Raw genomic sequence first — 53617 nt, forward strand, 5'->3', positions numbered from 1 at the left:
TTTAAATCCCAACTAAAGTTGGGGATATTTTTTAATAAATAGATTTTATGCTAATTAATAGAGCTTTTAATTATAAGATGAATTTTAATTTTCTTTTAATATCTATTTTAAGTTTTAGTATTTAATTAGCAAAAATCAGAAACCTTATTAAAAATCTTAAATCGAATTAATGATTAAACAGGGGAAATCATATGAGTACAATCCAAAATTTAACAACTAAGCAAATTAAAGAGTATCAAGACCTAATACTAGCACAAGGTATTAATGCTGTTCCTGGTGTTTATAATGTACTAAATAATATCGGCTTTGGTTATGCTGGTTGGGCATTTGGTGTATCAACCGGGAATACTATAACAGGTACAGGAGCATTGGATTTTATGCAGGAGACAGCTCATCGCTTGGGGACAACGATTAGCGCTGAAACCGTTGAAAAAATTCGAGTTGGGATGCTTAAGGGTTATTTAAATGCTTTGCTGGAAAAGGCAATTAATAATGGAGGTTTTGTTAATGAAGAAATAGATTTTCCAAAAATACGAGAATTTCATATGCAGGTTTTTAATGCTAATGGTTTAAACATTAATTATTGGACATTAGAAACACCCATGAAAATTATTATGGAAAACTTTGGTATTGATGTTGTTAACCAAAAGTGGAAGGAAATAACAGAAACTGAAGGCAAAGCTCCAGCTGGATTATTGAGTAGTTCGGTACTAGTAGATTGGGTTACAGAGGCTAGCCATGGAACAATTAATTTAGATAAAAACGATAATTTAATTACTCGTTCTGAGTTATTGATTCATCCAGAATCGCGATTAAAAATTGAGCAAACTAAAGATGTATCAGATTATTCGAATGATGCAGAAGAATGGCTGGCTAGACTATCCTTAGGGGGTTTTGGTTCTGTAGGGCATTATTTTTTAAACAATTTTTTTGGTGAGGATAACTATTGGGCTGTTGGTGATCAAGATAAGATTGATCAAAACGATATATTATCAGTTGAGCCTGGTACAGATGTCTCCTATGTCTATGGCTTGGGGGGAAATGATAGAATATATGGTTTAGAGACAAATTCTAATTTCATTGGATTATACCATTCATCTTATAGTACAAAAGATCGTTTCTATGGTGGGACAGGAGATGATGAACTTTATGGTGGTAGTAATCGAGATCAACTTTATGGTGGACTTGATAATGATCATTTATACGGTGGAAAGGATAATGATCACTTAGATGGCGGAGAAGGAGATGATATTTTAGATGGCGGAGAAGGAGATGATATTTTAGTTGATGAGAAAGGTGATGATACTTATATTTTTGATGGAAAATATGGATACGATACCATCTATGATTTAGATGGTAATGGTCAAATAAAAATAGATGGCGTGGCTATATCTGTTGGTGAAAAAATTAATAATAAACTTTGGAAAAGTGCTGATGGACAATACACGATAGCGTTAGTCGATGATTTCGATGGTGTAACGACAACACAAAAAATAGTAATTAGTAAAGAAAATGATAATAAAAGTATTACTGTAAAATACTTTAATAATGGTGAGTTAGGCCTCAATTTTGGTGATTTAGAGAATAATAGTACTCCACCATCTGATACCTCGATTTATGCCTTTGGAACAGACGGTAATAATATTATTTTTGGTGAACGTTATGTGGCAAGTTTTGCAGGAAATGACTTTATTCATTCTACTAATGAAAATGCTGTCATTATTGCCGGTGATGGTAATGACTTAATTTCTACAGGCCAAGGGGATGATGTTATTTATGCTGGAGTAAATACATCAGAACAAGATAATAATATTATATTTTCTGGAATTGGTAGAGATCAGGTTTATGGAGGGGCTGGTAATGATATTATTATGACCTCAAATAGATTGGATGCAGTAAAAGACCCCTTATTAAATCAAATAGGAAATGCAAATAGTGGGACCACAGAGTTAAATAAAGAATATAATATTTTAAACTTTAATTTTGAACTGGATTTGGATAAGAATAATAAATTTTCATATTATATATATAATAATTTAGGGAAATCTACAGAGCAGATTCTTCCCTTTTTCGATATTTATTATACAGGCCAATATGGTAAATACTATCTTTATAACTTTATAGAAGCTTTAAATTATGGTCATGGCTACGCAGGAAGTGATATTGCTTATGGCGGTCTAGGAAATGACATTATCTTGGGTTCATCTGATAAAGACTTTCTATATGGTGGAGAAGGAGATGATGCTATTTATGGAATGGATGGCAGTGATTATCTATATGGTGGTGATAATAACGATACCATATATAGTGGGGATGGAAGTGATGAACTAATAGGCGGTAATGGAAATGATGAGCTTGTGGGTGGGCTTGAGCGAGATACCCTATATGGTGGTGAAGGCGACGATATTATCGAAGCCGATTTAAAAGATTTAGAAGGTAAGTTTGCTCCACCAATTGAATCTGAAAATTATAATCGTTTCGGTGATGATTTAGTTTATGGCGGTGCAGGAAACGATAAGATCTTAGGAAACTTAGGTAATGATGAAATTTACGGGGATGATGGCGATGATGAAATTTTGGGAGATCACCTGACATTAGAAGGGAAATATCATGGCGATGATAGATTATTTGGAGGTAATGGTGATGACAAAATATGGGGGAATGGTGGAAAAGATATAATTGAGGGTGGAAGCGGAAACGATCATATTTCAGGAGATTATGTTTCATTAGATGGTGTATACCATAGCGAAGATACTTTATATGGTGGAGATGGTAACGATACGATTTTGGGGCAAGGTAACGCAGATTACATTTTTGGAGGCGATGGTGATGATTTAATTACAGGAGATGATTCGGATTTAGATGGACAATATCATGGAAATGATGAGATTCATGGGGATGATGGTAATGATGAGATTAATGGAGATGGTGGCGATGATGAAATCTATGGGGATAAGGGCAATGATAGAATTTCTGGGGATAATTCAGCTCTAGATTCTCAATATCATGGTAATGATAAAATCTACGGTGGTTTAGGAGATGATCTTTTATGGGGAAATGGAGGTTCTGACATTATTTATGGGGGAGTTGGTAGCGACTATATAGAAGGAGATAATACTCAGTTAGATGGACAATATCACGGTGATGATACGCTTTATGGAGATGCTGGTAATGATAATATCCATGGTGATGGTGGTTCGGATATTTTATATGGAGATGATGGAGATGATCACCTTGTAGGTGATGTAACTGATGATCGTACTTCCGATGGTAATGATCAACTTTATGGTGGAAGTGGAAAAGATAGTTTATTTGGTTTTGATGGTAATGATATTTTAGATGGAGGAGCGGGAGATGATATCATTTATGGTGGAAAAGGTAATGATACTTTTATAAGTAATGAAGGGAATGATCAATTAGCTGGGGGCGAGGGAAATGACACATATTATATTCAAGTAAGAGATTCGGAAGTTAAAATTTTAGATAGTTCTGGAGAAAACCACTTTTATTTAGAGGGAAATTTTAATCTTTCAAATATAAATATCTATCATTATAATAATGCAGTTAGTCTTATTAGTCCAACAACAAGTCAAGATTCTGATGCTGTTTTACCCCAGTTTAAATTAACTTTTTTTGATGATAGTGAAACTCAACCAACAATTGATGGGGGAATTGTCACAGATGAATATGGAAACAACGTTACGGGTGGTTATAATCAATATCTTCATTTTAATCGTAATGAATATAATATAAATACAAATTTAAATAATACAATTCAGAATGATTATGTTATTCATCTTGATACCTATTTAAAAGAACGTGAAGGATTAAGTTATAAAATTTTGAATACCTCTTGGCATGGAATCCAAGGGTTATATCTAATTTTCACTAATAGTTATATTAAAGATGATAATTTAATTTATCAAAATTCCGATTTAAGTGACATTGTTGATATTCAACAGATTAGAAATAATGTTGTTTCGTATGGGCAATATCAGGCCAATGAATATCACTTGTTAGGAGGAAATGATCAAACAACAGGCTCTGAGAGTGAAGATATTGTTTATGGTGGAATTGGCGATGACACTATCAAAGGTCTTGGTGGTTCAGATCAGCTCTTTGGCGATGAAGGGGATGATAGGTTAGAGGGGAATACTGGCAATGACTTTATTAGTGGGGGCACTGGTAATGATCAACTCTTTGGTGGTGAAGGTGATGATCAGTTAGAAGGTGGTGATGGAAATGACATTATTGAAGGCGGTGATGGAAATGACATTATTGAAGGTGGTGATGGAAATGACATCATTAAAGGTGGAAATGGTAATGATATCATTAAAGGGGGCATTGGCAATGATCAGCTTTTCGGTGGTGTAGGTGAAGATCATTTAGAAGGTGGGGATGATGATGACCATTTAGAAGCTGGCGACGGAAATGACATTATCGAGGGCGGCACTGGCAATGATCAACTTTTTGGAGATATTGGTAGAGACGTGCTTTACGGTGGAGATGGTGATGATAAATTATACGGTGGAGATGATAGTGATATTTTAAGTGGAGGAAAAGGTAATAATATTTTAGAAGGAGGAAATGGGGAGGATATTTATTTATTTGATATATTTAGTCAACAAAATACTATTTATGATGGGGATGATAGTATATTAAAGTTTAATGGAATAACTTCAAAAGATGTAATAATTGAAGTGGTAAAAGATGATTTAAATATTCATTATAATGAAAGTTCATTAGTTACAATTTCTGATTTTATATTGAAAGGGAATGTCAAGGAAATTCAGTTTGATGACTTGAATCTAACAAAAGATAAATTAAATGAATCAATAACAATAACAAAACTAGGAGATGTTGGTGATAATTACTTAGGCGGCTCTGCTGAGTTTAATAATATTATATATGGTAGTGATGGTAATGATAATTTGTCTGGTGGAAAATTATTAAATTATCTTTATGGTGGAAGTGGTAATGATTCATTTCGAGTAAATTATTCATACTCTAAATCAGAATTTAATTTATTTGGTGGATTGGGTTATGATTCATACAATTTAAATTTAGGTGCAAAAACTTGGATTGAGGATGAGGACTATTTGGGGATTATAAATGTTGATTCACAAATCTATTTTACATTAGTGGGTAATGTTTTTATTCGCTCACCAAATAGTAGTTCTGCTGAATTAATATCTGAAAATAATGGACATACAGAATATAAATACACATTGAATAATAGACCGTTACTTCAAGCAACTTATGATTATCATTCTAAAACATTTACTCTTATGAAGGATGATTTGTTTGTTTTTGGGTTAAAAAATATAAACGCAGCTAGTGATTTAAGTTTATATAAAAATATGAATATTAGAATCGATGGTGAAGATGTTTATCATACTAATGCCACTTATAGTCATTATCTAGCTACTGAATTTAAACTAACAGATTTTATTTCATCTATTGGCGATGTGAAATCTATTTATGATGATAGCGATAATGTAATTGATGGTTTTGGAAATTTAAATAATTTAATTTATGCAGGAAATGGCAAAAATATTATTTTAACTCAAAGTGGGAATGATACCATTTATTCAGGAAGTGGAGCAGACACTATAGATGTTGGTAGTGGAAATAATAAAGTTGAAAGTGGTGATGGTGATGACCAAATAACTATAGGTCAAGGGAAGAATTATATAATAGCAGGTGCTGGAAATGATATTATTCTAGGTGGAAAAGGTGAAGTATATGGGGGTGAAGGTAATGATTATATATCTATAGAAAGTGGTGATGTTTATGGCGGTAATGGTGATGATACTCTTGTTGCTGGAAAATCAGGTAATTATTTAGATGGTGGGGATGGAGCAGATCATCTGATAGGAGGGTTAGGTGATGATATCTTTATTGTGGATGAACAAGATACTTATGAAGAAAATGATACAAATGGTGGTTACGATACAATTTATATTGCTAAAAATTTTGATCTTGCATTAAATAATTTTGAGGCTGTTACATTATTGGGTAACCAGAATATTAATGCCTATGGAGATGAATTTGATAATAAATTAATTGGCAATAGTGGTAATAACTATATTGACGGTCGTGCAGGCAGTGACTATATGCAAGGGGGTATGGGTAATGACTATTATGTTGTTGATATAACCGAAACCATTGAAACTGATGATAATGGTGTTAGTTACATTATAGATGGAGACCTGGTTGTTGAAGATGTTGATGGTGGTATAGATACTCTTGAACGTTGGGAAGATGCACGCTTTATTAGTCAAGATGAAAATGGAAACCCAGTTTTAACAGATAGTTATAAAATATTAGAAAATAACATCGAAAATCTTATTTTAAAAGGTAATGCTAAAACAGGATTTGGTAATGATCTTGATAATATCATTGTTGGAAATGAGCAAGATAATTATATTGATGGTTTAGCCGGAAATGATACTTATATTTTTAGCCGAGGTGGTGGTACGGATACCTACAGCTTTGAAGATAATATTGATGCTGTAAATATATTAAAAATTCAAGGTTATTCAGATAATGATGTATCTGCTCAAAAATATGGCGATAGCGTATATCTTAGTTTTAAAGGTACAAATGATCATATTTGGCTTTCTAATTATTATATTGCAGATACCGAAAATACCACCTATAAGATGGATCAGATTAATTTTGATTCTGGAGTGATTTGGGGTGTTGATGATATTAACACATTAGTTAATAGAGCCTTAACAAACCATGCACCAACTGTTAATGCAGCTATACCATTAATTACAAGTAATCAGGGAACTGAATTTAGCTATAAATTTGCTAATAATATTATTGTTGATCAGGATAGCTGGGATTCTTTGAGTTATAAAATTACTTTAACGACTAAAGATAGTAGTGGACAATACCAATCTATTCCATCATGGTTAAGTTTTGATACTGCAACACAAACTTTATCTGGTACTCCTCCTACTAATGTGACTGGCAACTTATCGTTCTTTTATTGGGGAACAGATATGTATGGTTATAGTACCGCCACCTCATTTAATTTAAAAGTTAGTCTACCGAACCAAGCTCCAACATTGTTAAATGCAATTGCAGATCAAAGCGTGACGGATGCTAAAGCATTTAGCTATACAGTTCCTGCAACAACATTCAAAGACCCTGATGGTGATACATTAACGTATTCGGCTACCTTAGAAGATGGCTCTCCATTACCATCTTGGCTTAGTTTCAACCCAACTACGAGAGTGTTGAGTGGCACTTCACCTGATAACACAATGCCGTTAAATATTAAAATTACAGTCAAAGATATTGCTAACCAATCAGTTTCTGATGTGTTTAAGCTAACATTTGTTGTTCAAAATCAAACAATAAATGGAACAAGCAATGCTGATACGTTATATGGGGCTTCAGGGAATGACACCCTAACAGGTCAAGCTGGTAATGATATTCTTTATGGGCAGGCAGGTAATGATACTTTAAATGGTGGTACTGGTAACGACACAATGTACGGTGGAAAAGGTGATGACACTTATATTGTGGATAGTACTGCTGATGTTATTAGTGAAAGTGTGAATGAAGGAACTGATACTGTCCAAAGTAGTGTTACTTACACATTAGTAAATAATGTGGAAAATTTAACCTTAACAGGCACTACAGCAATTAATGGTACAGGTAATGCACTCAATAATGTGATTGTTGGTAATAGTGCAATTAATACTTTAACTGGTGGCGCAGGTGATGATTATCTGGATGGAGGAGTTGGTGCAGATAAATTATTAGGTGGAACAGGTAATGACTCTTACGTTATTGACAATACAGGTGACATTGTCACGGAAAATACCGGTGAAGGGATAGATACTGTTCTTAGTTCAATTACTTATACTCTCGGTAATAATCTTGAAAATCTAACATTGACTGGATCAACAGCAATTAATGGTACAGGTAATGCGCTCAATAATGTACTTGTTGGTAATAGTGCAATTAATACTTTAACTGGTGGTGCAGGTGATGATTATCTGGATGGAGGAGCAGGAGCTGATAAGTTACTTGGTGGTTTAGGTAATGATACTTATGTAATTGATAACTCTGGCGATACTGTTACAGAAAATGCTAGTGAAGGTATAGATACGGTTCTGAGCTCTATTACTTATATATTAGGCAGTAATTTAGAAAATTTAACTTTAAGTGGTTCAACAGCCATTAATGCAACAGGTAATACATTAAATAATACTCTTACAGGTAATAGTGGAATAAATGCTTTAAATGGTGGAGCTGGTAATGACATTCTGGATGGACAAGGTGGAAATGATCAACTTACCGGTGGAACTGGGGCTGATACCGCACTATATCAATTATTAGTTCAATCTGATGCTCTGGGTGGAAATGGTACAGATGTCTGGTCTGATTTCACTATTGGTAATACCTCATCAAATACAAATGCAGATAAAATTGATATTGGTGATCTGTTAATTGGTTATTCTGGTACTTATAGCTTTACTAGTTTGGAACCATTTATAAAAACTGTTGTGAGTGGTTCAAATACACAGTTATATATTGATAGGGATGGTGCAGGAACGACGTATAGTAGTTCATTGTTGTTAACATTGAATAATACAAACGTTAATTTAAATGATCTAATCAATAACCAGCAAGTTATTATTTAAAAATTAGGGTGATGAGACCAAAATTATTTTTGGTCTTTATCTTAAGTTATTAATTTATTTAAAAGATTAAAAAAGGCATTAAATACTAATATTTAATGCCTTTATTTTTTTGTCTTTAGTAGTTAAATTTTACTTAATCTTTTTAAAGATAAAGTCATTAATCTTATGACCTGACTCAATACCACGGCGCTCAAACTTAGTCACAGGGCGCCATTCTGGTCGAGGGTAACTGTTGCCTTTACCAGCCAAATTTTCAAGATCTGGACGATTGTCGAGTACATCAAGCATCCATTCTGCATATGGTTCCCAATCTGTTGCTGCATGGAAAGTACCACCAAGCTCAAGTTTTTGTTCAACCAGTTGCATACGCTCATGAATAACAAAACGGCGTTTGAAATGACGTTTCTTTTGCCAAGGGTCTGGAAAGTAAAGTTGTACACAGTTAATACTGTTGTCTGGCATTTCACGTAAAACTTGAATCGCATCTGCATCGAGTACACGTAAGTTTTTAAGTTCCGCTATACCTGCTTCATATAAACATTGAGCAATACCAGGTACGTGTACTTCAATACCTACATAGTTGCGTTCAGGGTTGGCTTTTGCCATAAGCACTAATGAACGACCCATACCAAAACCGATTTCAACAGTTAAAGGACGTTCTGGATGTTCGAAGTGCTGACGTAAGTCACCAACGGGGTATTCCAAAATTAAATCGCGATGTTGTTCTAATGCCGTGCGTTGAGACGTATTAAGTGGTGCTGAACGACGCATAAACGTCACAATTTCACGGTGTTCAGGCAAATTGTCTAAGTCTGCAATTTGCGTTTCTAACTGATCGATCGACATAACCTTGGCAATATTGAAATTCAAATGCGGTATTTTAAGTCTTCAGGTGGTCAAGTCAAATATTTCGGTGTTTTTCTTCATGTAGATGTCATGATCAATATTTAATCTAAGAAGTTAATTAAAACTCACATGAACAATTTTACTCATGAAAACTTTTCAGTTAAGAACACTTTCGGTTTTTTTAAGTACATTTGGTGCATTTTCATATAGCTCAGTTGCTCAAGCACAGCTTATGTTTAGCCAGTATGTTGATGGCAGCAGTAATAAAAAAGGGTTAGAGATTTATAACCCAGATGGAACTACTGTTAACTTAGCAGATTATGAAATTCAACAATTTAATAATGGTGGGACTGCAAAAACGGTGACTTTCCGTTTACAGGGTACACTTGCGAGTAAGCAGAAGTTTTTAGTGGGCCGCTCAGAGCTGCAAACTGAACTTGGTAGTAAAGTAAATCAAGTGGCTGCCTTGTCTTTTAATGGTGATGATGCAGTGGTACTGGTTTATAAAGGTACACCTGTCGATCGTTTTGGTCGTATTGGTGAACGACCAGAGGCAGGTTGGGGAACAGCCGTTTCAAGTTTAGGAAATAGTTTTAAGCGTATTGAAGCTGAAAACCCAGCTTTAAGTATCGACCCAACGGCAGCATTTGATTTGGACCACTCATGGACAGCATGGGCAAACCGAAATGATTTTTCAAATCTATCGGGTTCTACGACTCAGCCGCCAGTGCAAACGGTCAGTTGTTCAAGCTCAGATACACCAATTGCCGATTTAGCATCTTCAACACAAAATCAAACCTATACAGTACGTGGTGTAATTACTGCTGACTATCGCTATGCGAATGGTTTTTCAGGCTTTTATGTTCAAACACCTGACACCAAAGCACGTGCAAATGTAAGTAATGCCATTTTTGTTTATATTCCAAATAGCAGCACGGTAAAAGGTGGCCAAGTTGGTGATGAAGTTATTTTACGAGGCCGTTTAACAAGTTATCAAAACCAGCTACAAATAGACCAATTACAGCAGGATATTCAAAGCTGTAATAGCAATATGGCAAATCAAGTTCAGCCAATTAGCTTGGAGTTACCATTTACTAGCTTAGCAGGCGGTTCAACAAATTCTCCGCAGCGTTATCAAGGGATGTTGGTCAAATTACCTCAAGCTTTGACGGTAAGTGAAAACTATAACTATGGCCGTTATGGTGAACTATCGCTGAGCTTAGGCCGCTTATATATTCCAACCAATTTATATCCTGCCTTGTCGCCAGAAGCGAAAGCTTTAGCTCAGAAAAATTTATTATCGAAAATTATTTTTGATGATGGATATAACAACCAAAATCGTACTCCGTGGTTACCAATAAATTTTAGTGCTGCCAATACATTACGTTCAGGTTATCAGCTTAAAAACGTTGAAGGGATTTTAGAGTATCGTTTTAATGGCTGGCGCGTACAGCCAGTGCTTGGACGTACGCAACCAGAAGTTGTTACTCAAACAAATCCACGTCAGGGTGTCATCACAAAAAATGCCAATCATATTCGTGTAGCTTCATTTAACGTTTTGAACTATGACAATGGCGCAACAGGTTTCCCAACAGAACGTGGCGCAAATACACAAACAGAGTTTGATAAACAGCACCGTAAAATTGTGAGTGCATTAAAAGCGATTGATGCTGACGTATACGGTTTGATGGAAATTGCAAACAATGGTTATGGTCCAAACAGCGCAATTGCTCATTTAACAAGTGCATTAGGTCCAGACTGGAAATATGTTGTTCCTGAAAATTTAGACCGTTTAGGTGGTGATGTTATTGCTGTTGCGATTATTTATAACAGTAAGCGTGTGAAGCCTTTAAACAAACCTGTTGTGCTTGATTTGGGCGATAAAAATCGAACGACGTTAGCACAGACTTTCCAAGCTGTTCGTGGCAATAAAACGTTTACCGTTATTCCAAACCATTTGAAGTCAAAAGGCTGTACTGGAGTTGATGTTAACTCTACGGATGCGGACCAAAAAGATGGTCAAGGTTGTTGGAACCCGACTCGTGTAAAAGCAGTTGATCAAATTGTGCAGTGGCTCGCGAAAAACCCGACACAAGTTCCTAAGCAAAATGCTTTACTTGTTGGGGATATGAATAGCTATGCAAAAGAAGAACCTATTTTAGCCTTTGAAAAAGCCAATTATAAAGTCTTACTCAATGACGCTAAGGTTGGGCAAGGCGCTCAGGCATATAGCTATGTGTTTGGTGTGGCAAGTGATGCAAATGGTAATGGCGGCGCGGGTAACTTAGATCATGCAATTGCCGATGCAGATTTATATCCAAAAGTAGTTCGTACGTTTGCTTGGCATATCAATGCTGATGAGCCAACAGTTCTAGACTATAACGAAGAATATAAAACCGATGAGCAAAAGGCGCTGTTTTATGGCGAAGATGCCTATCGTTCTTCGGACCACGACCCTGTCATTGTCGATCTAGATTTAAATGGTAAAGATTCAAGTCATCCTGATAATGGCAACAAAAATCCTATTCTGGATTTCTTAAACCAATTAATGGAATGGTTTAGCCAACTTTTTAAACGTAATTAACGGTAAAAAATGCGTGATGGGAATGTGTTTTATCATATTTTAAACAATCGTCACGCAAGACAACTTGCAAGGTCCAACTTTTTCAAGAATATTAGATAGTGTAAGTAATTTATAAATTTACGCTTTTTTACAATTAAGGAATTGTACAAACCTTGCAGGTTTTTTAGAAGCAATTTAAAACGTTAATGTAAGATAAGAAGGATCAGATATGAAATTATATTATTCGCCAGGCGCATGTTCTTTAGCTGCACATATTATTTTAAATGAAATTAATGTTGATTTTGATTTAGAACGAGTAAATTTAAAAACACATAAAACAGAAAAAGGTGCAGATTATTACGAAATTAACCCGAAGGGCTATGTACCAGCTTTAGAAATTAACCCAGGTTTGATTTTGACTGAAAACGTGGCGATTTTACCGTTCCTTGCTCAGCATGATCCTAAACAAGATTTGATTCCTCCTTCGGGCTTAGGCCGTGCGAAAGTGTTGGAATGGTTGGGTTATTTGAACTCTGAACTACATGATGCCTATGCGGTATTTTTTGGGGCGCCGTTAACAAACGATGAAAAGACCAAAGCTTATGCTGAAATCGACCGTCTCTTAAAATATATCGATAATTATCTGGCTGAGTCGGATTATGACTATTTAGTAAATGATAATTTTGGTCCAGCTGATGCATATTTATTTGTTTTAACAAATTGGTCAAATTCAATTGAGCATGATTTAACGCCGTATAAACATATTATCGCATTGCGTAATAAAGTTGCTGAGCGTCAATCTGTACAAATTGCGATGCGTGATGAAGGTTTAATTTCATAAGCGATTTTAAACCTATTAAAAAAGCCCCTAATTAATAGGGGCTTTTTTTATGTTGAATATAACTTAGTGCTGAGCTTTTTCTTTTACATCAGCAGCTGCATGTTCAACAGCTTGAGCTGTGTCAGCAGTTGCTTTACGCGCAGTCGCTTCAGTTTGTGCAGCAGCATTTGCAGTTTTATCAGCAGCGTGGTCAGCAGCAGCATCAATTTTAGCTGTAGCATTGTCTGTAGCAGTTGCAATATCGCTCGCAGCTTTGTCACCCGCAGATTTAATATCAGCGGTTGCTTGTTTAGCAGCATTTTCTAAATGTTCACCTGTAGTCGCGCCAGTTTCTGGAGCTTTATCTTTATTACAACCAACAAGGGCAACAGTCGCAGCAAGACCTAAAGCAACAAGTAATTTATTCATTGTGTTTTTCCTTCTAATTCATGGCATCCAAAATTATGGATGTCTAAAATATAAACATAAAGTAACTGATTAATAAAGATCAAAAATTGTTAAAAAGTTGTAACTTCAATATTAAAAAAGCCTAGCATTTTGCAATGCTAGGCTTTCGCTCAATAGAGGGGGTTAACCAGTTTTTATTGCCCAGAACGAATGATGTAATCAAACGCAGAGAGCGATGCCTTAGCGCCTTCACCTGTAGCAATAATGATTTGCTTATAAGGCACAGTGGTACAGTCACCTGCAGCAAATACACCTTGAACATTGGTTTCGTTGCGGTCATTCACAATGATCTCACCGCGGTTGGTTAACTCAACTTCACTGTTTTTTAAGAAGTCAGTGTTTGGAAGTAAACCAATCTGTACAAAGATCGCTGCAAGCTCTACCACATGCTCTTCATCAGTGGCACGGTCTTTATATTTAAGACCAGTCACTTGTGAGCCATCACCCAATACTTCTGTACTTAAGGCATTCATAATCACAGTTGTGTTTGGCAAGCTATGCAATTTGTTTTGCAACACTTGGTCAGCACGAAGTTTAGTGTCGAACTCAACTAAAGTTACATGTTCAACAATCCCTGCAAGGTCAATTGCAGCTTCAACACCTGAGTTACCGCCACCAATCACGGCAACACGTTTGCCTTTGAATAATGGGCCATCACAGTGTGGGCAGTACGCGACACCACGGGTACGGTATTCTTGCTCACCCGGTACATTCATTTCTCTCCAACGTGCACCTGTTGAAAGGATCACAGTTTTCGATTCAAGTTTTGCACCGTTTTCAAGTTCTACCGCAACCAGACCATTTTCAGTTTGGTTTGCACCTGTGATTTTGCTGACACGTTGCAGGTTCATGATATCGACATCATATTCACGAACATGGGCTTCCATCTCGGCTGCAAACTTAGGACCTTGAGTCTTTTGCACAGAGGTGAAGTTTTCAATGTCCATGGTGTCCATGACCTGACCACCGAAGCGTTCAGCTACGATACCCGTGTTAATGCCTTTACGTGCTGCATAGATTGCCGCCGTTGCACCCGCAGGACCGCCACCAATCACCAATACATCAAAAGCATTTTTAGCATTGAGTGCTGCCGCATCTTTTTCAGCTGAGTTGGTATCAAGTTTTGCCACAATCTCTTCAAGGGTCATACGACCTTGACCGATGTGCTCATTGTCTTGAAACACCATTGGAACAGCCATGATTTTGCGTTGTTCCACTTCGTCTTGGAAGAATGAACCATCAATCATGGTTGCTGTTGTGTTCGGGTTATAAATCGCGATCAGGTTAAGCGCCTGTACCACATCCGGACAGTTATGACAGCTTAACGATACAAACACATCAAAGTTAGCTTTGAGGTTTAAACCTTTAATCTGGTTAAGCACTTCATTTGACACTTTAGGTGCATAACCAGACACTTGTAACAGTGCCAAGATCAAAGATGTAAACTCATGACCCATTGGTAAGCCTGCAAAGAACACACGAGGTTGTTCACCTGCTTTAGCCACACCAAAGCTTGGACGACGTGTATTGTTGCCATCAAAACGGGCAGTCACTTTGTCAGAAAGTTCGGCGATTTCTGTCACTAATTCTTTAATTTGAGCAGCTTTATCTGATTCATCTAAAGCAGCAACTAATTCGATTGAACTTTCTAAACGTTCTAAGTAAGCTTTTAATTGAGTTTTAATGTTTTGATCTAACATCTGTTTTTACTCCAATGCATCCAAATTCTTTCAATAGATGCATAGTACGTTAAAACAATAAATAGGTGAAACAGTATGTTTTTATAGATTTGATCGGTTTTTTGAATTATTAAATCTATTCATAAATAAGATCAATAATTTATCTCTAAATGCTCTTTATTACTCTTTTTTATCTTTTAAAGTGAAAGTATTTAAAAATTTATATATGTTATATGGCTGTAAAGATTTTATGTCATAACATTAAAAGGTACTTTCATGTCATTGCAACGCGGCATTTATCAGCATTATAAAGGTAATCTCTATCAAGTTTTTTCTGTGGCAAAACACAGTGAGACTGAAGAAGAGTTAGTCGTTTATCAGTGTCTTTATGGTGACTATTCAACTTGGGTTCGACCACTGAATATGTTTACTGAAACTGTGCAAATGGCTGACGGAAGTATCGTGCCGCGTTTCAAGTTAATTCAAAGCACTTAACTCAAACGACCTTCATATAAAATAACGATTTAAAAGGGTGAATATATGCCAAATACTTTTTTCTTACAAAGAGTTGCCGATTTATATGACACCTTTAAACAGCATGATTCACAGCAATCTGATCGTTTACAACGATACCGCAACATAGAAGTAGAATCTGCAAAATTAATTTCGCAATTTATTCGCATGCAACAAGCCAAGGCTATATTAGAAATTGGTACTTCGACAGGGTATTCAACTTTATGGCTAGCTGAAGCCGCTCAGACCACTGGTGGGCAGGTGACTACGCTTGAAATTGATGCAAAGCGAAGTGCTGAGGCGAAACGCCATGTGGCTGAATTAGAGCTCAGTGAAATTGTTCAATTTTGGGTTGGAGATGCAGCCGATTATTTAAAAGAAGCAAACGAAGTTTATGATTTTATTTTGTTAGATGCTGAACGTGACGTATATGAAAGTTATTGGCCAGATTTAAAACGTTTAATTAAGCCTAAAGGTGGAGTTTTAGTGGTTGATAATGTGATTTCTCATGCAGCAGAAGTAAATTCTTTTTTATCTTTAATAAAAAAGGATGCAGATTTCATGAGCAGTATTGTGCCTGTTGGGGCAGGATTATGTTTAGTAGTCACAAAATAATTTTACTGAAATCGTTTTATATTCCAGTCGGGCCTGTTTTGAACAGGCCTTTTTTATATTTGTTATGAGGCAATCACCAAAGAGAGTCGTGTAAAGTGCAAATCGAATTCTAAATATTTATGTACAAAAGCGGCTTTATCCGTTGAACGTAATAAATTGTCATAAACAAATTCCGGAACGGGATGATATAGATCTCCCGAACCATCGCTATAAAATATTTTTAAATGACGCGATGTCGCATTGTATTTCCATGAAGTGACGACCGCTGTATTTACCATAAATGTACCCCTTTATTTCATATCAAACTTACTCAAAAATTAACCAGTTGTTTATTTGACATTACTCAATGTTGAGGTCGCGGGGAAGGGCATAATTGTAAAAGTATCAGTAGAAAATGTGATGTGCTTATTCAAAACAAAAGAACCACCCGATAAAGGGTGGTTCTTTGAGTTTTTAAAATCTAAGAGAGATTAGATTTTACCAACTAGGTCGATAGATGGAGCAAGAGTTGCTTCGCCTTCTTTCCATTTAGCTGGGCAAACTTCACCTGGGTGAGCGTGTACGTATTGAGCAGCTTTTACTTTACGAAGAAGTTCAGATGCGTCACGGCCGATACCACCAGCGTTAAGTTCAACGATTTGGATTTTACCTTCTGGATCGATAACGAAAGTACCACGGTCAGCTAAACCTTCAGATTCAATAAGAACGTCGAAGTTTTTAGAAAGAGTCCAAGTTGGGTCACCAACTAATGGGTATTGGATTTTTTTGATTTCTTCAGAAGTGTCGTGCCAAGCTTTGTGAGTGAAGTGTGTATCAGTAGATACAGCGTAAATTTCAACACCAAGTTTTTGGAATTCAGCGTAGTTGTCAGCTAAGTCACCAAGTTCAGTTGGACAAACGAAAGTGAAGTCAGCTGGATAGAAGAATACAACAGACCATTTACCTTTAAGGTTAGTTTCGTTAACTTCAACAAATTGGCCGTTGTGGTAAGCAGTTGCTTGGAAAGGTTTAACTTCAGTATTAATCAAGCTCATCATTGTCTCCATGATTGAGGTTTATATTTAAACTTGTTTACGAGATGTAGAATAAATAAAAATTCTTTATTGGGGAAATAGTATTTTTACATGACTAAAATCGGAAAATTGAATAAGTGATAAATTTACGATTTTTAAGTCCCCAAACACTGTATTCGATTTGACTGCAAAAACATGTAAATCAAATGACAGTTATCGTAAAAGAAACTTGCATAACAACATGAAGTCTAGCGAGTCAAAATTCAAGGGTAAAATTTTAAAAAATTAAAAATATATAAAAAACCAATTGTTTTACCTTATGGTCATTAAGGCGTAAAATAGAGGATTGTTGAATTTTCAGGAAAATTTATCTGTGCTGAATGGTTTAAATATAGATCAATGGGTGATGGCGAGAGATCGTTACCGTTTAAATCGTTTACGTAAAGATAAAAAAGCCAATACTGCAGAGATTGAAAAATTATTTGAACAGTCTAATGCAAAAGTTAGACAACGTTTTGAACGCTTACCAAAAATCACATTAAATCAGGACCTTCCTGTAACCCAATATGCTGACCGTTTAATTGAAGCGATTCAAAAGCATCAGGTCATTATTGTGGCTGGTGAAACAGGTTCAGGGAAAACTACTCAGCTCCCTCAAATTGCAATGTTAGCAGGGCGTGGCTTGACTGGTATGATTGGTCACACCCAGCCACGCCGTTTAGCTGCACGTAGTGTGTCGCAGCGTATTGCAGAAGAAGTCGGCGAAAAACTTGGCGAGTCAATTGGTTTTAAAATCCGTTTTAATGAACAAGGTTCGCAAGATTCGATTGTCCGTTTAATGACCGACGGTATTTTGCTTGCCGAGTTAGGCAATGACCGCTTCTTGTCTAAATATGACACCATTATTATTGATGAGGCGCATGAGCGCTCACTCAATATCGATTTTATTATGGGCTATTTAAAGCAGTTATTGCCAAAACGCCCAGATTTAAAAGTCATCGTGACTTCGGCAACTTTAGATGTAAATCGTTTTAGTAACTACTTTAATAATGCACCAATTTTTGAAGTAGAAGGGCGTAGTTATCCGGTCGAAGTGCGTTATCGTCCAATTTCAGAAATGAATATTGGTGGTAGTGATGACGACGAGTTCGACGACTTTGAAGAAAACCTGCCGCGTGCAGTCGTACAAGCTGTAGAAGAATGCTTTGCTGATGCCGAAGAAAAAGGCCATCCAGAACATGCAGATATTCTGATTTTCTCAAGCACAGAGCAAGAAATTCGAGAATTGCAGGAAACCTTACAAAAGTACGGGCCGAGACATACCGAAATTTTACCTTTGTATGCACGCTTAGCCGTTTCTGAGCAACAAAAGATTTTTAGCCCAAGTGGAAAGGGCCGCCGTATTATTATTGCGACGAACGTTGCAGAAACTGCACTGACTGTTCCTAATATTCGCTATGTGATTGATAGCGGCTTTGCACGTATATCGCGTTATAACTACCGTTCACGCGTGCAACGCTTACCAATTGAGGCAATTTCACAAGCTGCAGCAAATCAACGTAAAGGACGTTGTGGTCGTGTTGCTCCAGGTGTTTGTATTCGTTTATATAGCGAAGAAGACTTTTTAAGTCGTCCTGAGTTTACCGAACCTGAAATTAAGCGAACCAACTTGGCATCGGTTATTCTGCAAATGCAGAGCTTAGGTTTAGGTGAGCTGGAAAACTTTGATTTCATTGAGCCGCCAGATTTCCGTCTAGTCAATGATGGTCGTAAGCTACTCATTGAGTTAGGCGCGCTGAACGAGAAGAAAAATGAACTGACCAAAGTTGGCCAAATGATGGCACGTATGCCGATTGATCCAAGACTCGCACGTATGATTGTGGGTGGTGCTCATTTTGGTGTACTCAAAGAAATTTTGGTGGTGGTCAGTGCACTTGCAGTTCAAGACGCGCGTGAACGTCCAGCAGATAAACAAATGCAAGCTGATCAAAAGCATGCACTATTCAAAGAGGCAGATTCAGATTTTCTGTTTTATTTAAAACTTTGGGAGACTTTAAATCCTAAAGGTGAAGCAGGCATGTCTGAAAACAAACGTCGCCAGTTTGCCAAGCAGCACTTCTTAAGCTGGTTACGCTTACGCGAATGGAAACAGACGCATAAACAATTGGTCGAGTTAGCTGAAGGTTTAAAACTGAGTTTTAATGAAAAACCTGCGAACTATGAAAACCTGCACCGTGCGTTGCTGACAGGTTTATTGTCTTTTATTGCCAATAAAACTGATGAACGTAATATCTTTATGGCAGTGCGTCAACAAAAGGCGAAAGTCTTTCCTGCCAGTACTTTGCACAAAACCAATACTGCTTGGGTGATGGCTTTTGAGATGGTGGAAACCTCTCAGGTTTATTTACGTACTTTAGCCAAAATTGATCCTGAATGGATTTTGCTTGCTGCACGCGACTTGTTGAAATATCACTATTTTGAGCCGCATTGGTCTAAGAAAGCTGGGATTGTAAATGCGTATGCTCAAATTTCGCTGTTTGGTTTAATTATTGAACCAAAGCGCTTAATTAATTTTGAGAAAGTTGACCAGCCTGCTGCTCATGAAATTTTCTTACGTGATGCATTAACCACAGGTAACTTAGGTACAGTTCCGCCATTTTTAAAACACAATTTACTTAAACTTGAAGAAGTTGAACGAGTTGAAGATAAATTGCGTCGCCGTGATTTGGTGGTGGATGAAGAAACGATTTATCAGTTCTATGCCTCTAAAATTCCTGAAGAAATTGCAAGTCGAAGTAGTTTTGAAGACTGGCGTGTAACGGTTGAAGCAAAAAATCCACGTTATTTATTTGTAGAAGATGATGCACTTTGGCTCAATGATCGGCCAACTACGCAGCAATTCCCAGATCATTTACACAATGGGCAGCTGCGTTTAGCAACTACATATCATTTTGACCCGAGCCATGACGAAGATGGTGCTACTGTTCAAATTCCTGTACAGGCGCTGCCCCAAGTCGATGAAAATATCTGGTCATGGGGAATTCCGGGTTGGCGACAAGATTTAATTGAGGCTTTACTCAAAGCTTTACCTAAAGACAAGCGTCGTAACGTGGTGCCAATTCCTGATACAGCTCGTAAGCTCATGCAAGGGGTTGATGCAGTACATTTACGTGAACATATTTTTAGTTATTTAGCTTTTGCCTTACGTGGCGAGCAAATTACTGAAAAAGATTTCTCGTTTGAACGTATTGATCCATATTTGGTGCCTTTCATTAAAGTGATTGATGAAAAAGGTAAGCTGATTGCGAAAGGTCGTGATTTACCTGAGTTAAAAGCACGTTGCCGGGTAGAAACACATCGTCCAGTTAAACAGCAAAAAGGTGAGTTTAAGGACTTTCCTGAAAACTTTACTTTCGAGGCTTCTCATAAAGTCACGGGCGTTGTAGTTAAACAATATCAGGCTTTAGTTCCGACCAAGGCTTTTGCTGACCTCGAAGCTAAAGATGAGTCAGGCATTGTTATTCAAACGTTTAACGATCAAGCTGAGGCGATTAAACAGCACCGCGAAGGTATTATTCGTCTGGTACATATGCAACTGGGCGACTTGGTTCGTCAGTTGAAAAAGCAGATTTCAAAACCGCTCGCGTTAGCTTATTCACCTTTGGGCGATAAAGCTAAGCTTGAGCAGATGTTGGTCTATGCAACCTTGCAAATGGCAATTACGACTTTGCCAATTAACACAGATGAATTTAATAAGCTGCTAGATCAGGTCAAAAAGCAATTTTTGAGTTATGGTCAGCAAGCACTTGAGCAATTAAGTGATATTTATATTCAGTGGCAACAAATTCGTCGTCAGCTTTTAGTACTTGATCCAGACGTATTTGGACGCAGTATTGATGATATTGAAGATCAGTTAGATTTAATGTCACTTGGCAATTTTGTTTACTGCCAACCCGTCGATCTTTGGCAGGAATATCCGCGATATTTAAAAGCGCTGCTATTGCGTTTAGATCGATTGCCAAATAATCTACAGCGAGATCATGCCGCTATTGATGATGTCGATCCATGGATGGACAAGGTATTTAAATTCAAAAACGATCCAAAAATCAAAGAATTGTATTTGATGTTGGAAGAATTCCGCATTTCTTTATTTTCTCAACCGATGAAAACCAAGATGCCTATTTCACCAACTCGACTGCAAAAGTTATGGGATCGTTTGGGAATCAGTTAAGATAGATCGGGGTCTGTTTATGTTGTTGTTTAGCCTACAACGCAATTTATAAATGAAAGATTAACAGACCCTATTCATTTTTTTAGGAGTTTTACATGGGCATTCGTATCACAGGTACTGGGTTATTTCACCCAACAGAAATCATTTCTAATGAAGAACTGGCCGACAGTTTAAATGCTTATGTGGAACAATATAACCAAGAGAATGCAGAGAAAATTGCAGCAGGTGAACTCGAAGAATTACGTGGTTCTAGTGCTGAATTTATTGAAAAAGCGTCTGGTATTAAGCGCCGTTACGTGATTGAGAAATCAGGTATTCTCGATCCAAATCGTTTGCGTCCTCGTTTGTCTGAACGTTCAAATGATGAACTTTCACTTCAAGCAGAGTGGGGTGTGATTGCTGCAAAGCAGGCAATGGAAAATGCAGGCGTAACTGCTGAAGATATCGATGTTGTGATTTTGGCATGTTCAAACATGCAGCGTGCTTATCCGGCAGTTGCAATTGAAATCCAGTCAGCACTTGGAATTCAAGGTTATGCCTACGACATGAACGTTGCATGTTCAGCTGCAACTTTTGGTTTGAAACAAGCGGCAGATGCAATTCGTTCAGGTGCTCGCCGTGTTTTATTGGTAAATGTCGAGATTACCTCTGGTCATCTAGACTACCGTAACCGTGATTGTCACTTCATTTTTGGTGATGTTGCAACGGCTTCTATTATTGAAGAAACCACTACTAAAACTGGTTTTGAAATTTTAGATATTCATTTATTTACCCAATTTTCAAACAACATTCGCAATAACTTCGGTTTCTTAAACCGTAGCGAAGATGCAGTGGTTGATGACAAGTTATTCCGTCAAGATGGCCGCAAAGTATTTAAAGATGTTTGTCCGTTGGTGGCAAAAATCATTAATGCGCAGTTGGAAAAAATGCAGTTAACTGCAAACGATATTAAGCGTTTCTGGTTACACCAAGCCAATGCCAACATGAATGAATTAATCTTGAAATATGTGGCCGGTAAAGATGCAGACTTAAGCCGTGCACCCATTATTCTAGATGAGTTTGCCAATACCTCTTCAGCAGGTGTGATTATTGCTTTACACCGTACAGGCCATGAAGTAGATAATGGCGAGTATGGCGTGATTTCATCTTTCGGTGCTGGTTATTCAGTCGGTTCGATTGTTGTACAAAAGCACGTTGCTTAAGTTGCAAAGTTAATTAAAAAACGCTCGTAAGAGCGTTTTTTTATGAGCGAAATTAATATAAAAAAGCGAATCAACATTGGCCCGCTTAAATTGAATCAAAAGTTATTAAAACTTTTTGGTGTAGTTTACAAACAGGCGATCTTCACCAAAGTCATTACCATGTTTAACGTTGTAATCAATACGAATGTATTGCAGGGCAACACCCTTTAAGAATGGCTGTTGAAACGCATAGTTTAAAATTACATTCGACTCAGTTTCATGATTTTTTTCGCCATTGGCCGCTTTAAAATCATGGCCATAGACATATTTAACCATTGCATTTAAGCCCGGAACATAATCTTTAAAGTCGTAGCCATACATAATGTGGTAAGACTTTTCGTCTTCTTTAAAGAAACCCGTTGCATTCCAGTTAATGAAATAGGTCTCTGGTAAAAAGCCATCTGGTAGAGGGTAAGCCGACTCACCGATAATCTGTTGATAACCCAAACCAAAGGTATGGTTTTTTACTTTGAGCGTTTCTAGCACCCCGATGTTTTGCGCATCAATATCAAAAGTATTGCCATCATCTTTTGCATTGAAGTACTTAAACTTAGAAGTAAGAGCGAAATTAGGTTGTTTCCAATTATGCTCAAGCCCTACATAGTGTTTGTTGTAGAGGTTTTCTAAATTACCAAAGTAATATTCGCCCTTGAGTGAGGGGGTGAATTGATAGCGCAGATCTAGGTAATTTAAACCATCAGATTCTTTAGTGATTCCATTTGCCGTGAACGAAAACTTTTTAAAGTCTTCTTCATTTCGTGGAGAGACTTTTTCAACCCGACCAATTTCTGCATAGAGCTGATCTGAAAGTTGAGACTTAAGATTGGTTCCCCAATAAGAGGCAAGTAATTGTCGGCTCGCATCCACAGCCGTTACAGGCAGGTCTAACCAGAGTTCACCAATACTTAAAAGGGTTTTGTCATAACCTAGTTTTAAAGTTGCGCCGTATTTTAAAAAGTCAGATGCTTGTGATTGAGTTTCTTTATTAAAAGGCAAAACTGTGTCCGCAACATGTTTGTCTGAACTCAAGCGCACGGCGTATTGTACAGAAGCATCGGCCCCAATCGTAATGGGCTTATCTGCAATTTGGAGAGGGGTGTCATGCATTTTCGATTTATAAAATAATGATGCTGCCTGAGACCAACTGCCCGTATCTTTGACTGCATCATTATCAAAATTACGGTTGATATAGGCATTTTTTAGCGTGAACTTCCATTCATCTTCACTTTGTTGAGTGGTGTCTGCTGCCCATATATTTGAGTTACTCAATAAGCCGAGTAATGTGGCTATTGCTAAATTACATGGTTTAAAGCGGTGTAATAATTCCATAATCCATTTCCAAAAAGATGCGCCAGTCCTCGGCGCATGTATTTTTACTGCTGGGTAAGCGTGTTTTGAGGGTTAAAAGTTGATGGTGTTTGTGCAGCAACAGAGGCTTTGAGATTGACCATAAATATTGCAAGTGCAGCAATCACACCTGGAATTGCAATCGCTAAGAAATTCATTTGGTGAGGAAGCTCAAGTGTGAGTAGGGCTCCTGTTAAAACTGGTCCGATAATCGCGCCAATACGGCCAATGCCGGATGCCCAGCCCATGCCAGTTGAACGAAGTGCTGTCGGATAGAACTGTGCAACGAAAGTGTAGAGTAAGATTTGCGAACCAATGGTGGCAGCACCAGCAATCGCAATTAGGCTATATAAAATAAATTGTGGACTATTAATCCCAAGCAGAATTAAAGCTGCCGATCCCACAATAAACATGATCGTAATAACAGGTTTTAAATGGAATCTATCTGCTAAAGCACCACCACCAATTGCACCGACCATGCCGCCAATATTGAGTGCAAACAGGAACAACATGCTTGCACCTAATGAGTAGCCCGCTTGGAGCATGAGTTTAGGTAACCAACTTCCTAAGGCATACACCATGAGTAGGCACATAAAGAAAGCAATCCAGAACATAAATGTGCTGAAGGTACGACCCTGCTGGAAAAGCGCACGGACAGGTGCATCTGTTGTGGTGCTCTCGTTTAATACCAGTTGAGTATTGGCGTTTACTTGAGTTTGAGGCGCAATTTTACTCACAATACCTTTCGCCTGTTCGCTATGGTTAGATTTCACTAAAAAGGCGAGAGACTCTGGCAAAAATTTCCAAATGAGTGGGAGTAGTAAAAGAGGAATACCCGCAATTAAAAACATGATTTGCCAGCCCATGTCTTTCACGAGCCATGCACCGAGTAGAGCAGATGTCATGCCGCCAATTGCATAGCCACTAAACATGATTGCGACCAAGGTACTGCGGATTTTTTTGGGTGCATATTCGGTCATAAGCGCCACAACGTTTGGCATAACGCCACCAATCCCAAGACCTGCAATAAAGCGCAAAATAGCAAACTCAGTTGGTCCTTTGGCAAAGGCACCTATAAAGGTAAATCCACTAAATAAGGTGACACAAATCAGGATGGTTTTTTTACGTCCCAGTTTGTCTGAAAGTGTGCCGAAAATCATGGCACCGAACATCATCCCGAATAGAGCAGCACTGGCGAGTAAACCAGCTTCTACCGCAGTTAATGACCATTGCTGCATTAACAGAGGAAGAGCAACCCCATAAATAACTAAATCATATCCATCAAAAATAATAATAAGTAAGCACCAGATTAAAACTTTCCAATGAAAAGATGTAAAACTGGCTTTATCAATTAACTCATTAATATTAACCTTGCTCGTATCCATTTTCTTCACCTCCAATTTGTGAAGCATCGCGTTATTTTTTAATAAACTATTTTGTTATTGGATTAGAGTCAAAAACCTAATTGATATATCTTTATGTCTTTAAGGTATTGTGCTTTTATTGATTTAAATATCTGAAAAATATGTATTTATTTTTTTTGATTTAGCTGACTTTATTGGGTCTTTAAAATAGGGTTAAATATTGTATGGTGAGAATTTTAAGGATTTTATAGATGCTTTTTTATAGATTTTGTTGATAATAATCACAGCTAAAAATATTGCTAAATTTATATTAAAAATTGAGGTGAAAATATAAAAACAAAATACTAAAGTCTATTATTTAATTATTTTAGAGATTCATCTTAAAAATTAAATTTAATCTATATTTAATAAAAATCGCCAAATCAGAATTAGCAAATTATTTGCATCCTGATTTGGCGATTGAGGTTTGATTTTAGTGGGGGCCACTTAGATAAAAAACTTAATGTGTGGTTGGCGTTGAGCGTGGTGTGAGAATGAAATGGGCAATTACACCAATGCAAATACCCCAAAAAACTGAGCTTAATCCTAGAAAATGCATGCCTGATGCTGTGGCTAAAAAGGTAATAAGCGCAGCATCACGTTGATTGTCATTTTTCATGGCAACAGAAATATTGGTCGCAATCGCTCCAAGCAAGGCTAAACCAGCCAGTGCTGCAACCAACTCTTTAGGAAGTAAACTAAATAGCATGACAATACTGCCAGCAAATAAGCCTCCTAAAATATAAAAAATTCCGTTGGCGATTCCTGCGATGTAACGTTTTTCTTTAAGTTCATGTGCATCTTTACCCATACATAAAGCTGCGGTAATTGAGGCAAGTACAATGGTAATACCGCCGACACAGGCAACAGCTAAAGAGGCAATACTAGTGACAGTAATAATGGGTTTGGCTGGGGTGTCGTAACCGCTGAGTTTCATTATCGCCATACCCGGTAAAAATTGGCCGGTTAGGCTGACTAAAATGAGAGGAACGGCGAGATTCAGTGTTGAGTTCCATGTCCATTCTGGGCTAATCCACTGCGGAATAGCTAAACTAAAACTCACATCAACCGGATTCATTTTGCCTAAAAAGAGGCTCAATAAAACTCCGGCAGCTAACACCCAAATCATGGTGTAGCGCGGCATTAAACGTTTGGCAATTAAAAAGACAATAAGCATGCTAAAAACAATAAAAGGCATGCTATCAGACGCGGTAAACAGACCAATACCAAATTGAAAAAGAATACCTGCCATCATGCCCGCAGCAACATCTTGGGGAATCCACTTCAGTAACTTGTCGAAGTAACCTGTAATACCAATTAAAAAAATAACGATAGCGGAAGTAATATAGGCGGCTACTGCTTCATTCAACGAGACATTGGGAAATAGGGTAACTAACAGGGCAGTACCCGGTGCAGACCATGCAGTTATGACAGGCGTTTTATATTTAATCGAAAGATAAATACCTGAAACGGCGGCACCAATTGAAATTCCCCAAATCCATGACACCATCATGTCGGTAGACACATGAGCACGCTGAGCAGCTTGGAAAAAAATAATCAGTGGGCCTGAGTAAGAAATTAAAACCGCAAGAAAGCCAGCAACTGTTGCTGATATGGACCAGTCATTTTTTAATGTCTTTAACAGGGTTGCCATGTGTGATTGCCTCCATGCAAATCATGTTATTTACCCAATCATGCAAAAAGATCAGGGTTAACCCTGATCTCCACCTCCGACCGAAATAACCGAGCCAGTCATATATGATGCTTCGTCTGATGCAAGAAATAAAATTGTATTCACTTGTTCTTGAATTGTGCCATAACGACCCATAAATGTTCGATCTATTGTTTGATCAACTACTTGCTGCATCCAGTCTTTTTCATTTTGACTTAATGGGTTGGCGTTTCGCGGTACTTTGCGAGGTGGTGCTTCGGTTCCACCCGTCGCAACAGCATTGACTCGAATTCCATCTTTAGCATGTTCAAAAGCAAGCGATGCCGTTAAAGCATTTACTCCACCTTTAGATGCCGAGTAGGGAATACGATTAATACCACGGGTTGCAATTGAAGACACATTTACAATAACACCCGATTGTTGCTTAATCATGGCGGGTAGCACAGCGCGGCAGCACCATAAAGTTGGAAACAATGAGCGATTTACTTCCTTAATGATCTCTTCTTCGGAAAACTCTTCAAAAGGTTTCATCCAGATCGCGCCACCTACATTATTAATCAGGATATCTACCCGACCATAGTGTTCAATGGCTTTTGCAACTACCGCTTGCGCACCTGCATAGGTTTCAAGGTCAGCATTAATCGTGACAGCATCGCCACCTGCACTCTGAATTTCTTTGAGAACGTCTTCAACATATTCAGAGCGATCAGCCATGATGACTTGGCCGCCTTCAGCTGCGACTTGCAGTGCCACACCACGGCCAATACCTTGGGCACTACCCGTAACAATCACAACTTTATCGGTAAATCTTTGATGGTTTGACATAGATAATTTCTCCACCTGTTAATTCGCAGAGAATTTTTCAAACAAGAAATTAGCAGGTTTGATATTTTCAGTTTCTAACCAGCCGCGTACAGCTTCTACCATTGGAACAGGTCCACATAGATAAACATCGACGTCGCCACCGTTTAACCAGTCACTTTCAATATGACTGGTGACATAGCCTTTGCGTTCATGGTTACTCTCAGGGCTTGCAACTACAGTTCGATATTCGAACCATGGAAATTTCGCCTGCAACTCATTCAGTTTTTCTAGAGCAACCAAATCAAAGTCATTGGTTACGCCAAAGACTAAGCGAACAGGTTGTTCTGATCCTTTTTCTTCAAGCACTTGTAACATCGACATAAATGGGGCAATGCCAGTACCGCCTGCTAGCATAAGCACAGGACGCGCTACATTACGCAAATAGAAGCTACCGAATGGACCGGTAAATGTCATTTTGTCACCAGCTTGAGCATTTTTGCTTAAGAATTCACTCATCTTGCCATTCGGTACGTTACGGACCACAAAGCCAGTTAAACGGTTACCCGGTTTTGAGCTAAATGAATATGAACGTGTTTCGCCAGTTCCAGGAATTGCAACGTTGACGTATTGACCTGCAAGGAAATGAATATCCGGTTGGCCATCATCAAGTTGAATGTCAAAAGTGATGGTTGAATCTGATAAGTTTTCAACGCGGGCTAAGGTGCCTTGGAAGCTATGAATTTCTGTTTTACAAACATCTGACGATGCTTGAATCTGGAATACGGCGTCTGAAGTTGGTCGACATTGGCAAGCAAGAATATAACCTTGCTCAGCTTCTTCAGGGGTTAATGCATCTTCAATATAGGTTTCTTCTGGCATGTCATAACTACCAGACTCGCAAAATGCGCGGCAAGTTCCACATGCACCATCACGGCAATCCAAAGGAATATTAATTTTTTGGCGATAGGCTGCGTCAGATAGGGTTTCACCTTGAGCTACGTTAATGAAACGTGTAACACCATCTTCAAATTGAAGTGCGATATTGTGGTTTGACATGGCATGTATCCTACAAAATATTTGAAACTTTTACCCTCAGTCAACAGTCCGTTTAACTGAGGGGGGATGTCTTAAAGGTGGTAAATATCAATCACTTGATTGATGTAGTCATTTTTCAAAACGACATACTTGCTCAAGATTTTTGGTTGATCACCTGAAAAATCGATCACATAACGTGACATACCGAAATAGCTGTAATTTGTCTTGTAACGGAAACTCAAGGTATTCCAGTTAAAGCGAACAGTGACTTTGTCGCCGTCGCGATCGAGAACTTCAACGTTGGCAATATTGTGGCTTGTGCGTGTGTCCGGCATGGTTGCTGATGAGCGCTCGGTTTTAATACGGAACACACGATCTTCTAAACCTTGACGGTCTGGATAATAAATAAGTGAAATTTCAGATTGCGGGTCTTCAGTTAATTTATCGTCGTCATCCCAAGCTGGCATCCAGAAAGAAGCTTCCGGTGCATAGCATTCAAGCCAGTCATCCCATTGTTCATCATCTAAAAAACGAGCTTCACGATAGAGAAACTGAGCAATATTTTCTAAAGTTGCTTTGTCTTGAGCACTCATGCTGTTTCTCCCTGATCAGCAATTTCTTTCTCTGATGCAATCGCGTGTTTCATGGTTTGTAACCAATATTGATGTTGGGCAAGATAAAGCCCTTCATCTTCAGTTTTGATCCCACTTAACATGGGTTTTAAACCGATTTCGTTCGCTGCATCGTCTGGTCCATAAATCCAGTGTTTTGAACCGCGGCACATGTCATTCCATTCAAGTGCAATACCTGCATAGCCTGCCTGACAAGCACGGAATTCTTCTAAATCGTCTGGTGTTGCCATACCTGATGCATTAAAGAAATCTTCATATTGGCGGATACGACGTGCACGAGCTTCAGGTGCTTCGCCCTTAGGTGCGATACAGTAAATGGTGACTTCAGTTCGATTAACCGAAAGTGGGCGAAGTACACGAATTTGCGAACCAAACTGATCCATCAAATAAACATTTGGATAGAGACAAAGATTACGTGAGCGCTCAATCATCCATTTCGACATCGCTTCACCGTATTTTTCGGTGTATTCATCTGCTTTCGGGAAGTTTGGACGGTCTTCTGGGTTTGCCCACTGTGTCCAAAGCAACATGTGGCCATTTTCAAAGCCATACGAGCCACCGCCTTGTTTACCCCACGAACCTGCACTCATCGCACGAATGTTATCAGCAGCTTGAGTTTCTTTACGGTGTTGAGTTGTTGCCGCATAGTTCCAGTGAACAGCAGAAACATGATAACCATCGGCACCATTTTCAGCGGTGAGTTTCCAGTTACCTTCATAAGTATAGGTAGATGAACCACGTAAAACTTCTAAACCATGTTCAGACTGGTCAACAATCATGTCGATGATTTTGGTGGTTTCTCCCAAGAATTCTTCAAGTGAAGGAACATCGGGATTTAAGCTACCAAATAAGAAACCTTTGTAACTCTCAAAACGAGCCACTTTTTTAAGGTCGTGTGAGCCATCTTGGTTAAAACAGTCAGAATAGCCTGCTTCACTTGGATCTTTAACCTTGAGCAATTTACCTGAGTTGTTAAAAGTCCAGCCGTGGAAAGGGCAAGTATACGTTGCTTTATTACCACGCTTGTAACGGCAAAGTTGTGCTCCGCGGTGTGAACACGCATTGATCATGGCATTGAGTTCGCCGTTACGGTTGCGGGCAATAATGACTGGCTGACGACCAATGTAAGTGGTGTAGTAGTCATTATTGTTTGGAATTTGGCTTTCGTGCGCTAAGTAAACCCAATTGCCTTCGAAGATATATTTCATTTCGAGGTCAAATAGGGCTTCGTCAGTAAACACTGAGCGATGAAGTTTAAATTCACCTGTATCGATATTATCGACAAGTAATTCATCAATACGGTCAAGATGGCTAGTATTGATTACAGGAATACGTGGCATGTCCGTTCTCCGACTTTCCAAAAGTGTGGAAGTCACCAAGGCCTTAGCTACGGTCTAAAAGGTCTTGATATCCTAATATTGTCAATGAAGCGCATGAGTGCGCTGGGTGTTTAACCGTGAATTGATGAAGATGAATAACTGGAAGATTGGCAAGAAGGCTTGTTCACAAAGCAATTCATCACTTCATCGGTTTGTTGCTTGTATATACCTTAAAAGAATGGTTAAACTGTGTCTAAGACTGAATTTGCATTTTTTTATATCTTAAAGGTATGGAAGCCTTATGGAACTAAGACATTTACGGTATTTTGTGGCGGTTGTTGAAGAGCAGAGCTTTACAAAGGCAGCCGAAAAACTATTTATTGCTCAACCACCTTTGAGTCGACAGATTCAAAATCTGGAAAGCGAGCTTGGCATTCAACTGTTTGAGCGAGGAAGCCGTCCTTTACAAACCACACAAGCAGGGCATTTCTTTTACCAGCACGCCGTTAAACTTTTGTCGAATGCTGAAGAAATAAAAAGTATGACCAAGCGTATTGGTCTCATCGAAAGAAGTATGACCATTGGTTTTGTTGGGTCTTTACTCTATGGTTTGCTACCTCGAATCATTTATTTATTTCGCCAACAACAACCTCATTTGAATATTCAGCTCATGGAGTTAAGTACAACCGAACAGTTACAGGCATTAAAAGAAGGACGTATTGATGTCGGTTTCGGACGTTTAAGAATTAGTGATCCTGCTGTGAGACGTATTTTGCTACGTAAAGAACGCTTGGTGGTTGCTGCGCATACGAGTCATCCTATTGCACAGCGTACGGAAGGGGTATATCTAGCTGACTTGATTGATGAAAAGATGTTTATGTATCCCACTTCGCCAAAGCCTAATTTTTCAACTCAGCTTTTGAATATTTTTGCCGAACATAGTTTGGTTCCGAAAAATATGCATGAGATACGAGAAATTCAACTGGCTTTGGGCTTAGTGGCAGCGGGAGAAGGCATCTGTATTATTCCGGCAAGTGCCGATACCATTCGATTTCCACACTTAAACTATATTCCGATTTTAGATAACGGCGCGGTCAGCCCAATTTTTATTACAGCACGGGCAATGGACCGAAGTGAAGATTTACAGTCACTATTTGATTGTATTTATCAGGTTTATGATCTTGAAGGTATTCCATATAAACGCACCGTTTTCACGCTCGATCAGAATCCGATCGATGATTCAAACGGTATCGATTTTTAAATAAGAGAAGTGCATAGCCTCAAAAGTTGAAGCTATGCGTTGATGTGTTTTAGAAAGCCCAAATCAGTTTTAGCCAGCTGGTATGGCCTTCGGGACGATATTCGACTTCGGTTTCTTTTAGAAATTTGGCTTCAATAGACCAGTTCTTATCGGCATATTGAATGCCTGGACCAATTGCAAAAGCCTGTCCTTTAAACCCAATGTCACTTCCGTTTACTTTGTCATCTGTGGTTTGTTTAAAGGCATAGCCTTCAACTGCAACTTTAATTTTTGGGTTAATGCGATAACCCAAGCTATAGTCACCCGCAATGTATTGTCCAGACTGGTAGTCAGTCGCATCGTTACGCGTATTCCAGCTATAAGACAGTTTAGTAGATAGATCTAAACCTGCCGCGTTGGCATAACTATAGGCAAGAATAGGTCGAATGGTGTGATAGTTTTTCCCGAGATTAGCTTCAACTGGATGTGTCGTACTTGGAGTGTCATATTCACCTGTTGCCAGCACAGTTTCTAGTGCTGCAATCCAGTGATGATTTCCTTGATGCCAGCCGAGCATGCCACCCAAAATCAAGTCTCCGAGACCTTGGTTTGAGTCAGCCATTCCATTTACTTTGAGTCTTAGATCAACCAATGGCTGGGCTGCATAAAACCCGAGTTGTCCATTCATAATTTTTTGATCGGTCATCCAGACCAACCGCGGAACCACGGCGTTGACATCAACATGGAACTGATCGGGACCATTTTGAAACTCTGATGCGTGATAATTTTGATAATAACTGAGTAGATAGACCCCAGCAGGTGGTAAGGCACCCGCCATCATACCTTCGGCACCTAAGGCAAAAGAGTCCGAGCCGTTTTCTGTCGCAAATGCAGAAGGAAGGTAAAGGGCGCTGATTACACCACATATGATTGCAGCAATTTTGTTATTCATAGAATGTCCTATTCTGTGTTGTTTGGCTTGTCACTAAAAACGTTATTCCTTAACGGTCTTTAAAAGTTTGCGTCTGTTTAACCTGTAAATTTGGAATGCAGAACTCCTATGAGCCTTGTATTTTCTTTCGCTAAAGTGCCAATACAAAGCTCATTTGAAAAAGTGGATGGTTTAATGGTTTGTCTTTAAATATGTTTGAATAAGGCCGAACGCGATTGTCCAGCAGCGCCATCTGCTGCACTTAAGAACCGTTCAGTGTGAATGTCCCGTTCGAATAAGCGGCTTTGCATGAGTGTTGAAATTGCCGAGTCGATCATGATGGGTGGACCACACAAATATGCTTTGTGTCCACCACATCGATTTTCAAAGTAATCGGCAACAGCCTCGTGCACAAATCCGGTAAATCCAGTCCATTGGTCTTCTGGTTTTGGTGCATTCAGGGCAGGGATATAGCGGAAGTTCGGATAGTCTTTTACGAGCTGTTCAAACAATTCTCGGTTGTATAGCTCTGCCAAGTCTCGTGCTCCTTGGAAGAGGTAAATCGTGCGACTATCTCCAGAATCAAGCAAATCTAAAATCATCGATTGTGGACTTGAAAGACCTGAACCACCCGCAATGAAAATGGCATTTTGATCATCTGACTTGCGTACGAAAAATTGACCATAAGGGCCTGAAATATCAAGCTGATCGCCCGTGGCAAGTTGTTCATGCACATAAGTGGTCGCTGCACCGCTTTCAACTTTACGAATATGCAGCTCAACAATGCCCACTTCACTTGGTGAATTGGCAATTGAAAACGCTCGAGTTCCTTCAATGTTTGGGAACTGGACATTGATATATTGACCAGCTTGGAACTCAATTGGACGATCTAGTTGTAGTCGGATTCCTTTAATGGTCGGCGACAGGTCTTTTATTTCAATGACGGTCGCTTGATAGTCTTGAACCAAATGACCTAAGAAATCTGGGTCTTCATCGACATCGGCTTCAATGACCATGTCGGATTGTGGTTTGCAGCAGCAGGCAAGCACCTTATTTTCATCACGTTCAATATCCATGAGCGCAAATGGCGAGGCTTCACCGACATCATAAAAACCGTCGGTGACTTGAACCTTGCATGTCCCGCAAGTGCCATGACCACAGGCAAAGGGTAACCAAACGCCTTGACGTAAAGCGGCGTCTAAAATGGTTTGATCTTCTTCTACTTCAATCGTTGTCCCGATCGGTTCAATGGTGACTTGATAACTCATGACACACCTCCGAATTAAACGTAGCTATCGTTATAGCCATTTAATTCTGGCGTAACGAAACGAAGTAATGATTTGTGACCAAAACCGAGCTCTGCCAAGCTTTGAGTACTCTCTGGATTGATTGTTTGATCATCTAAGATGTATTGCACTTTTGACCAATCAATTTTGGCAAAATCTGGATGTTGGGCAAAACCACCTGTAATTTGTTGCTCAATCAAATGTCCAAAAGTCTGTTGAGGTGAGGCAAGCATGGCATGTGCCGAGCAAAAAAGTGTGTGATGATCCCAACCCACGTAAAGTAAGAATTGATCGCCATAATTTTTTTGCAGATCAAGTGGTTCAAATTGATAGTTGTTGTGTATCGCGCGAACAGTCATGTTCAATCTCCTTATTTCCGATCAGGCAGCTTGATGACTGCCTGAACAATTCCTTGTGTTTATGCTGCGTTGCCTTTCCATTTTTTCCAGCGCTGTTGGTCTGGTGAGCCTTCAATATCCAGATTGTCGGCGCCGACATTCATGCGGTAATAATCACGGAGCATGGTTTCGAGGTCACCGCCACCACAGTTGCCTTGCAAAATTTGATTTACAGGTAGCCATGCTTGTATATATTTCTCATGCTCGCGCTCGAAAATGTCATGACAGCCATCTGAACAGGTGTGGTAGCGTTCGCCTTGGTAGATGCTATGGCGATAACTAAACTGAGTCGGATCATCGCCCATTTCAGTAAAGGTCATTGGAATCTGACAAACCTGACAAAGCTGTGGTAAACCTGCGCTGTAGAAGCGTTTACCTTCGGCTTCCATTTTGCGAGCCAACTCCCATTTTGGACGGTAGTATTTATCGAAAGTGTCTGGATATTTAGCCGATAACCAATCCATTTCTTCGTCGGTTGGAATCCAAGTATGGAAACCGGCAGCATGACCAAAGTTATAGAAAATCCACCATGCCTGATGTGAGACATGCTCTTTTTCTTTCACAATGACATCGCTATATTTCGGCATACGGATGCCATAGCGGCTTAAATCTTTAAATAGCGCACCGCCTGCCTGTTCAAAATAAACTTCCCACGCTTCTTTCCACGACATCACTTTGTTTGGCAGCATGTAATCCATCATCATGCCTACAATTGAAAGCAAACGTGTCCCACGCCAGAACCATTTATTAATCCATTCCTGCACAATCGGCACGTTGTCTTCATGTTGTTCGAGCAAGAATTTTACGATTTCAAGACCAAGCGTCATGTGGCGTGCTTCATCTGACTGTGCACTAAAACCAAAGGTTACGGTTGCCATATCGCCGTTATAAGCTGCACCCGACATAAACGGCACAAATAGTAAGTTGGTAAGTACATACTCAAAAGCAAAACTAATGGCTAATAAAAATTCGAAAGGGCCAGCAGAACGGGCATCTTCAAAAAATGATTTAGGCACAGACAAATACCAAACGCGGTCATGCATGTGCGCCCAATCCTGAAAACCATCAAAGAACTTGTTGTAATGGCTCATGGCATGAATTTGAGTCTGTACATGACGCAGCTCATCAATCGACTGCATCTGAGAAGCAATACGTGCTCCAATACCACTAAACTGGCGACCTACATGTGCATAACCTTGATAAGCCTGATATTCAAGTGGGGTAACCGCCGTTAAAAAGAGTTTGATCGCATTTAAGTAGCGTTCATTGCTGACATTCATCTGACCGTTGTTTTGAGCAAAGGCATCAAAAATGGCATAAAGTTTTTTCTCTTTTTCTGCCTGATATTTCCAGTAAGCATCCATAGTTAAACGGAATGGATCTTCCCATTTAGACCAGTCCGTAATTTTGATACCTTCAAACTCTTCATAAGGGAAAGCATCTTTACGGTTAGCATAAGAAAAGTCCCAGTCCAGATCACGGGTTAATGCACGGTAACGATCTTTCGCATTTAATTTTTTGCTGGTTTCTTTCGTTTGAGTTGTCATGATTGATCATCCTTAAATCTTTGTTAAACAACATCTATATTGTGATTAATTCCAGTGAAGGCGGAAAGTATCGTTATCTTCTTCGACGTTGCCACCCAGCGTAATCATGTTGAGTTGTAACGATTGGATGTCCCAATCTTGGCCTAGTTTTTCAGATACGGTTTCAGCTTTAATCACCAAATCAGTTTCACTTTCAATTCGAATCATGGCGGGTAAATACTGAATTGAAGCTTCAGGGTTATCTTCTTCAATCGCTTCGAGGATGTAGCGTGAAGTATCGTTGTCTTGTAATGCGAGATAGACTTTAGACATGTTGCTTCTCCTTAAGCATTTGTAAGTGGTTGTAGGCCGAGTTTTTTTGCGCGTTCAATAACGGCATGTTCTGCTTGATCGACTGCATCTGCTGTTAAGGCTGCTGATGCCCAAGGTGTAAAGGCTGCTTTCACTTGAGCTAGAGACTCAGTGAACCATTCATTTAATAGCTGTTTGTTATGATCGGATTCTGCTGCCGCAGTTTTAATGACGGTGTCTGACCACTTACGTAAATCACCTAAAGTGTCTTTCATAAACTCAGTCAGCATGGCTAAGTCGCGAGCATTTTGAGTGACTAACCACTGATCAAACTGTTGATAGACAAGCTCTGACACAAAGCCGTCCATCACAAGGTTCTGTAATAAGAAAAGTTTGAAGTAGTCCTGCTCGGTGAGGCTTTCTTCACACAGACGGCGTAAACCTTGCCATGCCGGATGTTGCATCCAAGCCTGTTTTGCCTGTTGTAATGAATCGCCGCTATTACTATCTAAAGCTAAACCAATCCGTGAGATGTACTGCGCTATCCCTAAATGATCCATCGCGGCATAAATACAAGCTTGGGTAAGCACGGTGCCATAACCATAGGCACTTCCAGACATCATGTGTAAGTTTGCAGTTTGTTCAACGTGGCGAAATGGCAATAGGCATTCAATGACCTTGGCTTTAACTTCGTCAGACAAATGCTCTGCAAGCTGACGTTTTTCAAAAAAAGCAAAATTACTTTCGGCTGTGTCTTGCAAACGCGCACGGTGCTGAACATAAGTTCCATAATAGAATTGACGTGGATCTTTGAATGCATACCAATCTTGCATTTGCAGGGCAGTATGGGTTTTATCATTTAAGGTCTTTTCAGGTTTCCACAATGGTCGATAGTGAAAGTTAGTTTCTGCCTGTACATCAAAACTTACTTCTTGATATCGAGTTGCTGGCTTACTACCAAATCGTCTTTCGATATAGGCGTAGTTCTGGCGGATAGGTTCGACATTTGACGTTTTGATTTCTAAAGTCATGGCTTTATCTCCTTATATTTTTTACATCTGATCATCGTGATCATTGCTATTACGTTGCGTGCCGACTAAGGTTGCTTCAGTGCCATAGCGCCATTTTTCTTCCTGAGCATCATTAAAAGCTTGCTGCTCTTGGGTCATTTCAATCACTTGATTGGTCTTACAAAAATCATTAAATGCATGTTTAGGCAAAACCAGTTCCACAAATAGACTTGGGTCATGAATGGCAAAATCGAATTCGATAAACTCTGCGTTTAAGTCGCCAGTGACCCGAATATATTTGGTTAATGCTTCGACTTGAGGTTGCGTCATGCTGTACTCCATCAAGACATGGTCTTGAAATTGATGAATGCTCCTTGCTCTCGCTATAAGCTTTACAAAAGCTATGCCAACTTTATTTTTATAATTAAAAACAATTGCTTAGAATTTTTATTAAAAGTGCAGCATTTTTAAAATTCACCATTTCATTAATTTTTTTGAATGGTGAAATAGAGATATTCATGATTTGATGAAAAGGGTCGTAAAAATTTCTTTTTAGATTTTTTTAGGCTTTAAATGGGGAGATTTAGAAATACTTTTTTAGTATGAAGTTATGTCTTTAAGGTACTAGGACATTTATCTGGTTCTTCGATAAGATGAGATAAAACCCAAATGTGTTTAATGGATTAAAACAGATCACTCATGGCTCGAGTAAAATACGATACAACGGGACGATACGCAGATCATCCGCAAGAAATTCACGATTTGCTGTCTAAACTGCACTTTGATACTGCCCACGGCCAAATCTGGTTTGATGAATATCGGATGTTGCTTTTACACACCAGTATTATGGGATATTTGCGTAAAGATTTAGCGCACATGATTGGGCTTGAGCGAACCAAGCGTTTCTTTATTCGTTTAGGGTATCAAGCTGGGTTAAAGGATGCAGAAGTTACTACAAAAATGCGTCCCGATTTAAATGAACACGATGCTTTCATGGCGGGTCCACAAATGCATGCGATTCGCGGAATGGTTCAAGTACAGGCCAACCAACTCAATTTAAGCCACGATAAAAAACAGTTTTATGCCGATTTAAATTGGCTTAACTCTTTTGAAGCCGATGTGCATTTAGAGCATTTTGGTCCAAGTGATGAACCTGCGTGCTGGATGCTTCTGGGTTATGCATGCGGCTACAGTAGTTTTGCGACGGGCATGACCATTATTTATCAAGAAATAGAATGTAAAGCTTGCGGCGATGAGCATTGCCGTATTATCGGTAAACCTTTAGAAGAGTGGGAAAATGCAGATGAGCTGATTCAGTTCATGTCTCCCGAACCCATGGAAAAAGAACTAATTGCGTTGCAGGCTGAACTTTTTGAGCTTAAAAAATCAATTTATAGCGACAGTGAAGCCGATTACCAATTATTTAGTTCTGTGGGTAAGTCAGCATCTTATAAACAGGTCTGTGCATTACTAACCAAAGCAGCAGGTTCGAAAGTTTCTATTTTGTTACAAGGCGAAACAGGGGTTGGTAAAGAAGCTTTTGCACGAGGGGTTCATGCAAATAGCCAAAGAAAAGACCAGCCTTTTGTTGCGGTAAATTGTGCAGCAATTCCACCAGAATTAATTGAGTCCGAATTATTTGGCGTAGAAAAAGGTGCTTATACAGGAGCGAATCAGTCTCGCTTGGGTAAGTTTGAACGAGCCAATGGCGGTACGATTTTTTTAGACGAAGTGATTGAGCTTTCACCTCGTGCACAAGCAGCACTATTACGCATTTTGCAGGAAGGTGAATTTGAGCGAGTCGGAGATTCACAAACTCGTATTTTAGATGTCCGTGTAATTACAGCAACCAATGAAGATCTTGAGCAGGCTGTGAAAACAGGGCGCTTTCGGGCAGATTTGTATTATCGCTTAAATATTTTTCCAGTCCAGATTCCACCTTTGCGGGAGCGCCGTGAAGATATTCCTTTATTGGTTGAACACTTTCTTCATCGCTTTGAAAAAATGTACGGCAAAACCATTCAGGGTGTAAGTGAAAAGACCAAAGTTTTTATGCAGCAATATGAATGGCCGGGAAATATTCGTGAGTTGGAAAATTTATTAGAAAGGGCGGTTTTATTAACGGATGATCAGCAACTGATTAAGTTAAATGCCATTTTCCCACAGATTAAGCATGACCCAGAGCAGGCTGTAGCTGTTAAAACTGACTTTGAGCAATTATTACAGGCAGAGTTTAATTTAGAAGAACACGAAAAGCAGTTAATTTTAACGGCTTTAAAAAAGGCAAATCATAATGTGTCTGAAGCGGCACGTTTATTAGGGCTAACTCGGGCAGCACTGGATTATCGAATTAAAAAATTTCAACTTTGAGTCAATATCAATAAGCTCAAAAATAAAGGCCTAACTTTAAACGTTAGGCCTTATTCATTATTGCACTTTCGCTGGGAAACCATCTTCTTCAAGTGCTTCGGTAATTTTATCGACGCTTTCACTGCTTTCAACAGTCACGATTTTGGTCGCTAAATCTACATCTACTTTTGCATTTGGGTCGATATCTTGAATCGTCGCAGTCACGCCACGAGCGCAGCCACCACAAGTCATATTTTCAATAAGTAGTTTCATGTTCATACTCCATCAAGAATGAGATGTTTGTTTGGATAACACTGAGTCTAAACCTTGTCATGATTGTAAGGTCAAGACCAATTTTTTAAAAAAATATGCTTGACCTTCCCATGATGGGAATCTGTATGCTCAATACAGAATATTAAATTTTGCAGATTTGCAGAGGTGTTTGATGGACTCAAAAAACACAAAATTGCCAGCATATAGTGAAACACTTCCAATCGAAGGCATGACTTGTGCCTCCTGTGTAGGTCGTGTCGAAAAAGCACTTAAGAAAGTTGAAAATGTAGAGATTGCCAACGTTAATTTGGCAACAGAAAAAGCCGTCGTTTATTCAAATCAACCGATCCATCGCGAAGCACTAGTTAAAGCAGTTGAACGAGCAGGTTACGATGTTCCAAAATCTGCGCCAGTGGAGTTGTCTATTGAGGGTATGACTTGTGCATCTTGTGTTGCACGTGTTGAAAAGGCCCTTAAAAAAGTAGAAGGCGTTCAAGAAGCCACAGTCAACTTAGCAACAGAGCAAGCTTGGGTACAAGCAGATGCATCAGTCAATGTTGAAGACTTAATTCGCGCTGTTAAAAAAGCAGGTTATGACGCAAAAGCATCTGAAAAAAATCAAGATGAGCAACTCGACAAAAAAGCGTCAGAGTTAGATCAGCTTAAAAAAGATTTAATCATTTCGATTGTGTTGGCCTTACCTGTGTTTATTTTGGAAATGGGTTCACATCTCATTCCAGCTTTTCACATGTGGGTCATGGACACGATTGGTCAATACAATAGCTGGCTTTTACAGTTTGCTTTGACCACACTAGTGCTCGTTTTTCCAGGTCGCCGTTTTTACCAAAAAGGGATTCCAGCCCTATGGCGTTTAGCGCCAGACATGAACTCTCTAGTGGCAGTTGGAACCTTGGCTGCCTACAGTTTTTCAGTCGTAGCAACCTTTATGCCGCATGTGTTACCACAAGGCACGGTCAATGTTTACTTTGAAGCGGCTGCCGTTATTGTCAGTTTAATTTTGCTCGGACGATATTTCGAAGCAAAAGCTAAAGGACGTACTTCACAAGCGATTCAACATTTAGTAGGAATGCAGCCAAAAACAGCCCGTATTCAACGTGATGGTCAAGTGGTAGAAGTTGCTGTTGCTGAGGTGGTCAGTGGAACTATTGTAGAAATTCGTCCGGGTGAACGTGTGCCAGTTGATGGTGAAGTAGTTGAAGGACACAGCTACATTGATGAATCTATGATTACGGGTGAGCCTGTTCCTGTTGAAAAAATAGTAGGGCATCAAGTGGTCGGTGGTACGGTCAACCAGAACGGTACTCTAAACATTCGTGCAACCGCAGTGGGTAGCTCGTCTGTACTTTCACAAATTATTCGCATGGTTGAGCAGGCCCAAGGTTCTAAACTTCCGATTCAGGGTTTGGTCGATAAAGTCACCATGTGGTTTGTACCGGCTGTCATGCTAATTGCTGCAATTACTTTCTTGGTCTGGTTTATTTTTGGGCCAGAGCCTGCGCTGACTTTTGGATTAGTGAATGCTGTTGCGGTACTGATTATTGCGTGTCCATGTGCGATGGGGCTTGCAACACCAACTTCTATTATGGTCGGTACTGGACGTGGTGCTGAGTTAGGTGTCTTGTTCCGTAAAGGTGAAGCTTTGCAGCTTTTACAAGAAGCACAGGTTGTTGCAGTTGATAAAACAGGAACACTCACCGAAGGTAAACCGACACTGACAGACTTTAATGTGCAACAAGGTTTTGAGCGTGAACAAGTGCTAACTTTAGTTGCTTCAGTCGAAGCCAAGTCTGAACACCCAATTGCACTCGCGATTGTTCAAGCAGCAGAAAGTGAAAGCTTAAACTTATTACCCGTAACAGCATTTAACTCGATTACTGGTTCAGGTATTGAAGCGGAAGTTTCAGGCCAAAAAGTACAAATTGGCGCAGACCGTTATATGCATCAACTTGGTTTAGACACCAACTCATTCCAAGTGATTGCTGCTCAATTAGGTGAAGAAGGTAAAACACCGCTATATGTCGCTATTGATCAAAAACTCGCTGCAATTATTGCCGTGGCAGACCCAATTAAAGAAACAACCTATGCTGCGATTGAGGCCTTGCATCAATTAGGTCTCAAGGTTGCCATGATTACAGGAGACAACCGTCATACGGCGCAAGCGATTGCTAAAAAGCTGAATATTGATGAAGTTGTAGCAGAGGTTTTACCCGAAGGCAAAGTGGACACAGTTCGCCAACTGCAAAAACAATATGGTCGTTTGGCCTTTGTAGGTGATGGCATTAACGATGCACCAGCCTTGGCGCAAGCAGATGTTGGCTTAGCTATTGGTACAGGAACAGATGTTGCCATTGAAGCTGCCGATGTTGTGCTCATGTCAGGTAGTTTAAAAGGCGTACCGAACGCAATTGCATTAAGTAAAGCAACCATGCGAAACATACGTCAAAACCTGTTCTGGGCATTTGTATATAACGTTGCACTTATTCCCATTGCAGCAGGTGCGCTATATCCAGCATTTGGTGTATTACTTTCACCTATGTTTGCAGCAGGCGCGATGGCACTTTCTTCAGTCTTTGTTTTAGGCAATGCATTACGCTTAAAACGTTTTCATGCGCCAGTACAGTAAGGGTGCTGAAAATCAACTTTTGGTTTAAGATCATGACAGAAGGTCTTAAACCAAATTTAATATTTGAGGTGTGAGATGAATATCGGTCAGGCATCCAAACATTCGGGCATTTCGGCGAAAATGATTCGCTACTATGAAGAAATCGGTTTACTTGAAGCAGCTCAACGTTCTGCTTCTGGCTATCGTATTTATTCAGAAACAGACCTTAAAACTTTAAACTTTTTAAAACATGCCAGAGAGTTAGGTTTTTCATCCGAACAGATGAAAGAGCTCATTTCGCTTTGGAAAAATACCGATCGGCATAGTGCAGAGGTGAAAGCTTTAACCGTAAAACACATTGCCGAATTAAAGCAAAAAATTGCTCATTTACAGGAAATGGTTAATATTTTGCAGGCTTCAGCTGATGATTGCTGTGGTGACCAACAGGCTTCGTGTGCGATTTTAGACCACATTGAAAAAGGTGTAGGCGTAAGTTAAATCTTATAAAAATAAAAAAGGAAAAATCATGGCTTATACAGCTTCTTGCCTTTGTAATGGCATTCAATTCAACATTAATGCCGAATTAGAGCCCATCATGGTTTGTCATTGTAAACAATGCCAAAAAGCCCAAGGTGCTGCTTTCACTGCCATTACTCAAGTACAAAAAAGTGATCTAAATATTGTACAGGGTGAAAACCTTTTGCAAGCGTATTTTGCTTCTCCAAACAAAAAGAGAGTGTTCTGTAAAACCTGTGGTTCACCTGTCTGGAGTGAACGTCTAGATAAACCTGATGTAGTGCGTTTAAGGGTAGGACTCATTAATGAACAAATATCGACATCAGTCATTTCTCATGCTTTTGTGTCTTCAAAAGTGAAGTGGTATCCAATTTGCGATAGTGCTCGCCAATATCAAAATGGGGTAGAAAACCCTTAAATATTAAGGTTGGATTGTATTTTATTCATTTGTAAAAAAACGTGAACAGCACTAGCCATGAATAAATAATGTGCTATAACTGTACTTAAGGTAATCGTAATATCTCCTCGATCCACAGGGAAACTTGGGACAGGGCAAAAGATACGATAAGACCTTACATATAGCTAGCAAAGAGCATGTAAGAAATGGATAGACACAAATCTTAGATTGCTCACCGTTGCAGAAAAGCCCGTGAAACGGGCTTTTTTAATGCCTGTAAAAGCTATTTCTTATTTGTGAAGATCATAGATTTTTAAACTATTTATGAAAAAGTAATGTAAAAATAACAAAATATTTTAAATATACAGACTATTCTGTATTGAAATTTATTTTTATTAAAGGTACATTGAGTCAACGGTTTAAAGTTCAAGCTTAATAATGAACTCATGGTCGTTGTGGGAGATCTAAGAGCCTGCATTTTCCCCAAGATGCGGGTTTTTTTATGCCTAAAGAAAAGTAGTTATTCATCTCATCTAAAATTTTAATTTTCTAATTCTTTGTTTTTTAAATTTTTAAAACCTACGAGCCAAATAGGTCGTAGGTTTTTACGCTAACTAGAAGTTAAGCACGATATGCCTGACAAGCTTGGGCGCATGCTAAACATGCTTTTGCACAAATCTGGCAATGCTCATGTTCGTGTTTACTACATTCAGCTGCGCAAAGTTGGCATGCACTGGCACATAATTGCATAGCTTGTTCAGCAAGCTCCGAATGTCTTAACTCTAAAGATGTGCATAGCTGACAGGTTTCTACACACGTTAAACAGTGTTTAATACATTCACGCATCATATGCACATGTTCTTCTTGTAAACATGCTGAGGCACAATGTTTACAAGCAAACATACATTCAATGCATGCTTGAATAGAGGTAGATGCTTGACTAAACAGAGAAGGGGTTGGTTCTTGTGAGCTATTCATTTTAATATTCTCCTTTTGAAAGGCTATTATTAAAAAACCGAATATTTTTATCTTTTTTCATTTTATAAAATCATTTTTCCTATAGGGCACTTTGAAATGAAAGGTCTACAAATGCTCAATAAGTGATTAACCTCGTATAAGAATGTTACATGTACTTTTCTAATTAAAGTTTTGAAAAATGATGAAGTACGAAGAAAAAACTCTTCAAACAAGACATAAAATTTATTTCGATATAATACTTTTGGCTAATTTTTTAATGAATGAAAATTAGGCAAATTATCAGTGTGAACTTTAAGAGCACACGTAATGGAAAACATTGAACAGTACGCTCACGGAGCTGAGCATGAAGTCCACGTACACTGCAAACGATCATTAAGTACATTAATACTGAGTCTGTTTGTGTTAATTGCGACTGGTCGTTAAACGAAAAAGCACCCAAGGGTGCTTTTTCTGTATCTACTGACTTTGCTAGATAATTTTAAGAGCTTGTAAAGCCGCGCCGTTTTTTATAGGCCTTACGATCATAAGAGGGTATATTGGACTTTTGAAGTTCAATAGCCAGTTGTTTCTTACGTTGAAATTGCACTTCATTTAAAAGTGCATCATAGATTTTGGGACGGTCAGTTTTAAACTTTTCTACATCCAATGGAATTTTACTTTCCTCTTTAACAATATACAAAACAGAACCATTGGCATTCGTTTCATATATTGTCCAACCAACCCGTACTGTATAAAGACCGGTTTTCTGATCCTTTCCTAAATAAGATTTAAAACCATCCGGATGTGGGCGAACATAAGCATTCATCATGCATCCTCCATCAACTATTTAATTCGATGAAAGCGGCGATTAATGAATTGATGGGGAACAATACATCTATTCAGTAAAATCACGATTTTCACTTGTATATATATTGATCAATTTAGCAATTTCAAGGCGTATGATATTTCTTTCCGATGGAGGGGAAATAAGATAGGTTGATTAAAAAGCACTCAAAAATAACGACTTAATTTTAAAAGATAAATTATTAAGTAGTTTGAAGTCATTTTTTAAATTAGAGTAATATTTTTAAAAAATGTGTGACGAATTTTGCAAATTTAAAATTGAACAAATTATAATGAACCAAGATTCACTTTTTAATAAGCTCCTAATTTTAAAAAATAAAAAGTATTTGTAATATTTCTTGTTACAACGATTTTGTCGACAATATAGGACTGTTTTTGACATATTTCGCCTAGCGTAATCAATCGAGTTTTTAGCCTATGGTGTCATTTTTGTTTATTGGACTTGTGGTCACTATTTTGCTGACTCCAGGACCAACAAATACATTATTAGCCTCGGCTGGCATACAGGCAGGGGTAAAGCATTCACTTAAGTTAATTCCGGCAGAGGTAATAGGTTACCTAATCGCAATTACCTCTTGGGGTGTTTTACTTGAGTCAGTATCTCATTTCATTCCATGGCTTCCAGCCATATTAAAGCTGATCAGTGCGGGTTTCATTCTTTATCTTGCTTTTAAACTTTGGATGACATCGACTGAAGATATTAAATTAGACCGACCACTCATTACGCCAAAAGCTTTATTTCTTGCAACACTTTTAAACCCGAAAGCTTTGCTCTTTGCTTCGGCGATTTTTCCACATGCAGCGTGGGAAAATCCGCATTTGTATTTTATTCACATTGTTGTGTTTTTATCTTTAATTACTCCAATTGCTTTTTTATGGATTATGTTTGGAACAGTCCTTATTTCAAATAAAGTAACTTGGTTAAATCAACGCAATTTACAACGTACAGCTGCATTTATTTTAACTTTCTTTGCTATGCCAATCGGCTATTCTGCGATTAGCTCATTTTAAACTTAACTCATTATTTATATTAAAAAATTTATTTTTCAGGAGATTTTTATGAAAAGATTAAAAGTAATTATCAAGGACCAATTTGATAAAGAATTAATTGCTTTGGCAAAAGTTAGACCCATGAATGACCATGTGCTTGAGCTTCATAAAAGTGTAGAACATATTGAAATTGATGATGAGATTATTCTACCCAACATGGATTTACTTTATGAAAATCCAAAAGATGGGAAAATTTATAAATTAGTTGGTCCATTCAATGAGGAATAACTCTTAAATTAAATTTAACAATAACCATGAGCAGAGTTTGTGTTTTATAGTCTTATATGGTGAAAATTAAGCCAAACTAACGTATAGACACAATTAAAATATTGAACATCGAAGTTCCTTATGGGACTATGTTTTTGCAAAAATGTGACCTAATCCTCATTTTTGCATTTCAGGACTAAGTGGTGTTCACTAAGCCCATTTCTTCAATGAGAAGTAGAAATGGGCTTTTTTTATTGCAAATTATTCTTTAAATGTTTCATCTAAAGCTTGTTGAACAGCTTCAATTCGAGACTTACACGCTTTATAAGCACTAATAGATTCTTCAACAATTTTCATTAAATTATCAACATCTGGGCTTTCCTGAGACTCAAGTAATTCAGCATTTCGTTTTAAGATGGCATGACCTTCTTTGAAAGACAGTTCTTTTTCATTCATTAGGAATTACCTCTGTAATATTGGCCTCAATAACACCATCTTGCATTTCAATAGTAACGGCCGAGTTTGAGATTTGATGAACAGAACGAATTGCTTTGCCTTCAGATCTTACAATTGCATAGCCTTTGGCTTGAATCTGTCTCGGGTTTTGCAGAAGAATTTCTCGCATAAGCGCTTCGGTTTGCGTTAAAGAAAACTTAACCTGTTGCTGCGAAACAAATTGAATGCGTTCTTTCATTTGTTCGAGGAACTGGTGAGCAGAATTAAGTTGGCCTTGGGCAGAAGATTTAATATGTTGTAAATATTGATCACTCTTACTTTGATAAGTCGTAATTTGATGTTGAGACAAAAGTTTAATTGTTTGTAGGTTGTCTACAGCTTCTTGTACACGTTCAACAATATGGTTGCGAATACCCGCAATCACTTTACTTGGAGTATCAAACGAACGGTGTGCGATCTCATCAAGGATAGTACGGTCTTTTTCATGTCCGATACCAACCCAAATCGGTACGCTACGTTTACAGAGTAGGGCAGCAAGCTCATAATCATTTAAATAAGCTAAGTCATTTACAGCACCACCACCACGAATAATTACAATCAGATCGGGTGCAAAGTTATAACTATTTGCCCATTGCTTTAACCCTGTTGCCAATGACTCCATAAGGCTAACGGCAGCCGTATTTCCCTGAAAGGTCGCACTTTGATAAACAAAATGGCAAACCCCATTTCGCTCAAGAGCATCTGCATCTTTTTTAAAGTCCCCCAAACCTGCAGCATTTTGAGGAGCAATCACTAAAACATTTTGAATATCAAAAGGAGTAGGGAGAAGTTTATTCTTATGAATCAAACCTTCTTGAGTTAAACGCTCTACAATTTGTTGATAACGTTTTGCAATTTCCCCAAGTGTAAAACTTGAGTCAATCTCTTCTATATTGACTGAAAATCCATATTGCGGATCAAAACGCGCTCTAATTTTAATTAAAACGTTTAAGTCGCTTGCTAACTCAATTCCTGTTTCTCGTTCAAACTTAAGAACAATTTTACTCGCTGAAAATTTCCAAATGGTTGCTTTACAACTGGCGATGACTTTATCCGTATCTGCATCTTTCTCTGCAAGCTCTAAATAGTAATGTCCACCTTTAATATTTAAATTACGAATCTCTGCTCTAACCCATACCGGTTCGTCAAATGTCAGGCGTATCACTTCCTGCACAGTGCCGAGATATTCACTAAGGGAAAACTGAGGTTCAGACATACGAACAAAAAATTAAAGGGCCAAACTAGATAGTATAAAAGCCATCCAACCAAGGCAATTGTTGTCTATGAATATCGGGTTCTATTTAAAATAAATACAACAATTTAAAGAATTAAAAATTGAAATTGATATGTGAATTTAGACTGAATGGTTAAAATGAAAAAATAATAAAAAGAGAATTGTTAATAATTACAACCGATTAAAAAATAAAGTTTGCTTTATAAAATAGATGAGCGTATAAAGCTTACTTCCAATTGCGGGGTGGAGCAGTCTGGTAGCTCGTCGGGCTCATAACCCGAAGGTCGTTGGTTCAAATCCGACTCCCGCATCCAAAAATATTATGCTCTGTGATGTACCACTTTTCATAATACGAAAATTATGAAAAGCAATTAGCTTATAAATAACCCTATATAAAGCTAAATATTAAATTCTAGACGAACTGTCCATACCCTAAATCTAGCGTTCTAATTACATACCGTAAAATCACATGAGCTCAGTGATGAGTGAATGATTGTGAATATAGTAAATGAGTGGCACATTGCCACAGCCGTAAATGGCAACGAAATTAATGTGAGGATTGTTCCTCATGTGCGTAAACAAAACTCTCTCGATGGATATCGTTGGGTCGAAGTTGGTAAAAAAATTCAACTTCAATCTGGTGAAGAAATTGAGTTAAACCAAGATGGTAAAAGCTTCTATACTGGATTTAATCAACTTTATCGTTTAAATACATATTGTTGATAAAACCATGGTAATAAAGCGAGAAAACCTATCTCTTTTAAAGGGGATAGGTTTTTTTATGTCTATACATTATATAAATAATTAAAGTTATAAAATTCTGAAGTGGTTAAAAAAACTCGTATTATTATTTTAATTATATTTAATAACTAAATTAGCCTGCACGCCAGAACTGGCGACCCATAACCTTAAAGTTTTTACCGTTCTCTTCAGTTACTCGTCGGTCTCTAAATTTTTCATTTAAACTGTGCAAAATTAAAGAACCATCTGCCTCTTTAAAAATCTGTTTAATCATTCCTTCACCGGCAAAGTAAACCGCATAAATCTCGCCATCAATGACTTCAGTCTGTGAGATATCAATACCGACCAAATCTCCATCTTTGATGTAGTCGGTCATGCTGTCGCCCTTAGCTTTAATAATACGCATGCATTCTTGAGCAACGCGTTTTTCTTTAAAGAATGAAGCGGGGAAAGGAATTTTTCCATTAATAGCATCGAAATGAAATTCGATAGATTCGCCTGTACCACAAGAAAAACTTGCTTCAACAACTTCAATCCACACATATTGATCTACTACATCACTACTGACAACGGTAGGACTAAATACATCACTTTCTCTAAAAGAATCTTCTGTGTTACCAGTAGTGAGCCAATAAGCATCTACACCTAAAAACTGTGCAATGAGTGGAAGAAAAGCAGATTTTAAGTTCTTTCCCGATTCTAAAGCTTGATAAGCAGGCTGAGACATTTTTACTGCTTCAGCAACTTCTGCCTGAGTTTTCTTAGCTTTAATCCTTGAATCTTTTAAACGGTCTTTAAGAGCCATAATGATCGCACCAGCTAACTTATAACAAATATATAACTTAAGTTATATTTAGTAAAACAACTATAGTTATTGACTAATAATAACTATAGTTATAATATCAGTTATGAGAACTCATTGATAGAACGAATCAAATATTTTACTTAAGTATATTTTTAATTTTTATCAATGGCTTAGTAAGTAGTGATATTTATTCTGCCTCACTGGACGACAGAATATAAAAAATGGCGATAGTGAATCAGTGGTAGAGATCGGCTATCAAAAACAAAAAATGAAATAAAAAAAGCCCGATTCCGTGGATCAGGCTTAATGTTCGTCGATAAAGGGTATCAAGAACATGAAGAATCTAACAAAGAATTTAATGGCTCACAAAAGTTTCCGATATACGGCAGCGTGTTATCTCAACTTTTTGGTCAAAAAAGATAAGTCATTGATGTATGCCAGTTTTAAGAGAAAAAAGAACGGTTAAGCTAACTGTGGTTGTGTAGCAGATTTTTTATAAAAATATGAGAAATAACAATGTAGTAATCAAGATTATTTCTCAAATTTTAAGTATGAGACAGGATTAAATTATGGAAAATTTTTTAATATTAAACGGACTAGCTTCTGCTTTTAAGCTCTATGGTACGGTCATGATGATTGCTTTAGCTGTGAGCTTAGTCGTAGCAGTGGTTCTAATCATGCGTTTCCCTCGTTCACCTCAAGAATGGGTAGTCGGTTTGATTTGCACTATTGTCTCAAGCTTGACTGGTGGCTCATTCATTATCATGAAATGGGACTTGCATGAATGGGTGACAGATATATGGGGCATGATCACTTTAGGTGGATTCTTCTTTATTTGTGGCTTACCTGGCTGGGCAATTGTGAGATGGATATTTAACTTCATTAATAAACAAGAAGGGAAAACCATTGTTGAAGTAATGAAAGACTTAAAAAAAGCAAAAGATGATATTCAAAGTTAATACTAACAGTGAGTTTTATAAATGAGGACAATCCCATGAATATTGAACAATATTTAGATGCACTTATAAAACGTGAAGGTGGTTATGTAAATGACCTCCTTGACTCTGGCCATGCTACTAAATATGGCATTACACAAGCAGTTGCACGTAGTTATGGATATCAAGGTGAAATGAAGGATTTACCTTTAGAAATCGCAAGAGATATTTATAAGAGCCAATATTGGCTTGAGCCGCGATTTGATCAAGTTAATTTGATTAGTCCGACCATTGCTGAAGAGCTACTCGACACAGGAGTAAATTGCGGTATTGGTTTTACAAAACCACTTCTACAGCGTGCTTTGAACTTGTTAAACCGGCAAGGGAAAGAAGGTTGGGCGGATCTTAAATTGGATGGGGAATATGGACCCTCTACATTACAGGCTTTATCAATCTATATAAAGAAGCGCGGTAATGAAGGTGAACGGGTATTAGTACGTCTTCTGAATATTATGCAAGGCCAACGCTATATTGCAATTACCGAGAAAAATCCAAAGTATGAGCAGTTCTTTTATGGATGGCTTGCTAACCGTGTGAACTTATAAAAAGACCAACTTGTTAGAGCTGTTTTTAAGCATATAGGCTACAAAACATTTAACAAGCTGGTCCATTCTGCTTTTTATAGGAGTACAAACTTTTTATTGAGTAATAAGTAAAATAGCGAGAAGAAAGAAAATACAACCACTGACTTTATTCAGTTTTGCAAAATTATTTCCGGCAAGCATTTTCTCTTTAAAAATAGAAGAAAAGTTGGCATAAACTAAATGAATCAAAAATCCAATAAAACAGAAGGTTAAAGATAAAACCAGAAACTGATTTAATATTTCTTTTTTAATATCAATAAACTGTGGAAAAAGGGCAATGAAAAAGACAATTGTTTTGGGATTAAGTAGTGAAGCAAACAATCCTTGATAGAAAAGTTTTGATTTCTTTATACCTTTCTCGTCATGTTCAGTTTCGAGTAAATCTTGTGTTGGGGATTTTTTTATGAAATTTTTATAACCTAAATACATAAGGTAAAAGGCCCCAATAAACTTTAAGACCGTGAAGATCGTAGGATTACTGGTAATAATAAGCCCGACTCCACTTGCAGAAATCACAGCGATAATGAACATACCAATGATTAAACCGCTAATACCGAATAAAGCAGTACGAACACCATAGTTAATTGAATTTGTTACTGTAAATAAAACGCCTGGTCCTGGGCTTGATAATGTAAGAAAAGCAATTGTTATAAAAACTAAGAGACCGTTCACGGAGTTACTTCCTGTTTATCATCAACATGTTAAGCTGCACATGTACTTTAAAGTAGAATAGGCAAAGTGTATATATACAAGTCTGTATATTTTATAAAAAAGTAAAATATTTTAATTATTCCTAAAAGTAAGCGTTTGAGCTTATAGCAAAGCTTAAAAATCTATAGAAGACAAAATTTTATCGTGTAAAAAATAAGATATATTTAATTAATATAGTGATGTTAAATCAATAAAATTATTTATAAATAGTATTTAAAATCAATGAATTAGATAAGAATGGAGCGTCTTAAATTAAGTAAAAAATCAATTAATCAAGATAGAGATTGCAATTCGTTAAGAAGCGTGTATAGTCGACTTTAACTACAAAAATATTCATGTAACCCTAAATCTCTCTTTTCGCAGTTTTATTTATAATCCTCCGTATATTATTAGATATTTAAGTAGAGTGTATATTTTTTAGTTCAATTGGTTCACCCAATAACAAATGATAATGTTTTTAAAAAATTAGGATTAATTTATGTCTAATACTACTGGTACAGTAAAATGGTTTAATGAAACTAAAGGTTTTGGTTTTATTCAATCTGATGAAGGTAAAGATGTTTTTGCACATTTTTCTGAGATTCAAACACAAGGCTTTAAAGTTCTTTTAGAAGGTCAGCGTGTTCAGTTTACTGTGACACAGGGTAAAAAAGGCCCACAAGCTTCGAACATCACAATTGTGACGAATGCTTAAATAACGTAATTTGATGATTTTATTTGGTTTATTTTTTGGCGATTTGCTCAATTAAATAACATGAAATCATCTACGTAGTTAAAAAACCCACTTCTTCCTTTGTGGGTTTTTTATATAAAATATTAAATAAGTTGATTATTTGTTTTATATAATATAAAAATTAAATTTATGTTTTATAAGTTAACATTATAACTGGTATAAAAATGGATATTTGTATTGGCGGTATTTTAAACGGTAAAGTAAGAAAAAATAATGAAAATTGTTTCTGTGTTGGAAACCCTCATTCAGATGATGTCACTGAGTACCATAAGCAATACTTTCATTTAAATGGAAAGCTTTTGTCATTTTGGGTGTGCAGTGAAATCAATTTTCAAGAAGCATCACGAATAGCCGAGAGTTTCTTAAAAAAAGAGCAAAGATCGTTAAGTGAATGTTAAATAAAAACACTTTAAGCTTGGCAACTATAATGCTTAAATCAGATAAGCTAAAAATAATTTTTAATTACATATTTTTAACAATTTAGATTAATTTGTTATTCATAACGTCATAAGT

Annotated in this window: 45 protein-coding genes, 1 tRNA gene and 1 pseudogene; 21 read left to right on the forward strand and 26 right to left on the reverse strand. The window is 38.0% G+C overall.

The window, feature by feature from the left end; genetic code table 11:
• Window positions 1-191: 191 nt before the first annotated feature.
• On the forward strand, window positions 192-8666 hold the full coding sequence (locus ACH63V_RS10875; RefSeq protein WP_396463509.1) for a putative Ig domain-containing protein: 8475 nt from the start codon (window positions 192-194) through the stop codon (window positions 8664-8666).
• A gap of 129 nt (window positions 8667-8795) precedes the next feature.
• On the opposite strand, the gene trmB is transcribed toward ACH63V_RS10875, so the two are convergent.
• The gene (gene trmB, locus ACH63V_RS10880; protein WP_019457446.1) at window positions 8796-9512 is read right to left on the reverse strand and encodes a tRNA (guanosine(46)-N7)-methyltransferase TrmB; all 717 of its coding nucleotides are present in this window, start codon (window positions 9510-9512) and stop codon (window positions 8796-8798) included.
• A gap of 145 nt (window positions 9513-9657) precedes the next feature.
• Between trmB and ACH63V_RS10885 the strand changes: the two genes are divergently transcribed.
• Both ACH63V_RS10885 and ACH63V_RS10890 read left to right on the forward strand, forming a co-directional pair.
• Window positions 9658-12096: an ExeM/NucH family extracellular endonuclease gene (locus tag ACH63V_RS10885; RefSeq protein ID WP_396463510.1), complete on the forward strand. Its 2439-nt coding sequence runs from the start codon at window positions 9658-9660 to the stop codon at window positions 12094-12096.
• Between the two features lie 208 nt (window positions 12097-12304).
• Window positions 12305-12916 (forward strand): glutathione binding-like protein, encoded by a 612-nt coding sequence (locus ACH63V_RS10890; protein WP_000781338.1) that lies wholly within the window; start codon window positions 12305-12307, stop codon window positions 12914-12916.
• A gap of 63 nt (window positions 12917-12979) precedes the next feature.
• Here the strand turns inward: ACH63V_RS10890 and ACH63V_RS10895 are convergent, their stop codons facing one another.
• Window positions 12980-13324, reverse strand: coding sequence for a hypothetical protein (locus ACH63V_RS10895; protein WP_191108487.1), 345 nt, complete (start codon window positions 13322-13324; stop codon window positions 12980-12982).
• Between the two features lie 173 nt (window positions 13325-13497).
• Complete coding sequence (gene ahpF / locus ACH63V_RS10900) at window positions 13498-15063, reverse strand: alkyl hydroperoxide reductase subunit F (RefSeq protein ID WP_396463511.1); 1566 nt, start codon at window positions 15061-15063, stop codon at window positions 13498-13500.
• Window positions 15064-15318: 255 nt separating this feature from the next.
• Between ahpF and ACH63V_RS10905 the strand changes: the two genes are divergently transcribed.
• Window positions 15319-15537, forward strand: coding sequence for a DUF1653 domain-containing protein (locus ACH63V_RS10905; protein ID WP_032006575.1), 219 nt, complete (start codon window positions 15319-15321; stop codon window positions 15535-15537).
• A gap of 45 nt (window positions 15538-15582) precedes the next feature.
• Window positions 15583-16170: an O-methyltransferase gene (locus tag ACH63V_RS10910; RefSeq protein ID WP_396463512.1), complete on the forward strand. Its 588-nt coding sequence runs from the start codon at window positions 15583-15585 to the stop codon at window positions 16168-16170.
• 62 nt (window positions 16171-16232) lie between these two features.
• On the opposite strand, the gene ACH63V_RS10915 is transcribed toward ACH63V_RS10910, so the two are convergent.
• A complete protein-coding gene (locus tag ACH63V_RS10915; RefSeq protein WP_396463513.1) occupies window positions 16233-16448 on the reverse strand; it encodes a KTSC domain-containing protein in 216 nt (71 codons plus the stop codon).
• 192 nt (window positions 16449-16640) lie between these two features.
• The gene (gene ahpC, locus ACH63V_RS10920; RefSeq protein ID WP_003652649.1) at window positions 16641-17204 is read right to left on the reverse strand and encodes an alkyl hydroperoxide reductase subunit C; all 564 of its coding nucleotides are present in this window, start codon (window positions 17202-17204) and stop codon (window positions 16641-16643) included.
• Between the two features lie 352 nt (window positions 17205-17556).
• Between ahpC and hrpA the strand changes: the two genes are divergently transcribed.
• The gene (hrpA, locus tag ACH63V_RS10925) at window positions 17557-21414 is read left to right on the forward strand and encodes an ATP-dependent RNA helicase HrpA (RefSeq protein ID WP_396463514.1); all 3858 of its coding nucleotides are present in this window, start codon (window positions 17557-17559) and stop codon (window positions 21412-21414) included.
• A 95-nt stretch (window positions 21415-21509) separates the two neighbouring features.
• The gene (locus tag ACH63V_RS10930; protein ID WP_204084642.1) at window positions 21510-22616 is read left to right on the forward strand and encodes a beta-ketoacyl-ACP synthase III; all 1107 of its coding nucleotides are present in this window, start codon (window positions 21510-21512) and stop codon (window positions 22614-22616) included.
• Window positions 22617-22721: 105 nt separating this feature from the next.
• Here the strand turns inward: ACH63V_RS10930 and ACH63V_RS10935 are convergent, their stop codons facing one another.
• The 7 genes from ACH63V_RS10935 to benA form a co-directional block, all read right to left on the reverse strand.
• Entirely contained in the window at window positions 22722-23984 is a 1263-nt protein-coding gene (locus ACH63V_RS10935; protein WP_396463515.1) for an OprD family outer membrane porin, read from the reverse strand.
• Window positions 23985-24028: 44 nt separating this feature from the next.
• Window positions 24029-25387, reverse strand: a complete 1359-nt coding sequence (locus ACH63V_RS10940; RefSeq protein WP_206216259.1) for an aromatic acid/H+ symport family MFS transporter — start codon at window positions 25385-25387, stop codon at window positions 24029-24031.
• A gap of 478 nt (window positions 25388-25865) precedes the next feature.
• The gene (gene benE, locus ACH63V_RS10945; RefSeq protein ID WP_396463516.1) at window positions 25866-27059 is read right to left on the reverse strand and encodes a benzoate/H(+) symporter BenE; all 1194 of its coding nucleotides are present in this window, start codon (window positions 27057-27059) and stop codon (window positions 25866-25868) included.
• A 57-nt stretch (window positions 27060-27116) separates the two neighbouring features.
• Complete coding sequence (locus ACH63V_RS10950; RefSeq protein ID WP_396463517.1) at window positions 27117-27902, reverse strand: 1,6-dihydroxycyclohexa-2,4-diene-1-carboxylate dehydrogenase; 786 nt, start codon at window positions 27900-27902, stop codon at window positions 27117-27119.
• A gap of 18 nt (window positions 27903-27920) precedes the next feature.
• Entirely contained in the window at window positions 27921-28937 is a 1017-nt protein-coding gene (gene benC, locus ACH63V_RS10955; protein ID WP_396463518.1) for a benzoate 1,2-dioxygenase electron transfer component BenC, read from the reverse strand.
• Between the two features lie 71 nt (window positions 28938-29008).
• Window positions 29009-29509, reverse strand: a complete 501-nt coding sequence (gene benB / locus ACH63V_RS10960; protein ID WP_057069834.1) for a benzoate 1,2-dioxygenase small subunit — start codon at window positions 29507-29509, stop codon at window positions 29009-29011.
• A complete protein-coding gene (gene benA / locus ACH63V_RS10965) occupies window positions 29506-30888 on the reverse strand; it encodes a benzoate 1,2-dioxygenase large subunit (protein ID WP_068563719.1) in 1383 nt (460 codons plus the stop codon). The genes benB and benA overlap by 4 nt, the downstream gene beginning before the upstream one ends.
• 106 nt (window positions 30889-30994) lie before the next feature.
• Between benA and ACH63V_RS10970 the strand changes: the two are divergent.
• Both ACH63V_RS10970 and ACH63V_RS10975 read left to right on the forward strand, forming a co-directional pair.
• A pseudogene (locus ACH63V_RS10970) lies at window positions 30995-31124 on the forward strand (hypothetical protein).
• 44 nt (window positions 31125-31168) lie between these two features.
• Window positions 31169-32128, forward strand: a complete 960-nt coding sequence (locus ACH63V_RS10975) for a LysR family transcriptional regulator (protein ID WP_046812975.1) — start codon at window positions 31169-31171, stop codon at window positions 32126-32128.
• A gap of 49 nt (window positions 32129-32177) precedes the next feature.
• Here ACH63V_RS10975 and ACH63V_RS10980 read toward each other — a convergent pair whose 3' ends face one another.
• From ACH63V_RS10980 to ACH63V_RS11010, 7 genes are all read right to left on the reverse strand, one after another.
• Window positions 32178-33059 carry a transporter gene (locus tag ACH63V_RS10980; RefSeq protein ID WP_396463519.1) on the reverse strand — a complete coding sequence of 294 codons (882 nt, stop codon included), beginning with the start codon at window positions 33057-33059 and terminating at the stop codon, window positions 32178-32180.
• A 185-nt stretch (window positions 33060-33244) separates the two neighbouring features.
• Window positions 33245-34306: an NADH:ubiquinone reductase (Na(+)-transporting) subunit F gene (locus tag ACH63V_RS10985; RefSeq protein WP_396463520.1), complete on the reverse strand. Its 1062-nt coding sequence runs from the start codon at window positions 34304-34306 to the stop codon at window positions 33245-33247.
• Window positions 34307-34320: 14 nt separating this feature from the next.
• On the reverse strand, window positions 34321-34683 hold the full coding sequence (locus tag ACH63V_RS10990) for a phenol hydroxylase subunit P4 (protein ID WP_396463521.1): 363 nt from the start codon (window positions 34681-34683) through the stop codon (window positions 34321-34323).
• Between the two features lie 59 nt (window positions 34684-34742).
• Complete coding sequence (locus ACH63V_RS10995) at window positions 34743-36269, reverse strand: aromatic/alkene/methane monooxygenase hydroxylase/oxygenase subunit alpha (RefSeq protein ID WP_396463522.1); 1527 nt, start codon at window positions 36267-36269, stop codon at window positions 34743-34745.
• A gap of 45 nt (window positions 36270-36314) precedes the next feature.
• The gene (locus ACH63V_RS11000; protein WP_151761574.1) at window positions 36315-36581 is read right to left on the reverse strand and encodes an MmoB/DmpM family protein; all 267 of its coding nucleotides are present in this window, start codon (window positions 36579-36581) and stop codon (window positions 36315-36317) included.
• Window positions 36582-36592: 11 nt separating this feature from the next.
• Window positions 36593-37591, reverse strand: a complete 999-nt coding sequence (locus tag ACH63V_RS11005) for an aromatic/alkene monooxygenase hydroxylase subunit beta (RefSeq protein ID WP_396463523.1) — start codon at window positions 37589-37591, stop codon at window positions 36593-36595.
• Window positions 37592-37612: 21 nt separating this feature from the next.
• Window positions 37613-37900: a phenol hydroxylase subunit gene (locus tag ACH63V_RS11010; protein ID WP_151963581.1), complete on the reverse strand. Its 288-nt coding sequence runs from the start codon at window positions 37898-37900 to the stop codon at window positions 37613-37615.
• Between the two features lie 369 nt (window positions 37901-38269).
• On the opposite strand from ACH63V_RS11010, the gene mobR reads away from it, so the two are divergent.
• A complete protein-coding gene (mobR, locus tag ACH63V_RS11015; RefSeq protein ID WP_396463524.1) occupies window positions 38270-39940 on the forward strand; it encodes a phenol degradation transcriptional regulator MobR in 1671 nt (556 codons plus the stop codon).
• A 57-nt stretch (window positions 39941-39997) separates the two neighbouring features.
• Here the strand turns inward: mobR and ACH63V_RS11020 are convergent, their stop codons facing one another.
• Entirely contained in the window at window positions 39998-40198 is a 201-nt protein-coding gene (locus tag ACH63V_RS11020; RefSeq protein ID WP_077164555.1) for a heavy-metal-associated domain-containing protein, read from the reverse strand.
• 166 nt (window positions 40199-40364) lie between these two features.
• On the opposite strand from ACH63V_RS11020, the gene ACH63V_RS11025 reads away from it, so the two are divergent.
• The 3 genes from ACH63V_RS11025 to ACH63V_RS11035 all read left to right on the forward strand — a co-directional run bounded on the left by ACH63V_RS11025 (window position 40365) and on the right by ACH63V_RS11035 (window position 43749).
• Entirely contained in the window at window positions 40365-42836 is a 2472-nt protein-coding gene (locus ACH63V_RS11025) for a heavy metal translocating P-type ATPase (RefSeq protein WP_396463525.1), read from the forward strand.
• A gap of 75 nt (window positions 42837-42911) precedes the next feature.
• Window positions 42912-43313, forward strand: a complete 402-nt coding sequence (gene cueR / locus ACH63V_RS11030; RefSeq protein WP_001020650.1) for a Cu(I)-responsive transcriptional regulator — start codon at window positions 42912-42914, stop codon at window positions 43311-43313.
• 28 nt (window positions 43314-43341) lie between these two features.
• Window positions 43342-43749: a GFA family protein gene (locus ACH63V_RS11035; RefSeq protein WP_396463526.1), complete on the forward strand. Its 408-nt coding sequence runs from the start codon at window positions 43342-43344 to the stop codon at window positions 43747-43749.
• Window positions 43750-44349: 600 nt separating this feature from the next.
• Here ACH63V_RS11035 and ACH63V_RS11040 read toward each other — a convergent pair.
• On the reverse strand, window positions 44350-44706 hold the full coding sequence (locus ACH63V_RS11040) for a four-helix bundle copper-binding protein (RefSeq protein WP_263613310.1): 357 nt from the start codon (window positions 44704-44706) through the stop codon (window positions 44350-44352).
• A 478-nt stretch (window positions 44707-45184) separates the two neighbouring features.
• A complete protein-coding gene (locus tag ACH63V_RS11045; RefSeq protein WP_396463527.1) occupies window positions 45185-45514 on the reverse strand; it encodes a hypothetical protein in 330 nt (109 codons plus the stop codon).
• Window positions 45515-45966: 452 nt separating this feature from the next.
• Between ACH63V_RS11045 and ACH63V_RS11050 the strand changes: the two genes are divergently transcribed.
• Together ACH63V_RS11050 and ACH63V_RS11055 are read left to right on the forward strand one after the other, a co-directional pair.
• Window positions 45967-46560, forward strand: coding sequence for a LysE family translocator (locus tag ACH63V_RS11050; protein ID WP_016804773.1), 594 nt, complete (start codon window positions 45967-45969; stop codon window positions 46558-46560).
• Between the two features lie 48 nt (window positions 46561-46608).
• Complete coding sequence (locus ACH63V_RS11055) at window positions 46609-46827, forward strand: hypothetical protein (protein WP_348888888.1); 219 nt, start codon at window positions 46609-46611, stop codon at window positions 46825-46827.
• A 240-nt stretch (window positions 46828-47067) separates the two neighbouring features.
• On the opposite strand, the gene xseB is transcribed toward ACH63V_RS11055, so the two are convergent.
• Together xseB and xseA are read right to left on the reverse strand one after the other, a co-directional pair.
• Window positions 47068-47262, reverse strand: a complete 195-nt coding sequence (gene xseB / locus ACH63V_RS11060; protein WP_396463528.1) for an exodeoxyribonuclease VII small subunit — start codon at window positions 47260-47262, stop codon at window positions 47068-47070.
• A complete protein-coding gene (gene xseA, locus ACH63V_RS11065) occupies window positions 47255-48517 on the reverse strand; it encodes an exodeoxyribonuclease VII large subunit (protein ID WP_396463529.1) in 1263 nt (420 codons plus the stop codon). Before xseA ends, xseB begins: the two co-directional genes overlap by 8 nt.
• Window positions 48518-48772: 255 nt before the next feature.
• Here xseA and ACH63V_RS11070 point away from each other — a divergent pair.
• Both ACH63V_RS11070 and ACH63V_RS11075 read left to right on the forward strand, forming a co-directional pair.
• Window positions 48773-48849 (forward strand) — tRNA-Met (locus ACH63V_RS11070).
• A gap of 175 nt (window positions 48850-49024) precedes the next feature.
• On the forward strand, window positions 49025-49258 hold the full coding sequence (locus ACH63V_RS11075; RefSeq protein ID WP_005070233.1) for a hypothetical protein: 234 nt from the start codon (window positions 49025-49027) through the stop codon (window positions 49256-49258).
• A 151-nt stretch (window positions 49259-49409) separates the two neighbouring features.
• Here ACH63V_RS11075 and ACH63V_RS11080 read toward each other — a convergent pair whose 3' ends face one another.
• On the reverse strand, window positions 49410-50081 hold the full coding sequence (locus tag ACH63V_RS11080; RefSeq protein ID WP_396463530.1) for an XRE family transcriptional regulator: 672 nt from the start codon (window positions 50079-50081) through the stop codon (window positions 49410-49412).
• Between the two features lie 629 nt (window positions 50082-50710).
• Here ACH63V_RS11080 and ACH63V_RS11085 point away from each other — a divergent pair.
• A complete protein-coding gene (locus tag ACH63V_RS11085; RefSeq protein WP_272480772.1) occupies window positions 50711-51040 on the forward strand; it encodes a hypothetical protein in 330 nt (109 codons plus the stop codon).
• A 35-nt stretch (window positions 51041-51075) separates the two neighbouring features.
• Window positions 51076-51621 (forward strand): glycoside hydrolase family 108 protein, encoded by a 546-nt coding sequence (locus ACH63V_RS11090; RefSeq protein WP_396463531.1) that lies wholly within the window; start codon window positions 51076-51078, stop codon window positions 51619-51621.
• 93 nt (window positions 51622-51714) lie between these two features.
• Here ACH63V_RS11090 and ACH63V_RS11095 read toward each other — a convergent pair whose 3' ends face one another.
• Window positions 51715-52332: a LysE family translocator gene (locus ACH63V_RS11095; RefSeq protein WP_263613319.1), complete on the reverse strand. Its 618-nt coding sequence runs from the start codon at window positions 52330-52332 to the stop codon at window positions 51715-51717.
• A gap of 517 nt (window positions 52333-52849) precedes the next feature.
• On the opposite strand from ACH63V_RS11095, the gene ACH63V_RS11100 reads away from it, so the two are divergent.
• Window positions 52850-53065, forward strand: coding sequence for a cold-shock protein (locus ACH63V_RS11100; protein WP_236753953.1), 216 nt, complete (start codon window positions 52850-52852; stop codon window positions 53063-53065).
• Window positions 53066-53268: 203 nt separating this feature from the next.
• Window positions 53269-53502: a hypothetical protein gene (locus tag ACH63V_RS11105; RefSeq protein WP_263613320.1), complete on the forward strand. Its 234-nt coding sequence runs from the start codon at window positions 53269-53271 to the stop codon at window positions 53500-53502.
• Window positions 53503-53617: the final 115 nt, after the last annotated feature.

The organism is Acinetobacter sp. ABJ-A23_2 (assembly GCF_044538765.1).
Lineage (GTDB): Bacteria > Pseudomonadota > Gammaproteobacteria > Pseudomonadales > Moraxellaceae > Acinetobacter > Acinetobacter nosocomialis_A.

Coding starts and splice junctions, on each gene's coding strand:
- ACH63V_RS10875 (WP_396463509.1), top strand. CDS start 192: ATGAGTACAATCCAAAATTTAACAACTAAGCAAATTAAAGAGTATCAA.
- trmB (WP_019457446.1), bottom strand. CDS start 9,512: ATGTCGATCGATCAGTTAGAAACGCAAATTGCAGACTTAGACAATTTG.
- ACH63V_RS10885 (WP_396463510.1), top strand. CDS start 9,658: ATGAAAACTTTTCAGTTAAGAACACTTTCGGTTTTTTTAAGTACATTT.
- ACH63V_RS10890 (WP_000781338.1), top strand. CDS start 12,305: ATGAAATTATATTATTCGCCAGGCGCATGTTCTTTAGCTGCACATATT.
- ACH63V_RS10895 (WP_191108487.1), bottom strand. CDS start 13,324: ATGAATAAATTACTTGTTGCTTTAGGTCTTGCTGCGACTGTTGCCCTT.
- ahpF (WP_396463511.1), bottom strand. CDS start 15,063: ATGTTAGATCAAAACATTAAAACTCAATTAAAAGCTTACTTAGAACGT.
- ACH63V_RS10905 (WP_032006575.1), top strand. CDS start 15,319: ATGTCATTGCAACGCGGCATTTATCAGCATTATAAAGGTAATCTCTAT.
- ACH63V_RS10910 (WP_396463512.1), top strand. CDS start 15,583: ATGCCAAATACTTTTTTCTTACAAAGAGTTGCCGATTTATATGACACC.
- ACH63V_RS10915 (WP_396463513.1), bottom strand. CDS start 16,448: ATGGTAAATACAGCGGTCGTCACTTCATGGAAATACAATGCGACATCG.
- ahpC (WP_003652649.1), bottom strand. CDS start 17,204: ATGAGCTTGATTAATACTGAAGTTAAACCTTTCCAAGCAACTGCTTAC.
- ACH63V_RS10930 (WP_204084642.1), top strand. CDS start 21,510: ATGGGCATTCGTATCACAGGTACTGGGTTATTTCACCCAACAGAAATC.
- ACH63V_RS10935 (WP_396463515.1), bottom strand. CDS start 23,984: ATGGAATTATTACACCGCTTTAAACCATGTAATTTAGCAATAGCCACA.
- ACH63V_RS10940 (WP_206216259.1), bottom strand. CDS start 25,387: ATGGATACGAGCAAGGTTAATATTAATGAGTTAATTGATAAAGCCAGT.
- benE (WP_396463516.1), bottom strand. CDS start 27,059: ATGGCAACCCTGTTAAAGACATTAAAAAATGACTGGTCCATATCAGCA.
- ACH63V_RS10950 (WP_396463517.1), bottom strand. CDS start 27,902: ATGTCAAACCATCAAAGATTTACCGATAAAGTTGTGATTGTTACGGGT.
- benC (WP_396463518.1), bottom strand. CDS start 28,937: ATGTCAAACCACAATATCGCACTTCAATTTGAAGATGGTGTTACACGT.
- benB (WP_057069834.1), bottom strand. CDS start 29,509: ATGAGTGCTCAAGACAAAGCAACTTTAGAAAATATTGCTCAGTTTCTC.
- benA (WP_068563719.1), bottom strand. CDS start 30,888: ATGCCACGTATTCCTGTAATCAATACTAGCCATCTTGACCGTATTGAT.
- ACH63V_RS10975 (WP_046812975.1), top strand. CDS start 31,169: ATGGAACTAAGACATTTACGGTATTTTGTGGCGGTTGTTGAAGAGCAG.
- ACH63V_RS10980 (WP_396463519.1), bottom strand. CDS start 33,059: ATGAATAACAAAATTGCTGCAATCATATGTGGTGTAATCAGCGCCCTT.
- ACH63V_RS10985 (WP_396463520.1), bottom strand. CDS start 34,306: ATGAGTTATCAAGTCACCATTGAACCGATCGGGACAACGATTGAAGTA.
- ACH63V_RS10990 (WP_396463521.1), bottom strand. CDS start 34,683: ATGACTGTTCGCGCGATACACAACAACTATCAATTTGAACCACTTGAT.
- ACH63V_RS10995 (WP_396463522.1), bottom strand. CDS start 36,269: ATGACAACTCAAACGAAAGAAACCAGCAAAAAATTAAATGCGAAAGAT.
- ACH63V_RS11000 (WP_151761574.1), bottom strand. CDS start 36,581: ATGTCTAAAGTCTATCTCGCATTACAAGACAACGATACTTCACGCTAC.
- ACH63V_RS11005 (WP_396463523.1), bottom strand. CDS start 37,591: ATGACTTTAGAAATCAAAACGTCAAATGTCGAACCTATCCGCCAGAAC.
- ACH63V_RS11010 (WP_151963581.1), bottom strand. CDS start 37,900: ATGACGCAACCTCAAGTCGAAGCATTAACCAAATATATTCGGGTCACT.
- mobR (WP_396463524.1), top strand. CDS start 38,270: ATGGCTCGAGTAAAATACGATACAACGGGACGATACGCAGATCATCCG.
- ACH63V_RS11020 (WP_077164555.1), bottom strand. CDS start 40,198: ATGAACATGAAACTACTTATTGAAAATATGACTTGTGGTGGCTGCGCT.
- ACH63V_RS11025 (WP_396463525.1), top strand. CDS start 40,365: ATGGACTCAAAAAACACAAAATTGCCAGCATATAGTGAAACACTTCCA.
- cueR (WP_001020650.1), top strand. CDS start 42,912: ATGAATATCGGTCAGGCATCCAAACATTCGGGCATTTCGGCGAAAATG.
- ACH63V_RS11035 (WP_396463526.1), top strand. CDS start 43,342: ATGGCTTATACAGCTTCTTGCCTTTGTAATGGCATTCAATTCAACATT.
- ACH63V_RS11040 (WP_263613310.1), bottom strand. CDS start 44,706: ATGAATAGCTCACAAGAACCAACCCCTTCTCTGTTTAGTCAAGCATCT.
- ACH63V_RS11045 (WP_396463527.1), bottom strand. CDS start 45,514: ATGATGAATGCTTATGTTCGCCCACATCCGGATGGTTTTAAATCTTAT.
- ACH63V_RS11050 (WP_016804773.1), top strand. CDS start 45,967: ATGGTGTCATTTTTGTTTATTGGACTTGTGGTCACTATTTTGCTGACT.
- ACH63V_RS11055 (WP_348888888.1), top strand. CDS start 46,609: ATGAAAAGATTAAAAGTAATTATCAAGGACCAATTTGATAAAGAATTA.
- xseB (WP_396463528.1), bottom strand. CDS start 47,262: ATGAATGAAAAAGAACTGTCTTTCAAAGAAGGTCATGCCATCTTAAAA.
- xseA (WP_396463529.1), bottom strand. CDS start 48,517: ATGTCTGAACCTCAGTTTTCCCTTAGTGAATATCTCGGCACTGTGCAG.
- ACH63V_RS11075 (WP_005070233.1), top strand. CDS start 49,025: ATGATTGTGAATATAGTAAATGAGTGGCACATTGCCACAGCCGTAAAT.
- ACH63V_RS11080 (WP_396463530.1), bottom strand. CDS start 50,081: ATGGCTCTTAAAGACCGTTTAAAAGATTCAAGGATTAAAGCTAAGAAA.
- ACH63V_RS11085 (WP_272480772.1), top strand. CDS start 50,711: ATGATGATTGCTTTAGCTGTGAGCTTAGTCGTAGCAGTGGTTCTAATC.
- ACH63V_RS11090 (WP_396463531.1), top strand. CDS start 51,076: ATGAATATTGAACAATATTTAGATGCACTTATAAAACGTGAAGGTGGT.
- ACH63V_RS11100 (WP_236753953.1), top strand. CDS start 52,850: ATGTCTAATACTACTGGTACAGTAAAATGGTTTAATGAAACTAAAGGT.
- ACH63V_RS11105 (WP_263613320.1), top strand. CDS start 53,269: ATGGATATTTGTATTGGCGGTATTTTAAACGGTAAAGTAAGAAAAAAT.